A 53,499-nucleotide genomic window follows, 5' to 3' on the forward strand; every position below is an offset into this window, starting at 1 on the left:
CCATACCGATTCGAGGTCGGCGAAATCGCCAAGACGCTGATGAATGACTATTCTGCGGCCGTTCAGCCCAAGCACGCAATCGCTGCAGAATAACGAAAGTCACAGCTTTTTTAACTAGTAAGGGCGGTTTTCGGGCCGCCCTTTTTATTTAAGCGCTTCTGCATTTGACTTTCACACAATTCGGCGTCTCATGATGGGGTCGGCCCGGGAGGCTGGCAGCTATGGAGGGACTGGAAATATGGATATGAACACGCTTCTTCCGATCATTATTCAGGTGATTACGGGTATCATCGGTGGTCAGGCGGTTGGCGCGGCTATCAAGACGGCGGCGATGGGGCAGCTTACCAAAATCCTGGGCGGCGCTGTTGGCGGCGTCGGCGGTGCGGCCATCCTCAACAGTCTGCTGGGTGGCGCGGTCGATCCGACAGCCGCGGCCACGGCGGCAGGGGCAGGCAGCGCGTTGAACATTTCAAATATCGTTGGCGGTGCCGGCGGCGGCGCCATCCTAACCGGCATCATCGGTGCGGTCATGAACGCGATGAAGAAATAAGCTTTAACGTTTCAGGTTTTCAAATGGGCGGCTTCGGCCGCCCATTCCGTTTGCCGTTTGTGGAGCGGTGGACGCCGTTCGCGTGTGTCTCTACATCAGGGTAAGGTTAGGGCTTTCCTGACGCGTTCGAGGGGGCGCGCAGCGCTCCGACAGCGTGAAAGGACGAATATGGGTCAGCTCAACGCCGGCATCGTGCCGGTCACGCCGTTCCAGCAGAACTGCACCATTCTCTTCGACATGGACGACAGGCAAGGCGTTGTCGTCGATCCGGGCGGCGACATCGACAAGGTGCTGGCGGCGCTCGAGGACAATGCGATCACTGCCGGCGCGATCTGGATCACGCATGGCCATATCGACCATGCCGGCGGGGCCATGGAGCTGAAGGAGGCGCTCGGTATCGAGATCATCGGCCCGCATGCCGCCGACCGGCCGCTGCTCGCCAATCTCGAGAACCAGGCGAAGCGCTACGGCATCACCGATCCCGTGCGCAACTGTGTCCCCGACCGGTTCCTTGCCGAAGGCGAGACCGTTTCGTTCGGCTCACACGTGTTCGAGGTGCTCCATTGTCCGGGCCACGCACCCGGCCACGTCGTCTACTATAACCGGGCGGCGAAGTTCGCGCATGTCGGCGACGTGCTGTTCCGCGGTTCGGTCGGCCGCACCGACCTGCCGGGCGGCGACCACGCCGCGCTGATCGCCTCGATCAAGGAGAAGCTTTTGCCGTTGGGCGACGACACCGGCTTCATCTGCGGCCACGGTCCCGGCGGCCGTTTTGGTGAGGAGCGGCGGAGCAATCCGTTCCTGATCTGAAACCGCTTGCCGGAAACAAAAAAGCGCGGCCTGTGCGACCGCGCTTTTTTCCGGCAGGAAACTGCCTCCGTTAATTGGCGGTGCAGAAATGCTGTTCGCCGTCATAGCCTGTGAACGTGCCGGTACGCGCGTTGAAGCTCCGGTAGCGGTCCGAGCAGTATTCGTACCAGCCGCGGGTCCAGGGCTCCGCATAGCTTTCGGCATAGGCCACCCGCGGCTGCACGTAATAACGGCGCACCGGGGCAGGCCGGTAGTATTCATCATCATAGGCCGGGTCGTAATAGCGGGGCTGCGGGCTGGCGAGCGCACCGCCGATCAGGGCACCGGCCGCAAGGCCGAGCACGCCTGCCGCAACGGCGTCGCCGTTGCCGTGGTGCCGGCGGTGATGGCGCCATTCATCGGCACTGGCCGCGGGCAAGGTCGCAAGCGTGGTCGCAACGACCGCGGCGGAAAGGATGGCAGTCTTGAAAATTCGGTTCATATCGGTCTCCTTCGTGCCGGCCCGGGTCGTTTTCGGGGGATGCGGTCCGGCTTTAACGAAGACTAATATGGGACCGTGGCTGAACGGGGGCTGAACGAAATTTGGCCAGGCGGGTTCATCCAACTGGGCGATTCAAGCGTGCGGTAAACACCGCAGGCCAGACCGGCCCACGTCCATTCTGTCCAGGGCCGGTTCAGCCGATCGACAGGTTGACGGCTTTCGGACCCTTGCCGCGCTTGTCCGGCTCGGTGTCGAATGTCACTTTCTGCCCATCCTCCAGACCGGGAAGACCCGACGCCTGCACGGCCGAAATATGGACGAAGACATCCTTTGCCCCGTCGTCCGGCGTGATGAAGCCGAAGCCCTTGGCGTGATTGAAGAATTTGACGGTGCCGGTCTGCGGCATGGGAAGCTCCTTTGATCCCACAAGTCCAGTCTCGGGCCGGCAAATGCCCGGACGGAAATTTGTCCTTTATTTTAGTGCCATCGGCAAGAGAAAGTTTTGCGGGTGCCGGCAAGCATCCCAGAACACAAAAGGCGCGACGAAAACCGCCGCGCCTTTATAAAATTCACGTCACACCAAAGCCTTGCAGCATCCTCACACCCGAAAGGACGCGCGGCACGCCGCCGTTCAGGCGGCGCGGAGATTGACCGCTTTCGGACCCTTGCCCATACGGTCGGGCTCGACATCGAAGGTGACCTTCTGACCGTCGACGAGCGTGCGCAGCCCGGAAGCCTCGATCGCCGAGATGTGTACGAACACATCCTTGGCGCCGCCATCGGGCGTGATGAAGCCGAAGCCTTTGGTAGCGTTGAAGAATTTAACGGTGCCGGTCTGGGCCATTGGGGAAACTCCTTCACCCGTGTCAGTCTTGGTGGTTCCGCCCGCCGCCTGGCGCCGTGGGCAAGTCCCGGTGGTTGCTTCGGCAGTCATGCACTGGCGCATGGTAAAACCCCCCGCCGAAAACGGGGCTGTCAGAGATTCACAGTATCGGGGAAAGGTCGTCCAAAACGTTCCGCTCTCCGGGTCGCAAATGCCCGAACACAAAATTTATCGCACGGAAACGTGATGCTTGCAAGATAGAGCCGCGGGCGGCCCAACAGGCGCATCCCGACGCATCGCACCGATAGTCCCGGTTCTCCGCCCGGTCATCGGCCAGACGCAGCCCAGGCATGGTCCAGCAAGCGGGGCCGGTGCTGTTTTGCCTTTGCGCCGGCATACCGCCTTGGTTGGCCATGCCGCCCGTTGCAAACAGGGGTTGCATTTGGCGGCGGAATGACGAGGATCGGCCGGACGCAGGCACCATTTGTGCAGGCACGAGCTTCGAGGGAGGGAACATTCATGCGGTTTCTTGCGGCAATCTTCTCGCGGCAGAGTTTTTCCATCCTGTTCCTGTCGGCAATTCTCGCGGCCTGCACCGTCGTGGTCGATGAGGGGCCGGGGCCGCGCCCGCCACGGCCGGGACCGCAATTCTGCACCAGGCAATATGACCCGGTCTGCGCCAGGCGCGGCGGCGACCGCCAGACCTTCGCCAACGCCTGCCTTGCCGAACGGGCCGGATACCGCATCATCCGTGAAGGCGAGTGCCGTGGCGGTGGTGGCGGCGGGGAGCAGACATTCTGTACCCGCGAATACCGCCCGGTCTGTGCCCGTCGCCATGGCGAACTGCGCACGTTCCCCAATGAATGCGAGGCCCGCGCGGCTGATTATCGGGTCGTCGATGATGGGCCGTGCTAGCGCACCGGCCTCACTGTTCGTCCGGATAGGCACCATCGGCGGGGCCGACGTAGAGCTCGGCGCCGTCCTCGTTGGAGATGCGCAGGCGATCGGGGATCTGCGGCATCATCAGCGTGTGAAGCAGCGTGGCGGCGCCTTGCAGGGCGGCGCGCAGGTTCGGCGCCTCCAACGACACCCGGTCGAGTGTCGCTTCGTCGGCATCGCGCGAGCGGTAGAACTCGATGACGAAATTCAAGCACGCCTCCAGCAGATTGTCTGCGATCGACCCTAGCCTTTGGACTTGGGTTTCGTACCGGTCTCCGCCTGCTTGACCGCCGAGCCGAATGGCGAGGCCGGCTTTGCAGCCACCTTGTCCTTCTTGGGCTTGCGTGTCTCGCGGTTGCTTCGCTGTTGACCCTTGGCCATTTCTGATCCCTCGTGCGTGGGTGGTAATGTCGAGAGTGCTATCGCTCAGCCGGCCGGGTTGTCGACCGGTTCGAGATTGTCTTCCGTGGTGACCCGCTCGTAGGTCTCCTGCTCGCTGCGGATGCGGTATTGCGGCGAGCCGTCCTTGACCGGCAGCCGGCTCTTGATCTGGAACAGCTCCGCGGTCTTTTGGACAAGGCCGATGCGGCTCTTCATGCGGACGGTCTGGCCGACGGTGAAGATATGCGACGGCGTATCCGTGCGCCGCGCACTCTGCTGGAAGCGGATCATGTAACGTTCTCCTGATCGTGCCGAAGCGCTGCTTCGAGTTCGGCGTGGTCGACGGCGGCAAGCTGGCTGGTCGGGCTTTTCACCGTCCTTGACGGCAGATGGATGAAAGTGGCGACGCGGCGCCAGGCAAGCCACGACATGCCGTCGATCAGTTCCTCGTCGTGGTCGATGTCATAGTCGCCGGCCGGCTGCACGCCATCTAGCCCGCCAAGCACGAAAGGTGCCGCGAAATGCGCGATGGAATGAGTGGTGCGGGCAGACATTCTTGTGCCTTGAAGTTTCTTTCCGGCCTGGCCCTGAAAACGGGGCCTGGATTGCGGTATCGGGTATCGGCGATTTGTATGAGTTTTGGCGGGCCGAGAACCCCTGACGCCGCGAGGGGACCAAGCACGGCCCAAAAACGGTTCCATACCAATATTCTGAAAATGCGGCTTATTCAAGAAGATTCCGGCTTTTTGCCGCTACCAACGTAAAATTACTTTTCTATGGTTATTTGCGAAACGATGATACGGTGCTGGGCATCTCAAAAATTGTTTGAAGAAGTTCCGGAAGAGTTCCTCCGGCATTTGTGTTTATTTAGGTATGAAGGGAATAGAGTCATGAGTTCCGTAAGAACACCGAATGTCCCGACAGTTGCAGTCGATCCTGTCGTCAAGCCGACAAAGGTCATATCGCCGCGCCTCACGATAAGAAGCGACGAGGCGGCAAGGCGAAGGATTGCCGACACCGACGGCACGGTGCGGCGGGCGCGCCAGCTTGCCGAAAGCAACCGCCTGATTTGACGCGCAAGCCATGACACTCAATTTTCCCAACCCCAGCCGCTCCTACGACGCTGCAGCCAAGCGCGTTCGTTTCGTCGGGCATGACGGCATGTTCGAAGTCCCGTTCTTTATCGAGGTTACGGCACTTTCGACGGTAAACCCGGCTGCAAGCGGAGCCGAAGCCGAATTCCTCAGTGCCTTCGACGCCAAGCGTTCATCGATCCACGATATTGCGCGCGAAGCCTACTCGCACGGCCGCAAGAACATGTATGTGCTGACGCCGGCCGACTTTCGGTAAGTTCCGCGGGTTCGGAGGTTTGCTTCGTAGCAACCGCCGTCTGCTCTTGCACGTGCCGCAGCGATGGCCTAGATCGCGGCAGGCGGACAACACGGCAGGTTTCCCATCAACAGAGATCCGAGACAACCGGCAGGCGCACGTTACGGCTCAGGCGGACAGCCGCCGCTGGGGCTCGACCAGCACGTGCAGCGGGCGCTGCAGTTGCACCAGGCGGGGCGCCGGCAGGAAGCGGAGGCGCTTTACCGTCAGGTGCTGGCGCAAAAGGCCAACCACCCGGCTGCTGCGCATTTCCTCGGGCTTCTGCTGCACCAGACCGGGCGCAGCGCCGAGGGGCTGGTGCTGATCGAACAATCGGTGCGTCTGCAGCCGAACAATCCGGATTTCCTCAACAATCTCGGCACCGTGCTGCGCGACCTCGGCCGGGTAGCGGCCGCGGCCGATCTCTTCCGCAAGGTGGTGGCGATTCGGCCGGACCAGTTGGCGGCGCGCGACAATCTCGGCTCGTCGCTGAAGCAGCTCGGCCAATTCGAAGGCGCCGAAGATATTTATCGCGGCACGATCGGCCGCAACCCGTTCCATGTCCGCGCCCGCGTCGGGCTTGCCGAAACGCTGCAGGAAGCGGGCCGACTGGATGAAGCACTGGCTGTTTTTCGCGAGGCGCTGACGATCCGGCCGAAGGATGCCGATCTTTTGCACGGCCTGGGCGTCGGGCTGATGGAAAAGGGCAATCTCGACGAGGCTGCGGATCTTTTCAGGCAGGCGCTGGCGGTGGACCCCGGCATGGCCAGGGCCTGGCTGATGCTCACCCAGGTCAAGCGCCAGAAGGAGCGCGACGCCGAGCTTACCCGCATGGAGGCGGAGCACGCCAAGGCGCCGCAAGGCAGCCTGGCGCGCATGCAGCTTTCCTTCGGCCTCGGCAAGGCCAACGACGACCTCAGGGATTATGGCCGCGCTTTCGACTATTTCGCCGAAGGCAACGCGATCCGCCGCCAGGGCATCGACTACGACGCCGGCAAGACGCGCGGCGAGTTCGAGGCGATGAAGGCCGTATTCGACAAGGCCTTTTTTGAAAAACACGGGCCGGGCGGGATCGCCGACGACACGCCGATCTTCGTTGTCGGCATGCCGCGATCCGGCACCACGCTGGTCGAGCAGATCATCGCCAGCCATCCGCAGATCTATGGCGCCGGCGAGCTCAGCATATTGAAGACGGCGGTCGGCAAGCAGTTTCCGCTCAGCATGAAGGGCGGCTTTCCCTGGGGCATCGCCGACATGCCCGACAAGGCTTACGCCGAGGCCGGCCAGGCCTATCTCGACATGCTGCACGCCCGCTATCCAGGTTTTCGGCACGTCACAGACAAGATGCCCGGCAACTTCCTCTTGGTTGGCTTCATCCATATGATGCTGCCGAAGGCCAAGATCATCCATTGCGCGCGCGATGCGGCGGCGACGTGCCTGTCGATCTACAAGGTGCACTTTCGCGGCGACAGCCATCGCTACGGCTACGATCTCGACGAGCTCGCCGATTTCCACAACCTCTACACCGATATCATGTCGCACTGGCACGCCGTGCTGCCTGATGTCGTGCACGACGTTCGCTACGAGGATTTCGTCGCCGACCAGGAAGGCCAGTCGCGGGCGCTGATCGCCCATCTCGGCCTCCCATGGGACGACGCCGTGCTGTCGTTTCACCAGACCGACCGGCCGGTGCGCACGGCGTCGGCCGCGCAAGTGCGCCAGCCGATGTATCAGGGCTCGGTCGATCTGTGGAAGCGCTATGGCGACCGGCTGAAGCCGCTGCTCAATAAACTTGATCGAGGGGCGCCTACAGCTCGATGAAGGGCTGAAAACCGCCAAAGATCATGCGCTTGCCGTCGAACGGCATGGTCTCCCAGTCCGGCTTGAGGCGCGGATCGGCCATCACCTTGGCCATCACCGCATCACGATGCTGCCTGGATTCATAGACGACCCAGGAGAAGACGACGACCTCGTCTTCCTTGGCCTGCACGGCGCGCGGGAACGAGGTGAGCTCGCCATAGGGTACGTCGTCGCCAATGCATTCGACATAGGCCAACGCGCCATGCTCCTTCCAGACGGCGCCGGCCGTCTGCGCCATTTTCTTGTAGGCATCGAGATTTGCCTTGGGCACGGCCAGTACGAAACCGTCGACATAGGACATCTGACTTCCTCCATGTGATCGTTTTCCTCTCCCTTTAGAGCGGGGAGAGGTGATTTCAGACACAGCCTGTGTTGGATGTTAAGCTGCTTTCACCGGTGCGTTCATTGCCCATTCGACGCCGAACGGATCACGCATATTGCCCCAGCGGTCGCCCCAGAACATCACCTGCAACGGCACGACTTCCTCGCAACCCGCCTCGATGGCCCGCTTCCACCAGGCGTCAATGTCGTCGCTGCCGAGATGGAGCTGCATGGTGTAGCCCTGCGGCTTCACAGCGGCCATTCCATGCTCAGGATAGAAGTCGGAAAGCATCAGGGTCGAACCGTTGATGTGCAGATGGATATGCATGGTGCGGCCCTGTTCATCCGGCGGATAGGCAAAGACCTGCTCGGCACCGAAGGCCTTTTGGTAAAATTCTGCGGCTTTGAAAGCGCCGTCCAGCTGAAGGTAGGGCGTCAATCCGCCAAGCACTTTGGCGGCGGACTGGGTCTGCGGCTGATCATTCATGTCATGCTCCTCTTTGCGTCTGGTTGGCCTTTGCGAACCACAGGACGAACGGAACGGCGAAGATCCTACACGGCCGATGGTTTTTGGATTCGAAATGGCGCCTGCCGCGACGGCCAACTGCCACCTTTCAACCTTCGATGCGAATCCGCGGGCTGTTTTGCGCGTCGACGACGATTTCCGGCCAGCCGATATCTTTGCGCAACTCGATCGGCAATGAAAGGATGGCGCGTTCGCTGCGATAACGGGCGCGAGCCGCCGAGTAACGCGTCACGGCGTGACCTATGGATGACAGAATAGACATGATGCTTTCTCCTCGATTGGCGCCGGCATCACCGTGTCGGCGTCCCAAGGACGTGGCATGCGATCATCATCCGACAGAGCGCCGGATTTTTTTCCGCAATTTTTCAACCGCCCGCTTCGGCTACCTCCTGGAAGAAAGCTTCCGGGCTATCGATCTCGGTCAGCCGCCGTTTCTCGATCAGCCAGAAGCGGTTGCCAACCGCGCGGATGAAGGAGCGGTCGTGCGAGGCAAGCAGGCAGCTCGCCTGACGTTCCAGCAATTCCGCTTCCAGCGCTTCCTGGCCATCGATATCGAGATGATTGGTCGGCTCGTCGAGCAAATAGAAATTGGGATTGGCGAGCCTGAGCGCCAGCATCATCAGCCGCGCCATCTGTCCGCCCGCCAGCACGCCGATCCGGCGCTCCTGCATGTCGATGCTAACGCCGACGCCCGCCAGCAACGAGCGGGCGCGCTGCTCGCCGACATCGAATCTGCGCGAGAGCATCGCCAGCGGCGTGTCATCGCCGCTGATGCCCGACAATGCCTGGTCGCTATAGCCGAGCACGGTCGACGGCGTCACCTTCACGCTTTGCGCCACCGTTTCCGGCTCGACGATGGCGTTCCGGATCAGGCCGATCAGCCGTGATTTGCCGACACCGTTACGGCCGAGCAGGACGATGCGGTCGCCTTGGCAGATATGGCGCTTGCCGGTGCTGAACAGAACCGTGCCGTCAGGTGTTCCGACCACCAAGTCGTCGAGCGTGATCAGCACCTTGGCATGGCTGCCGCGATTGGCGAGCTTGATCGCGCCCGCCGATCTTTCGCGGTGTGCCGGCGCTGCCGCTTCTTCCAGTCGCTCTGCCCGCTGGTTGAGCTGCTTGGTCTTGACCGTCAAAAGGTCGCTGCCGGAATTGATGCCGATATTGTTGAGCTTGGCCGCCTGCCGGCGCAGCTGCTGCGCCACTTTCATGTCGCGCTGGAATTTGCGCTCGGTCGAGGCGTCGACCTCGTCCAGCGTAAGCCTCGCCCGCGAATAGGGCAGCGAAAACACCGGCGATTGTTCGGGGCGTAGAAACAGCGTGCGGTTGGTCGTCGCGTCGAGGAACGCCCTGTCATGGCTGGCGATCACAATCGGCACCTCGCGCGGCAGCGCGTTCAACCAGGTTTCGAGTTGGCTGATCTTGCCGAGATCGAGATGGTTGGTCGGCTCGTCGAGCAGCAGGACGTCGGGATCGGTGACCCAGACGCGGGCGATCAGTGCCAATCGCTGCCAGCCGCCGCTCAAGGCCCGCATCGGCCGCGCGCGCATTGGCTGCGGCACGTCGAGCGAGTCGAGAACCACATCGATGCGCCATTGTTCGCTTTCGGCCTGCTCGGCCGGCAAGACGTCGGCCACCACTTCATGAAAGCTGCGCCCGGCCAGCGCTGCGGGGATGATTTGCTCGACATAGCCGACGCGCAGGCCGCGCGTGCGGGTGATGTCGCCTGATGTCGGCTCCATGTCGCCGGTCAGGCACTTCAACAAAGTGGATTTGCCGCGACCATTGGCGGCGACGATGCCGAGCCGATCGCCAGTGCCGATGGTGAGGTCGAGATTGGAGAAGAGCGGCGCACTCATAGTGACGCTGAGGGACTTGAGGCTGATCAGGGCCATGTCGATTTCTCTGGTCTGTCCGGAGTGATTCCGGTTGATGCACTTTGACGGTGCGCAGGCTGGCCATCAGGCTCGGCGTTGCAGCACCACGAAGGGCAGACCAAGAAAATCGAAGCGGGAGAACCCGGACCGTCTCTGGTCAGCCCTGCAAGCAAGCTCGCAGGGCAGAGACAGGGCCGCGCTGACGGTGGTGAGAAGATAACACGCAGCCCTCCTTTCAAGACGTTCAAGTTGTAGAAACTGGCTACACCAAGGGTAGCGCCGATGGCAAGTGGCTAGGCTCCCCCTTCTCCCCTTGCTTGGTGGGAGAAGATGGCCGCGAAGCGGTCGGATGAGGGGCGCTCCAGCTTGGCACCGACGGCGATCCGTCCAGCACCCTCAACCGTCTCGGCGCTGCGCGCCGATCCACCTTCTCCACAAGGGGAGCAGGGAAGCTCGCTACCGTCCCGGCCGACCCGTCTTGCCCGGCCGGCGCTTTTCACGGCGGGCGTCGGCGGGGTCTTCGTAGGAGCCGATGCCAGCGCGCTGGCGGACGATGGGTTTGGCTGAAACGTGGCGTTCCTTCGCGCCCCCCTCTACCCTGCCCTCTTTGCCACCACTTGGCATCTCCCCCACGAGGGGGGAGATTGGCTGTGGTTTCGCCGGCGCTTTTCCCTCGACCGGCTTCTCGGTCCGCCGCACCGTCATCTCGTCCAGTGAGTTCTTCCTGAACAGTGGCTTGGTCGGTTCACCCGGTATACCGAAATCCGAACCGTGCGCTTCCTGCGCCGACTGTTTCTTGAACAGCGAACGGGAGACCGCGCCTGACGGCGTCGGCATGTCGGTCCCAGGTCCCATATCGTCCAGCGAAGGTTTCGCAAACAGCGGCTTCTTGACCGGCACGGCGCCGTCGGCGCCCATTTCGTCGAGCTCCGGCTTGCGGAAGAGGTTGGGCCGGGCAGCCTTGGCCGCCTCTTCGGCGGCATGTGCCTCGTTGAGCTTCCGGAAACGCTCCTGTTCCTCTGCTGTACGATGTTTGGCCACGCCCTTGTTGTGCTTGCCCTTTTCGCGGCCCGAAACCGGGCTTTCCATGTCGGCATATTTGGCCAGCGGGTCGTCCGAGATGGACAGTTCCATCTCGCGCAGCCGCTTGATCTCGTCGCGGATGCGGGCCGCTTTTTCGAAATCGAGGTTGGCGGCGGCGTCGCGCATCTGCTTTTCCAGGGCGTCGAGATGCGCCTTCAGATTGTTGCCCATCATGGCGCCGGCGCTGTCGGTGAACTGCGAAATGTCGGCGCGGACATGATCCTTCTCGTAGACCGAATCGAGAATGTCGGAGATGCGCGACTTGACCGATTCCGGGGTGATGCCGTTGGCCGCGTTCCACTCCATCTGCTTTTCGCGACGGCGGTTGGTCTCGGCCATCGCCCGCTCCATCGAGCCGGTGACCTGGTCGGCATAGAGGATGACCTTGCCGTCGACGTTTCTGGCGGCGCGGCCGATGGTCTGGATCAGCGATGTCTCGGAGCGCAGGAAGCCCTCCTTGTCGGCGTCGAGAATGGCAACGAAACCGCATTCGGGAATGTCGAGACCTTCGCGCAACAGGTTGATGCCGACCAGCACGTCGAAGGCGCCAAGGCGCAGGTCGCGCAGGATCTCGATGCGCTCCAGCGTGTCGATGTCTGAGTGCATGTAGCGGACGCGAATGCCTTGCTCATGCAGATATTCGGTCAAATCCTCGGCCATGCGCTTGGTCAGCACGGTGACCAGCGTGCGGTAGCCGGCCCTCGTGGTTTCGCGGATTTCGCCGACGACGTCGTCGACCTGTGTCTTGGCCGGGCGCACCTCGACCGGTGGGTCGATCAGGCCGGTCGGGCGGATGACCTGCTCGGCGAAGACGCCGCCGGACTGCTCCATCTCCCAGGCGCCGGGCGTCGCCGAAACCGCGACGGAAAGCGGGCGCATGGCGTCCCACTCCTCGAAGCGCAGCGGCCGGTTGTCCATGCAGGACGGCAGGCGGAAACCATACTCGGCCAGCGTCGCCTTACGGCGAAAGTCGCCGCGATACATGCCGCCGATCTGCGGGATGGTGACATGGCTTTCGTCGATGAAGACCAGCGCATTGTCGGGAATGTATTCGAACAAGGTCGGCGGCGGATCGCCCGGCTTGCGGCCGGTCAGATAACGCGAGTAATTCTCGATGCCGGCGCAGGAACCGGTCGCCTCCAGCATCTCCAGGTCGAAGCGGGTGCGCTGCTCAAGCCGCTGCGCCTCAAGCAGGCGGCCAGCCTTTTCAAGCTCTTGCAGCCGATATTTAAGTTCTTCCTTGATAGACTTGATGGCTTGATTCAAGGTCGGGCGCGGCGTGACGTAGTGCGAATTGGCGTAGATCTTGACGCTCTTCAGTTCGCCGGTTTTCTGGCCGGTCAGCGGATCGAATTCGGTGATCGCTTCGATCTCGTCGCCGAACAGCGAGATGCGCCAGGCGCGGTCTTCCAAGTGGGCCGGGAAGATCTCGATCGTATCGCCGCGCACCCGGAACGAGCCGCGGACGAAGTTGATGTCCTGGCGCTTGTATTGCTGGGCGACGAGGTCGGCGAGCAGCGCGCGCTGGTCGAGCCGGTCGCCGATCTGCATCTGGAAGGTCATCGCCGTATAGGTCTCGACCGAGCCGATACCGTAGATGCAGGACACCGAGGCGACGATGATGACGTCGTCGCGCTCGAGCAGCGAGCGCGTTGCCGAATGGCGCATGCGGTCGATCTGCTCGTTGATCGAGGATTCCTTCTCGATGTAGGTGTCGGTCCGGGGCACATAGGCCTCGGGCTGGTAATAGTCGTAGTAGGAGACGAAATACTCGACGGCGTTTTCCGGGAAGAATTTCTTGAACTCGGAGTAGAGCTGCGCGGCCAGCGTCTTGTTGGGCGCCAGGATCAGAGCGGGGCGCTGCGTCTCCTCGATCACCTTGGCCATGGTGAAGGTCTTGCCCGAGCCGGTTACGCCGAGCAGCACCTGAGTGCGGTCGTTGCTGTTGACGCCCTCGACGAGATCCTTGATCGCGGTCGGCTGGTCGCCGGCCGGCTCGAAATCCGAGACCATCTTGATGGCGATGCCGCCTTCGGATTTCTCAGGCCGGGCAGGGCGGTGCGGCGTCCACAGCACGCCGTCCTTGTGCAGCGGATTGCCGGATTCGATCAGCGCCGACAGCGCTGCCACGGTGGCGGTGACGCCGCCCGAGGCCATGGTCTCGGCGTCCTCCAGCGAAATGTCGAGGCCGGCGACAGGGTTGAGACCGGCCGCAGTGCGCTCCCGCGCCGAAGCCGCGCCGCCCATCGAGGTGCCGCGTGCCGTCCGGCCGGGGGAAGAGGAGCGCTCGGGGATTTTCTTGGCAGACTTGGCGCCTTCCCTCCCCCTCGAGGGGAGGGTGGCGGCGGAGCCGCCGGGTGGGGTCGGTGCGGCAGTGCTCTGCGACCGTTCATGCCGAGCGCTTCCTTTGCCGACCCCCTCTGTCGCCTTCGGCGACATCTCCCCCTCGAGGGGGGAGATTTGACGCCCTTCCTTCTCGGCTTCCTGCTCGATCTGCTCCGCCCAGTCGGCAATCGAGCCGGTCAGCGGCGCGCCGGTGAACTCGGCCTGCGGCGCCTCGGCAAAGCCGCCCTTGTACAGGGGCTCCGAGGCATCGAGGAAATCGGTCAGCGGACTGCGCCGCTTGGGCGGCGATGCGCGCTCGCCATTCGCCGGCGGCGGCGTTTTCTTGTCGGAGAGTCTGGCCATGGCCCGAATATGGGAGGTATCGGCCAAAATGGAAAGAGCGGAGTGGCGGGTGGCGCGAGGGGCAATTTGGCTGCTGACAGCAGGCTGTCAGGAATAGCGTCGACGCACTCCCTCAATTGAACCAAAGCGCGAACGTCAGAAACCCGGCACCGCCGAACTGGCGCTGGATCTGGTTGAACTCCTCGCTGGTGAGAATCTTGCCGTGTTCGAGATAGGGCGCGATAGCCGGGCCGGTGATCGACAGCACCAGGTCGAAGGGCTTCGGCTCGTCGAAGAAGCGCTTCATGTTGATGCCTTTGTCGGCGATGCGGAAATGCGGCAGCAAGGTGCGGCCTTCCAGAAGATCCTCGGCCATATCAAGGGCGGCGAGCCAGGCCTGCACCTGCTCCTCGCCGACTTCGAGACCAGTCAGCGGGCTGGCGCCTTTCTGCTGCGGCCCGGGCAGCCATTCGCGGTCATTGTCGGTTTCGGCGCGGATGGCTTTCCAGTCTTCGCGCGACAGCCGGATCATCTCCATCAGATTGCGTCGCGCCGTTTGCCGGTGCTCAGGCTCGACCACTTGCCAGTTGACGAGATGCACCAGGGAGATGAAGTCGGCGAGGCGCCATTCGGACGACAGGATGCCACCATTCATGCCACCGTCCAGCGGCACGAGCGTATCCTGCAGCGGCAGTTTTGCGCGCGGGAACAGCATGTGGAAGGAGCCGTCGAAGGTGTTTTTGAAATCATGCGCCAGCCAGAAGTCGGCCTGCGCCATCAGGAACTCGGCATAGCCCTGCAGCCAATAGCCGTCGGCGCGGTCGAAGCGGAAGGTGAGGGCGGGTGCGGCCCCCGTCTGGCACACCGCCGCCGCGCGACAGAGACGCCATGATCGCGGCCGCACTTTCGTCCGGCGCGATCTGGCCATCCTCGTTGAGATCGATGCCGAGGCGGGCGAGGTCGATGACCATGCCGATGTCCGCCTCGGCGGGCACCGAACCCAGCGTGGCTGCGGATTTCTCCAACCGGTCGCGGAAGGCGACCAGAATGGCGCGGAATTGTCCGTAGGTCAGCGGCTCGGGATCAAGGTTGTCCGGCACCGGCAGCCGCATCAGCGGCAGCATGAAGGATTGCGGGCTTTCGAAACCGTGGCGGTGCAGGCCGCCGGCCAGGATCTCCAGCGCGGTGAAGAATTCGCCGGCGCCGGCGGCGTAGGCGGCTGCCGGATCGCCTGGCGCGGCGGCTTCCAGCGCGGCAAGAGCGCTGTCGCGCTCAGTCACGGTTTTTGCCTCGAACAGGGCCGCGGTATCCGGCACAGCGGCGCCGGCCGAAGACAGCGGCGGGAAAAGAACGATGGCGCATACCATCAGCCTGGAAAAACGCGTCATCGTGATCACCCCTTTTGTCGCTCCGCAGCGGATCATACACGCATTTGGTTCGCGCGCCTGTAGCCCTGTGGTTCAACGACAACAGTCAGCGCTTCAATCAATCCGGCTGGCGGTTTACACAAGGCAAACCGTTGGGCCGTCGCGTGTCGAATTATCCGCTTTCCTACAAACTGTCCTGGCTGCCACGCTTCCTCCGGCCTTCGCTCGATGGCGACGCGCGCGGCTTTGCTCCGGCGGCCGCAACCCTGCTCGACCCGCCGCCGGCGCGCACGGTGCGGCTGGCTTTCGTCGGCGATATCTCGGCGGTGGCCAATCGCAGCCCGCCGGACTGCGACCCGGCGATCGCGGCACTGCTTGCCTCGGCCGATCTCGTGGTCGGCAATTGCGAAAGCCCGGTGGTGGAACGGCCGAGCGCTGTTTTGGGTACGAGGTTTGGCACGCACCACGCGATGAACGAGCGGTTCCTTGCCGAGGCGCTGGCCGCTGCCGGCATTTCGCGCGAAAAACTGGTGCTGTCGCTGGCCAACAACCATGTGCTCGACCAGGGCATCGCCGGCTTCGACGAGACGGTCGCCGTGCTGGAGCAATTAGGCATCCGCACGATCGGCACTGCGGCTCCGGTCGAGCGGTTTGCGGTTGGTTCGCTGACCATAGGCCTTGCCGCCTTTACCTTGTGGCGCAATGCCGACGCGGCTCAGTTCGCGGGCCGTGTCTCGATGCAAGGCGATCCGGCGCAATGGCCGCGCGATGCCGCTTCGGGTGTCGACCTCCTCTGCGCGGTGCCGCATTGGGATTGGGAATTCCGGCATTTTCCACGTGCGAGGACGCGGGCACTGGCGCGGCTTCTGGCCGAACATGGCGTCTGCCTGATCGCCGGGCATCATGCCCATGTCGTGCAGCCGATCGAGCGGATCGGCAAGACGCTCGTCGCCTATGGACTCGGCGATTTCTTCGGCACCGCCTTCGCGCGCCAGCCTTGGCCTGGCCGCATCGGTGCCGTTCTCGTCGTCGACATCAGCGCCGATCCCGGCACGCGCGGCGCCATTGCCGCCTACCGGCTGCATGCCTTCATGCGGCTGCGCGCCGGCGATCACGAGCGGCTGGTGCCGGTTGAAATGTTGAAGGGAAAATCAAGGCAAAGGGTTCTGGCCCGCCTCGATGCGATCTTCAGTGCCGGGCGCTGACGGCTGCGCTGACGCGGTCCACCAAACCGGCTATTGTGCCCAGCGCGGGCAGGCTTGTGGCGGCGGTGGGTGATGGAAACTGCGGATTTCATACCGAGCGAAGCGGTGATCGCCGGCCTCAGGAAGAACATCGAGGCCTATGAGGCCGAAAGAGCTTCGGCCTATCGCCGGACGCGCTGGCGGGTCCCACTTTTCATCGGGCTGGTGCTGGCGTTCGTGGTGTTTGTGGCCTGGCTCTTCAACGGGGTTGCCGACCCGAACGAGCAGTGGGTCTCGACCCCGCATGTGTTCCTCTATGTCGGCGGATTCCTGGCAGCGATCTTGGTCTATTTCCGGGCGATCAAGCCAGCGAGCAAATTGCAGCAGTCGTTTCGCAGCACGCTGTTGCCGATCATCTTCGGTTTCATCGAGGACATGCGGTATCGGAACAACGTCAAGCCGAATTCGTTCGACCGACTGCCGCGTGAGACGGTTGGTTCGTTCAACCGACAGTCTTTCGACGATGTTTTCTCCGGCCGCTACGAAGGGTTTCCATTCGAGCTGTACGAAGCAGATCTACGGGAAGGGACGGGCAAGAGCACGACGGCAGTGTTCAAAGGCGTGATCGTCGCCTTCGAGACGATCGTGCCGTTCCCCGGCACGTTGGTGGCCGCGCGCCGGACCAACAAGGTCGTCGGCTTTCTCCGCGGCATCTTCGGCAGCAAGATGCAGGAACTATCCAGCGGCGTGCCGGAGCTCGATGCCGCCTATGAGTTCCGCACCGACAATATCGAGGCGGCGCGGCCGCTGGTGACGGGCCGGCTGGCGCAGGCGCTGCAATGGCTCGGCGAGACCCGGCCGAACGATCCGGCACGCGTCGCGCTCAACGGCAGCGACGGCTTCCTCCTGCTGCCGCAGGAAAGGAATTTCTTCGAGCTCCCGGATAGCTCCACGCGCCTCGACTACACCAAGCATGTCGCGCCGATGATCGCCGACATGGGCGCGATGCTGGCGACGGCGGCTTTGGTGCGCAAGATCGGGGCGAAGGACGAGGAGGCGAGGTAGTCCGGCTGGGCGGTCAGCAATCGAAGCCGCGTTGGCTACGCATGTAGTCGACTTCTTCCTTCGGCATCGACTTGAACATCACACAGACGGTGAAACTGCCAACCTGGTGACCGTTTTTGGTATATCCCCAGTCGGAAATATCGTCTCGGTTGAATTCTACATACTGGCCAGCCACGACGTTGTGGACGCTATGTGGCTCATTCGCCAATATCCCCACGAATCCGGTTTCGTTCCGCTGGAACGGGATGACCCAGAAGTGTTCGGTCACATGTCCGTCCTTGATCATCACCTTCAGTTTGAATGTGTCCGTTCCAGGTGGCGGTGTCTGGGATAATGCCAGGAATGCATCCAGGGTGGCACGTGCCTGTGCAGTCGCCGCCGCCATATCTGGATCGTCAGGCGCGACTGCGACGACGCTGTCGTCGCCCTGACTGGAGTCGTGAGCCTCGGCGCATATCGGAGCAAGCTCTAGCATCAGGGACAGTATCGCGCGGGACACGAGCTTCATGGAATGGGCGCCCATACAATGGTCAGCATCATCATGGATCCGTTCGGATCTTCAATCATAGCGCGAAGCATACCTTAATTGCAACCATAAGAAAACGCTCCTGATGCCGCAACTGCCGCTAGTTCTGCTACGCACTCCGGCTCTGGTTTTTGCCGGAAACCCGCGCTATCCCTGAGGCAGCGAGGGGTGTCATGGTCGATTCGCCTGTCGCGGCGGCTGCTGCTTGGTGCGACGGTGGTCGGCGGCGCAATGGTCTGGGGCGGGACGACAGTGGCGCGGCTGGCGCGCGGTCCGTCGGGGCAGAAGAATCCCGGGCGCATCGCCGACATTGACGGCATCGATCTGGCGCAGAAGCCGCTGGAGGGCCCGCCAGCCTACGATCCGTCGCTGCCATGGCTGACCAAGGGCGGCGACATCAACGATGCCAGCGGCCTGTCGATGACGCCGGTCTACGGCATTGTCGAAGTCAGCGAGGAAGACCACATTGCGAGCGCGCTGGCCTTTGCCCGCACCAATGGCCTGAAGGTCTCGGTCGCGGCGGTGCGCCATTCGATGGGCGGACACGCTTTCGACGACAACGCACTGGTCCTCGACATGCGCAAATTCAACAAGGTCAGCGTCGACCCGGCTGCGAAGACGATGACCTTGCAGCCGGGCGCGCGCTGGCACGACATCCAGAACCTTTTGCACCCGCGCTTTGCGGTGAAGGCGATGCAGTCGACCGACATCTTTTCGGTCGGCGGCTCGCTGTCGGTCAACGCGCATGGCATGGACCACCAGGCCGGCTCGGTCGCCGGCTCGATCCGATCGATGCGGGTGATGCTGGCGGACGGTTCGGTGACAACCTGCTCACCGGCCGAAAACACCGAGCTGTTCCGCCACGTCGTCGGCGGCTACGGCCTGTTCGGCGTGGTGCTGGAGGCGACGCTCGACATTGTCGATAACGACGTCTACCGGACCTCGCGCGAGATCATCAAATCGGACGACTTTCCAAGGTTTTTCGCCGAGGTGCTGGAGCCAAACAGGGCGATCGGTCTGTTTTATGGGCACCTGTCGACAGCGCCGGGTAATTTCCTCGAGGATATGATCGTCTACCGCTATGACAAGGTGGCCAACCAGCCGCCGGCCGACCAGCCGGCAATCGGCGAACCGGGTTCAGTCGGGCTCAAACGGGTCATCATCAACCTGGCGAAATGGGGAAGCCTGTTCCAGGAACTGAAATGGTTCACCGAAAAGACGCTGGAGCCGCAATTCGAGAGTTGCACGGTGGCGCGCACGACGGCAATGGCCGAAGGCGAGGCCTGCCTCGTCACCCGCAACAATCCGATGCACGATTCAGTGCCCTATCTGTTCAACGATCTGCTCGACGAGACCGACATCCTGCACGAGTATTTCATCCCGCGCGCCGCCTATAACCCGTTTATCGCGGAAGCGCGCGAGATCCTGCGCAACCAGAGCCTGCCGGTGCTCAACGCGTCGGTGCGCATCGTCCACAAGGAGGATGTGGCGCTGAATTATGCGCCGGAGCCGGCCTATTCGCTGGTGCTCTACATCAATCAGCCGACCGACGCCGACGGCAATGCCAGGATGCGGGCGCTGACAAGGGCGCTGATCGATGTGACGATCAAGCATGGCGGACGTTTCTTCCTGCCCTACCAGCTCCACTACACGGGCAAGGAACTGCTTGCGTCCTATCCGGAACTGCCGTCCTTCCTGGCGAAGAAGCGGCAATACGATCCGGATGAGCTGTTTTCGTCGACTTTTTATCGCGCCATCAGGGCATTGATCGGCACGGCCTGAGCGTCGGTTACAGACCGTCAGGCAGTTTCGCCGCCAGCCAGTTCGCCGAGCGCTTGGCGATGCCGATCGTTGCCGCTGCGGCGCGGCCGAGATCGGTCTTGACCACGGCGTAACCCGCCTTCGTGCGGTAGAGCACCGCGCGGCCGCCATCGACCGCCGCTTCATAGGCGACCGGCCGGACGGTTTCCGTTTCCGTCGCCGTTGCCTGCGTTCCGACGGCAGCACCGGGCCGATGGCTCAGTTCCGGTGGCAGCGGGTCTGTCGCGGCGGTGCTGGCCGTCGTCAATTCGGGCTCCGAAGCGGTCGCCGCGAGCTGAGATGACGAGTTCTGTGTCCGGCAGATGCCGGAGACCAGCGGATAGTCAAAATTGCGCTCGTGCAGCACCTGGCTTTTCATCGCCGCTTCGCATTCGGCGATGGTCGACCATTTGGCGGGCGTCTCGCCGATATATTCGCAAAGCCTGGCGTCGCAATCGCAGCCGACGATGGTCATGGCGACAAGGGCGGTCTTGATCACAATCTTGTCCCTCCGAGTTGCCTGGCGATGTGCGCAAGACAAAGTGCTGCGGGGTCATCAATCGTTGCGGAACAAGGCGGGATTTGGCCGCGATTGTGGAATGAGCGTGGCGGAGCATCACGCAACGTCTTGCCGAGGCCGGCTGTGACCGAAAGGCCTCAGTAATCGTAGACGTGCTCGAGCCTGGCGCCCGCCGTCATCAACGCCGGCAGCACGATGTGCAGCTTGCGCACGGCGACGGTCAGGCCGGTGCGTCGCGTCGAAGGTTCCGCCGGAAGCGGGTAGCTGAACAAGGTGCGTGCACCTTCGGGAACATTGATTTCGTCGTTGGAAAGCATGGTGACCATGATCTCGTCATTGCCGCCGATCTCGACGAAGGAGATGCCCTTGCCGATCAGGCGCGGAATCATGTCGGTGAACACCTGATAGCGCCTGGTGACGAAGACCGTGCCGTCGGCGCCGAGATCGCGCTCCAGCAAAGTGTCGGGCTCGTTGCGCGTCACCTCGCTGACCGGACCCTTGGCCCAGACGTGAATGTCGAGCAAGGCCGGATCGGTGGTGGCGGCGAGCGCCGACGTGATCAGATCGGCGTAGCCTTGCTTGATGGTGTCGGCGAAGCTGAAGGCGAGCTTGCGTTCGCTGGTACGGACGGCGCTGTCGTCCGCTGCCGGCTGGACGGCGAACAGGCCGGCACGCTTTTCGGCATAGGGAAACTGGTACCACGGCACCTGGTCGAGAAAACCGGCATAGTCCGCCGCCACCTTGGCCTGGTAGATGTCGACGGCGGTGCGCTTGCCGGCTGTCGCTTCGGTGACGCGGCCGACCGTATTTTCATAGGCCCACTGGATGGCGTGCTCGATCGTGTGGCTGGTGCCGATGATCACCAGCATCTGGTGATTGTCGAGGTTGAACCTGTAGGCGGAGCTGGCGCGGATGACCGTCGCATAGTCCTGCCAGAAACGGCCGATATAGGAGAGATAGGGAAAACCGCTCGGCTGGTTCTTGTCGACGAAGCCGGCATATTCGCGGGCGGCGTAGACGATGGCCCATTCCGGATAAGTAAGAAAGGTCGATTCCTCCGGCCGCTGGTAGCCGGGGATCTCGGCACGGACCTTGTCGGCCAGCGCCTTCGGCGGGGCACCCTCAGCGATGCCCGGCAATGGCGTTGTGTCCAGCGACGGCGTCGTGAGAAAGCCGTAGGCCAGCCCGGCAATCGGGATCAACACGACAATGACGACGAGCCAGAGGATCGCCTTGATGATGCGCTTCAGCCAGCGGAACAGGAACATGGCCGGTCAGGCCGTGGCGAAATGGTCGTACACACGTTTCGACAGCCAGAACCCGACATAGACGGCGAAGCCGCCGATGACGATGTGCGGCAGGTTGGCGAAGAAGCGGGCCGGGAATTCGATGTCGTTCAAGGAGCGGAAGCCGTTGATGAAAATGCCGCCATCGAGGCAGCCGGAACCAGTGACCAGGCCGAGCACGCCGTCGAACAGATAGACCGAGCCGAACAGCTTGAAATAGAACACCGCCTGGCGGTGCGAGATGAAGGCGGCCGCCAGCGCCCAGACGCCGGAGAAGGCGTGCAGCAAATCATCATACCATTGCAGCGAGAACAGGCCGAACAGATTGCCGCCGGCATCGTTGAAGGCCGGCACATAGCCGATGGCAACAACGCCGAAGAACAGGAAAGCATAGGCAACAGCAAGCTTCTGGATGAGCGTCATGAAATGTCCCCCTGCCGTCAGCCCTTTTAACCGGCCTCCCACGGCAAATGGATAGTAGCTGATTTTGGCGCAGGGTGAAGCGTCGCCGGCAAAATCGTCAGGCGGGGCCACAAAGACAGTCGGCGCCGGGATTTCTCCCAGCGCCTCCCTGTCAGATCAGGACACGGTCGCGGCAGCAACTCCCGAAAGGTGTCGCGCCATGCCGGCCTTGATGTTGACGGTCCTGCCAGTCGCCACCCGAGGGTAGCGTCCGTTCCGGACCACGCCGGTCTCCACTCTTGCGAGCCTTGCCCGGCGCGCCATCGAAGGTTTTTGCCGTCCTTCATGGCAGCATCGGTCCGCCGTCGGCGTTCGCACGCTTTCCGCGGCCCCGTAGGTCTCGGCTTCCATCCCTCCAACAGGCAAGCCTGCTCTCGTTCAGGGCCGTACGGGCCTCAGGAAATCCGCCGTTCCGCTTTGCCTTTCAGCGTCGCGATCGGTAGCCGCCTGAGATGGGTTTAATGTATGTCGGATAAGTGTTTGGCGGAACTGCCGCATGCCTGTGGATAGCGGGATTATCGGGGACTGACCCTGCCAAAACAGCGACTTTCCGATCTCTGCCGCCGCCGGTCGGGATTTTGCCGCCTCGAAGCCGAAACCGCATTGTCGGACATTCGATCTTGCCCCGCGGGCCGGCGCGGGCTTCAATGCCGGCAAATGATTGGAAGGCGTGTTCGATGGCCTTGGGGAGGCGGGCTTGAAGGTCGCGGTGGTTCTCAATCCGATCGCCGGCGGCGGCAGGCTCAAGCGGCATTGGCCCGAGGTTGCGGCGTCGCTGAAAAGACATTTCGGCGATTTCGAGCTGCGTGAAACGCAGGCCGAGGGCGATGCCGAACGGCTGGCGCTCGACCTTGCCGCCATCGGCTTCGAGCTGGTGATCGCGGCCGGCGGCGACGGCACCGCCAGCGAGGTCGCCGACGGGCTGCTGAAAGCTTTCCGAGAAAGCGGCCGGACGGCCGAGCTTGGGCTGCTGCCGTGCGGCGCCGGCATCGACTTCGCGCGCGGGCTCGGCCTGTCGAACAATGTCGACCTGACACTAAAGCGGATTGCCGAGGCCAAAGGGCGCAAGGTGGATGCCGGGTGCATCAGCTATGTCGACGACCACGGCGCGCTGGCCAGCCGCCATTTTATCAACATCGCCAGCCTCGGGCTTTCCGGCGCCACCGACCGGGCCGTCAACGCCGACAAGCGCAAGGGCAAGGTTTCCGCCAAGGCGCTGTTCTACTGGCGCACGGTCTGGGAGTTCCTCCGCTACCGCTTCCAGGACGTTGCGATCACCATCGACGACGGTGCGCCGGTCGAGGCGCGCATGGCACTGGTGGCGGTGGCCAACGGCAAATTCTTCGGCGGCGGCATGATGATCGCGCCCGACGCCGAGCTTAACGACGGCGAGTTCGACATCGTCATTCTGCGTGCGGCCGGCAAGCTGAAGCTGATCTGGGACATCCGCCTGCTCTATGGAGGGCGGCACCGCAACCATCCGGCGATCACCATCCTGCGCGGCAAGAAAGTGGTTGTCGAGCCGCTCGGCGATGTGCAAAAGAACGCCGCGCTGATCGACATAGACGGCGAATCGCCGGGTCGCATACCGGCGACCTTCGAGATCCTGCCCGGCGCCTTGACGCTGAGATATTGAATCAAGGCATTGAGGGGTTGATTCAAGTTCTTTCGGCGGTGATTCCGGCGATCCGGCCAATGTGCTGAAATCGCGTGACAATTGCCTGATGTCAGGCCTCGAACTTGGCCGGGAAACCAGGCGCGCGAAGATCGGTTTCGACCGCATCTTCCAGAAGCCTGACGATCATGGTCGACCAATTCCTTGAAACAGTGATTTTGGCAGGTGGCGGCCCATCGGCAGCGAACGTCGGTCGTTCCTGTCGGTGGTAAATCGCAAACCTTGGAGATTGGCCGAATCCCTCCCAACTTCGTCATCCCAGGGCGAAGCAGGAGCGAAGCTCCGTCGCGGAGACCCTGGGATCCATGCCGTAACCTTGATCAAGAGTGCAGCGGAGCAGAATTTTGCACCGCAGCAGCGCTCTGAAGTCGCGGCATGGATCCTGGGGTCTGCGCCGCGTCGCTTCGCTCCTTGCTCCGCCCCAGGATGACGAAGCGATGGGCGTTTGCGCTATTCGCCAAGGCATGCGGTCCGTCAACGCAAGCGACCCGTCAAATCCTCTGTGCCGAGGAACCAGGCGCCGGGCCGCGGTCGTAAACGGCGACGGCAAAAGCCGTTGCGGATCAGGCTGGCGCTCACGGCATCAGCGGTGTCTGCATCATCTGCAAATGCAGGTCCTTGCCGGTCCAGGGATGCGCTTCGCAAACGGCTTCATCGAGTTCGACGCCGAGGCCGGGCTCCTTCGACGGGATGACATTGCCGTCCTGCCATTCGATCTTCTTCTTGAGCAGCTTCTCGTGAAATCCGCCCCACTGCTTCAGCGATTCCAGAATGAGGAAGTTGGGCAGCGTCACCGCGAGCTGGATGTTGGCCGCGCCGACGATCGGCCCGCAATAGCAGTGCGGCGCGATCTGGATGTGATAGGCTTCGGCCATGGCGGCGATCTTCTTGGTTTCGAGAATGCCGCCGGAGCGGCCAAGGTCCGGCTGCAGAATGGTCGCCGCGCGGTTCTCGATCACACGCGCGAATTCGAACTTGGTCGTCAGCCGCTCGCCGGTGGCAATCGGGATCGGGGTCGCGCGGGCGACCTGCGCCATCACCTCGGGCATGTCGGGCGGCACCGGCTCCTCGAACCACAGCGGGTCATAAGGCTCGATGGCGCGGGCGAGGCGCAGCGCACCCGATGCGGTGAACTGCCCGTGCGTGCCGAACAGGATGTCGGCGCGGGTGCCGACCGCCTCGCGGATCGCCTTGACCATGCGGGCGGAGAGGTCGATGTCGACGAGGCGCGGCTGGTGGCCGTCGAAGGCGGTGTAGGGGCCGGCTGGGTCGAGCTTGACCGCGTTAAAACCCTGCTCGACATATTCGAGCGCGCAGGCGGCCGCCAGATCGGGGTCGTTGTAGACGTTCTTGCCGCGGGCGTCCTCGGAGTGGACGCTGCCGCTGTGCGGGTAGAGGTAGGTATAGGAACGCAGCGTTTCGTGTACCTGGCCGCCAAGCAGCTTGTAGACCGGCTTGCCGGCCTCCTTGCCGATGATGTCCCAGCAGGCGATTTCGAGCGCCGAGAAACAGCCCATGCCCGACACGTCCGGGCGCTGGGTGAAACCGGATGAATAGGCGCGGCGGAAGAAGTTTTCGACGTCGTGCGGATCGCGGCCGACGAGATAGCGCTCTGCCATGTCCTCGACCATTTTTGCGGTGACATGGGCCGAGAAAGTGGCGTTGTACGCTTCGCCATAGCCGACGACGCCGCCATCGGTGGTGAGCTTGACGAAGATGAAATACTTGCCGCCGATGCCGGGCGGCGGATTGCCGACCACCCAGGTCTTGACGTCGGTGATTTTCATTTCTGATCCTCCAGAACCAGTTCGGCGCCCTTCCATCCGGTAATGATCGCGGCGGCGTTGGTGTTGCCGGTTATGTTGTCCGGAAAGATCGAGGCGTCGATGACGCGCAACGCCTGGATGCCGTGTACCTTGAGGCGCGGATCGACGACGGCGTGCGCCGCGTCCGGCCCCATGCGGCAGGTCGAGACCGGGTGATAGACGGTGCCCGAGCGCTTCCTGAAATCCTGAATGAGATCTGCATCGGAGGTGATCGACGGACCCGGCAAAACCTCCTCCTCGATGATCTCGGCGATTGCCGGCATCGATGCGATCTTTCTGACGAATTTCACCGCCGCCAGCATTTCGACGACGTCTGCCTCGGTTGAAAACGCGTTGGCGACGATTTTGGGATAATCGCGCGGATTGGCGGAACGGATCATGATTTCACCGCGGCTCGATGGACGGCAGTTGGACAGCCCGATGGAAAAGCCGGGCCACGGATCGGGCGTCAGGATCGGCCGCTCGCCGCTCTTCGGAATGACGGTCGAAAACGCCTGGAAATAGAGCTGCATGTTGGGCCTCGTCGCCGCCGGATCGGTGCGGAAGAAGCCGCCGGCATTGTTCATCGACAGCGACAGCGGGCCTGAGCGCAAAAATAGGTACTGCATGCCGACCAGCAGCTTGCCCCACCACGGACGCAGGATCTGGTTGAGCGTCGGCTGCCTGCCCTTGAAGGTGTAGTTGATGCCGACGTGGTCCTGCAGGTTTGCCCCGACATTCTCGTTGGCGTGAACAACAGGAATGCCGAGCGCGCCAAGCAGCGCCGACGGGCCGATGCCGGAGAGCTGGAGAAGTTGGGGCGAATTGACCGAACCACCCGACAGGATGACCTCGCGACCGGCGCGGGCGGTTTTCGTGGCGCCATTCTGGAGATACTCGACACCGATGGCGCGCTTGCCCTCAAAAAGGATTTTGGTCGCCAGCGCGTTGATCTCGACGCGGACGTTTTTGCGCTTCATCGCCGGGCGCAGGAAGGCGCGCGCCGCCGACATGCGGCGGCCGTTCCTGGTGGTGATCTGGTAGACGCCGACACCTTCCTGCGAGGCGCCGTTGAAATCCGGGTTGAGCGGCAGGCCGGCCTGGTTGGCGGCGGCGAGATAGCGCTTGGTGAGCGGATGGACGGAGGTCGAGCAGTCGGTGACATGCAGCGGCCCGCCGACGCCGCGCCATTGGTCGGCGCCGGCCTGGTTGTCCTCCAGCGCCTTGAAGGCGGGAAGCAGGTCGTCGAAGCCCCAGCCCGGGTTGCCGGCCGCTGCCCAAGCGTCGAAATCCTCACGCGCGCCCCTGATCCAGACCATGGCGTTGATCGAACTCGAGCCGCCGAGCAGCTTGCCGCGTGGCCAGTGGTCGGCATTGCCGGCAAGCCCCGGGTCCGGCTCGGCCTTGTAGTTCCAGTTGACCGCCGGGTCGAAGAAGGTCTTGCCGTAGCCGAGCGGCATCTGCACGTAGAAGCGGCGGTCGCTGCCGCCGGCCTCAAGCACCAGCACCGAGAAGCGGCCCGAAGCCGACAGCCTTTCGGCCAGGACCGAGCCGGCCGAGCCGGAACCGACAATGATGAAGTCATAGGTTTGCATGGTGGATAAAGATGGCCCTGAATTTCGCCCAGCCTAGACGCCGCGGACCGCCGCCATCACCGGAGCTTCCGGCATCGCTTGTGAAAAAAGCGACTGGCACTTCGTTTGCATTCAGTGTCCGGCCCAAAGCATTACAGTGCGTTACAGTGACCGTGCCACTAATTAGAGCGCGAACTCTGCGCAACGGGTTGCGATCAATTAGTGCACTGTCACCGTAATTCGAATTCAAGCCCCGCCATCTGAGCTCGGGACGTTGCTCACGCCTTCGTCTGTGCTTTGTCGGCAAGCCCGTCCGAGCATCACAGGCGATGATCGGCAATCTACCTGAAATCATAGCGCATGATCGGGCGGGCCGGCGTCCTGCGTGCGACCACCCTGAACCCGGCGCGCGCGAAGGTGGAGGCATATCCGCTGCCGGAAGCGCTCGGCGATACGTCGGCATCGAAAGGATAGGCTTCGAGCGCCGGAGCATTTGCGTGCCTTGCGACTTCCAGGGCCTGTGCGATCAGCTGGGATGTTACGCCCCGCCGGCGGTATTGTTTTCGCACGTAGAGGCAGGACAGGGACCAGGCCGGCCTGTCATCCACGCGCTTGAGCCGAAATAGCCGATCGAGCCAGGGCAGGGCATCTCGCGGTGTCACCTGGCACCAGCCGATAGCCATGTCGCCGTCGAAAGCAAGCAAACCCGGAGGCGGACCATGCTGGACGGCTTGCCGGAACGCTGCCTTGTTTTCCTCACCGGATCGCTTTCGATAAGAACGACCGATCCGCCCGTACATACACCAACAACGACTGCAGACGGCGCTGTTACCGAACAGGTCCTCGAGCGCGGACCACAGATCGGGCGTTAGTGGGCGAAAGGTAAGCTTCATGTCAGCCGTCATCCGCTACCTATCTTGCCCAGTCTAGCCTGCACTGCGCGCTACCGCATCATAGATTGCAGTCCATGCGGGTGATGTTCGAAAAGGGGATTTCGCTCAGCATCCCCGCCGTTCTCCGGCTCGGCGCAGAAAATTGATTGCTGCCTAATCTGCAGCAGTTAACTGCATCCCATCGCTATTCCCGCTGTTTATGAGGCGCATTATTGATGCCGCAAGGAGTTCGCCGTTGAACCGCGCCGACCCGCTCTTCCACTTCCATGGAGTGGTCCGAGCGGTCGGCATCCGCCCTGGCGGCGATCCCGTAGCCTGCGCCCAGCTTTCAGCTGCAATTCGAAAGACAAGACCATGAATATCAACCGTCGAACGTTCGGCATCGGCACCTTTAGTGCCGGCGCCCTGCTACTTCCCCCGATCAGCTTCTTTGGGAGCAACGCTGTGGCTATCGCCGCCCCGTCTCCGGCTTCGCTTGCGAGCGCCCACAGGTTCATGCCCGGCGACCTTGAGATCACAGCACTGAGCGACGGCTATCTCAATCTCGGCCTCGAACTCTTCCCTTCCGCAGATACCGCTGCCGCCGAAGCGCTGCTGGCAAAGGCATTCCTGCCAAAAACACTCCTTCCGACCTCGGTCAATGCTTACCTTGTCACCAAAGGCGACAGACGGGTGCTGATCGATACCGGCACGGCATCGGCGATGGGGCCTATACTGGGACATATACCCGAGGCGCTCGCCGCCGCCGGCGTCAGGCCGGAAGAAATCGACACGGTAATCATCACCCACCTCCATCCCGACCATGCCAACGGCCTTGTCGGTATTGGCGGCACGGCCGCTTTCCCGGCAGCGGAGGTCGTGGTTGCCGCGCCGGAATTCGCTTTCTGGCACGATGACGGGATCCGGTCCAAGGCGCCCGACCAGATGAAGCCGTACTTCGAAATAGCGCGCAAATCGCTGGTGCCTTACCATGGCAAGGTCCGGAAGATCGAAGGCGAAGTCGAGATCGCGCCCGGGATCAGGGCGTTGCCTGCGCCTGGACACACGCCGGGGCATCTCGCGCTTCGAATTGGCTCTGGCGATGCCAACCTGCTGCTCCTGACTGACGTCATCCACGCCTCCGCGCTGCAATTTGCGCATCCGGAATGGGCAATCGCCTTCGACGTGGACCAGGAGGCCGCAATCGCCACACGCAGGAAGGTGCTCGACATGGTGTCGGCGGATGGCCTGCTCGTCGCGGGTATGCACCTGCCCTTTCCAGGCATCGGTCATGTCATCCGCGACGGCAACGCCTACGCCTATGTCCCGACACCCTGGCCCGCTTTGTGAAGCACGCCTATCGGCGAGGGCTTGGTTCTGTCACGCCATCGGGCGCGCCAGCCTCCTCACCTCGGCCATAGAATGCAATCCTACTGGGTGGGCTCGTCTAGCTGCGCACAGCATCCTTTCAACACCGTCGACCGATACCCGAACTGCAGGCCGCGACACCATTCAATGGCGTTGACCTGTCCGTGCCGCGACGGTACGGGGTCTGGGCGATCGGTTCGAGAGGATTGGCCAATGGTGCATTATGCGGACGGGCGGCCGATCGGCGATCTTACGCTCAGGACGCTGGCTATGCCTTCGGACGCCAATGCGGCAGGCGACATTTTTGGCGGCTGGGTGATGGCGCAGATGGATCTCGCCTGCGGCATCCGCGCCGCCGAGCGTGCCAAGGGCCGCGTGGTGACGGCGGCCGTGAAGGAAATGTCCTTCGCCAAACCGATGAAGATCGGCGACACGCTGTGCATCTATACGCATGTCGAACGCGTCGGCCGCACCTCGATGACGCTCAAGGTCGAGGCCTGGGCGCAGCGCTATCTCTCCGACCTGATGGAGAAGGTCACCCATGCCGACTTCGTTATGGTGGCGCTGGACGGCGAAGGCAAGCCGAAGGCGGTTCCGGCCGAAGGCTGACCCGGCCTGATTCCAGAAGACGGATTTAAACAGCAGTCTCTCCCGCGCGGGGGATGCGGACAGTGGTCCCGCGTGGTTTTTGACCGACGGGTTCCCGCATGCGCCTGCAGCGCGACCGGCGGGATCTTGGGAGGAAAGACAATGCGTCAACACATGCTGAACGCTGCCCTGGCAGGTGCCTTTGCAGCCTTGCTCTGCCTGTCGTCCGCAAGCGCTTTTGCCGAGGTCAAGAAAGGCGATCCAGGCGCTACCTGCACATCGGAAAACCGCACCATCAACGGGCAGGCGGCCAAGTGCGAGATCTGCTCGGCAACGAAATGCGACACCAGCGGCACGACGGTGAGCAATTGCCGCAAGGAGACGACCACGACCTGCACGATTGGCGGCAAGGTGGTCAGTCCCAACCCGAAATGGAACCGGATCGAGAAGCTGCCGAAGAGCAAGATGCAGTTACAGCAGTAGGGCTCGTCCGGAGCATCCCCGACAGGTTCAAACCCTTACAGCGCAAGGGTTCAGCTGTGCATGGCGTCGAATTTTTCTCGCGCGGCCTTGACGCGCTCGGTGTTCTTGCGTGCCCATTCGCCGAGCGCATCGACCGGCACCAGCAGCTCGTAGCCAAGATCGGTCAATTCGTAGTCGACCCGCGGCGGGATGGTCGGGAACACGGTGCGGGTGACGAAGCCGTCGCGCTCGAGCCCGCGCAAGGTGGTGGTCAGCATCTTTTGCGAAATGCCGCCGACCGCGCTGCGCAGCTCGTTGAAACGCAGCGGCCCGTTGCCGAGTTTGCCAACGACGAGCACAGTCCATTTGTCACCGACGCGCTGCAGGATTTCCGAGACGGCGCGGCAGTCCTCGGTGCGGTGCGGGTGCCTTGGTAACAAAAAGGTGCCTCCTTGCACATTGAGCGGCCGGTTACTCATATAGCTCAGGTATCTAAACGATACCAGTATTGCTGTAAGGAGAGCCCCTCTATGTCAAAACCCAAAATCGCCATCGTCATTGGTTCGACCCGCGCCGCGCGCTTTGCCGACGTCCCGGCCCAATGGATTGCCAGGATCGCCAAGTCGCATGCCGATATCGACGTCGAAGTCGTCGACCTGCGCGATTTCCCGCTGCCGTTCTTCGATGAGGTCGCATCCTCCGCCTGGGCGCCGTCGCAGAACGAAGTGGCGCAGCGCTGGCAAAAGAAGGTCGCCGGATTCGACGGCTTCATCTTCACCGCCGCCGAATACAATCATGGCCCGACGGCCGTTCTGAAGAACGCCATCGACTACGCCGCCAACGAGTGGAACAAGAAGCCGGCCGGCTTCGTCGGGTATGGCAGCGTCGGTGGCGCGCGCGCGGTCGAGCAGCTGAGGCTGCATGCGGTCGAGTTGCAGATGGCGCCGGTGAAGTCCGCCGTACACATCTCCTGGGCTGATTTCCTTGCGGTCAAGCAAGGTGACAAGAAGCTCGAAGAGTTCGAGCACCTCAACCAGGCGGCAACCGCGCTGGTCAACGACATTGCATGGTGGGCCAGGGTGCTGAAGACGGCGCGTCAGGCCGATGCCGTCGCCGAGGAAGTCAAGGCGGCCTGAGCACAGGTTCGAACAGTCCTCCCAAGGATTAATTCTCCCAAGCATTGGGGCGGCGCATGCGCCGCCCTTTTTGTTCACACGGCATGGGCGTCCTGCGCTTGCCGTGGCCTGATGACGCAATCGGCAAGGCGGTCCATCTCATTCAGCTCGTCGGCGTGATGCTGGCCCCACTGGCAAAGTGCCAGCAGGATCGGCTCGAGGCTGAGGCCGAGCCGCGTCGCCGAATACTCGACGCGCGAGGGGATCTCGGCAAAGATCTCGCGGCGGACGAGGCCGTGCTCTTCCATTTCGCGAAGCTGCTGGATCAGCACTTTCTGGGTAATGCCGGGCATCAGCGCCTGCAGCGCCGACAGCCGCCGGGGCCTGTCGAAGAGATGGTACAGGATGACGGCCTTCCAGCGGCCCGAAATCACTTTCAGCGCGCGCTCCGCCGGCAGCATCGGCAGCCTCTTGATCAGCTTGGTCATGGTCACCTCCCGGTCAGCAGCGGACAAATCGGTGTGTAGTCGAAGCCAGGCAGATAGTGGCAAACAGCGGCCGATGCCAATAACGGTCGGTGCCTGCGATGAGAGCCATTCAACTGAACCGTTTCGGCGGGCCCGACGTTCTCGAGATAGTCGCGGTGCCGAAGCCCGAGCCGCAAGCCGGCGAGGTTCTGGTCCGCGTTCATGCGGCCGGCGTGAATTTCTTCGAAGTGCTGATGCGCGCGGATCGCTATGCGGTGACGCCGCAGCTGCCGATGATCCTTGGTGTCGAGGCCGCCGGGATCGTGGAGGCGCTTGGGCATGGGGTGGAGGCTTCCTTGCTCGGCATGCGCGTCGCTGCGCCGTTGTTCGCCTCGAGCCAGCCGTTTGGCGGCTATGCCGAGTATGTCACGATCGACGCAAGCCTGGCCGTGCCGCTGCCGGATGCGCTCTCGTTCGAAGACGCGACGGCATTGATGGTGCAAGGGCTGACGGCGCTGCATCTATCGCGGCAAAGCCGGCCGGCCGGCAAATCGGTGCTGGTCGCCGCTGCCGCGGGCGGCGTCGGTTCGTTGCTCGTCCAGCTTGCCAAGCGCGCCGGCGCGAGCCGTGTCATCGCGGCAGCCGGCAGCAAGGCCAAGCTCGACCTTGCTTTGTCGCTGGGAGCCGATGCTGCCGTCGACTACAGCAACGCGGATTGGCCGGAGCACGCCCGGGCAGCGACAGGTGGCGCTGGCGTCGACATCATCTACGACATCGTCGGCGGGCCGCTGACGGCGGCCGCGCTCGAGGCCCTGGCGCCTTGCGGAGAGTTGGTGTTTGCCGCACTTGGCAGATACGCGCTCGGCGCCCCGCAGATGGAGGCGATGATCGGCCGCAACCAGTCGCTGAGGGGTTTTGCCCTGCTGCCGTTGCTGTCTACGGACGGGCTCCGTGACGGCCTTTTGGAACTTTTCGATCTGGCCGCTGGTGGTCAGCTTGTGGTGACCAAAGGTGGCCGCTTCCCGCTCGACCAGGCCAGCCACGCACACCGCCTGCTGGAGGAGCGCGGCGCGACCGGCAAAGTTGTCTTGATACCTTAGCAGGTGCTCGGCAAGGAGCCGAGGATCCGGGCTTGTGCCGTTCCGGCCGTCAGCGAACCCGGTAGAACGGATTTGGCAGCAGGAACAGCTTCTCGGCATGCCCGCCGAACAGGTCGGATGGCTGGTCACCGACATTGGCAATTATTGTGTAGCCGGCCTTTTCGATTTCGGCCCTTATGGGTGCCTTGAAATCTGCGGCGGAGCCGTATTTGGCCCCGGGCTGGACCATGTAAAGGTGCTCGTAGCCGGCATAGCCGGCCGACTGCAGGTTCTGTTCGGTTGCCTGACGCTGGTCCTCCGGACGTCCCGTGATGAAGAACACCGCGACTTTCGCCGTTTGCGCCTGCTGGAAGACCTCCAGCACCGGGTCGATGGCCGGATCCTTCGCAAGCTGGTCCCAGGCGGCCCAGCCACAGGGACCGTCGATTGCGATGTCGCAGGCGCCGCCGATCGGGCGGCCGAAATTGTCACGTGTGATCACTTCCCAGTTGGCCAAAGCCGTCTCGTCTATGTCGAGCACCAGTGCGGGGCGAGGCACCTCCATTGCGCGCTTGACGATCCAGTCGCCTGCCTGCTTCGCCACAGCGGCAAGGTCGCGATCATAGTCTCCGGAATCATGATAATTGGCAGCCGCCAGCATCGCATCGCCGACATTGGCTGGCTGGGACGGGCTTGTGAGAAGGAGCGAGTCGGAACGCGCCGGCCCAGGAACATTTGTGCCGATCATCAGCACGATTGCCCCGGCACGCGCAATTCTATTCCAACCAATCGCCCGCATCACGAGACTTTGCGGTCACGAGAAGTCGGCTGTCAAGCGAGGTCTTCCACAGGTCCTCGAGACTGCGACGCTGAATTGGACATTCCAGATCCCGAATGTCTCTATGGGTTGCTGCACGCTACACGATTTCCGCCGCCGCGGTCTTTGCCTCCGACAGGCGACGCACCGCCGGAACCGCCGGTCGAAATGCGTCACCCGAAAATCATGGCCGTTACGCGCTTTGCCGTGCCCTACGCCGCCTGAACGATCTCGACCAGTTCAACGTCGAACACCAGATCCCGTCCCGCCAAAGGATGATTGCCGTCGAGCTTGACGCTGGTGTCGTCCACGCCGACGACTGTTACCGGCATCGGGCGCCCCTCTGCGGTTCTGACCTGCAATCGAGTGCCGATATCGACGTTGATGTTGTCTGGTACGCGGGCGCGGTCGACGGTCATCACCGCTTCGGGGCGGTGGGGCCGTAGGCGGCGTCGGCGGGAATGGTGACGGTGCTTTTCGCGCCCACCTCCATACCCTCGACATGGGTTTCGAGACCGGCGATCACTTGTCCTTCACCCAACGTGAATTGCAGCGGTTCGTTGCCGGAAGAATCGAACTGAGTGCCGTCAGCCAGGCGGCCATTGTAATTGATGCGCACGGTGTCGCCATTCTTGGCCTGTGTCATGATAGCCATCCTTTGAAAGTTTCGAGGGGCCGGCCAGAGCTCACGGTCCCGTCCTCGATCATCCACACACTCGGGTGCGCGGCGCGAAACGCTAAAACTAGGGACCTGGCTGCCGATGTAAACCCCGATTGGGCTACGCCGGCATGATCTGCCGGCGTTCGTCGCCTTCGGCAGGAGTGCGCCGGACTAGCGGGTCATGCCGGCTCAACCCATTCAGGCGGCGTGCAAATGGCGGCTAGATCAGGTGATGGCCGCCATCGATGCGGATTGTCTCGCCGGTCGTGAACTCGCTTTCCATGAGGTAGACATAGGCGGCGGCGACGTCCGCAGCGGTCGGAATTTTTCCCGACGGCAACCGGGCAGCCATGTCGGCAAAGAAGCTGGATTTGGCTTCTCCAACAATGTCCCACACGGGTGTGTCGACCCATCCGGGAGACACGACATTGACGCGCGTCGGGGCCAGTTCGAGCGCCAGGGCGCGCGCGAAGTAGCTGAATGAGCCGGCAATCGCGGAGACGACTGAGCCTCCCGGCACTGGCGGCTTGTCCTTGTTGATGCCCGAGGTGAAGGTCATGGAGCCACCGCCTTCAGGGTGCGCACAGCGTGCTTGGAGAGCATGACGGCCCCAATCAGCTTGTTGTCGACGAAGCCTCGCACAGCCTCCATGTCGGTACTGCCGATCGGATCGCCGGGCGGCAGTGTTCCGGCGGTCGATACCAGGTGGTCGAAGGGACCGATCTCCTCGAACAGGCGAGCGACGTCCGCTTCGTCGGTCATATCGGCAACCAAGCTGGTCACGTGCCCCGCATTGAGCGTCCGTTCGGCCGCCTGCAGTTTCGCGGGCGACCGGCTGACGATCACGACCTTCGCTCCGCAATTGAGAGCAGCTTCCGCGACGCCGAGACCGATGCCGGAGCTGCCGCCGATGACGATGACTTTCCTGTCCACGAGCGATGTCATGGGAGGTCTCCATTCGTTTGCGATTTCGGTGAGGGTCAAGCTTTGCCGTCGTAGGCGGCTTCGAGGTCGGCGATGATGATCTTGCGCATCCCGTACATCGCCTGCCGGACGCGGTTGGCCTTTTCGCGATCCGGGTCGGCACTGAGCCGCGGCAGGATTTCCGGGATGACCTGCCAATAGACGCCGAACTTGTCGGTGAGCCAGCCGCAGGGTTGTTCCCTGCCGCCGCCGGCGGTGAGCGCCTCATAGTAGTAGTCGGTCTCGGCCTGGTCCCTGGTCTCGATGTAGAGTGAGAGCCGCTCGTTGAAAGGCGGCTGCGGCCCGGCATTGAGCGCTGTAAGGTGCAGACCCTCGAGCTCGAAATCGAAGGTGGCATGCGGGACCGTCTTGTTGGTTCCGGACACCCAGTCGGTGTATTCGAGCGTCTGGAGCGCTTTGCTGTTCTTGAAGACCGAGAGATAGAAATCGCGGGCCTCCTTGGCGTCGGTGTTGAACCAGAGGAATGGGTGGATGGTGGCCATGTCCGTTCTCCGTTAATTCCTTGCGACAGCGATCTTTGGCGAAGGGCCTGTCCGCTGTTGCTTTCATTCAGGCTTAGCGGTGATCCGACGGCCGATAGACCGAGCCGTCCCAGTCGCGGGCAAACCCGAGGTCTTCGAGCCGGCGGGTCGAGAAGCGTGCAATCTGGCGCTCGGTCCGGCGCCGGCTGCTCGATGCGAGGATGCGGCCGGCCATGCCTGTCAGGACGTCGACGATGGGTTCAACTCGTTTGGCATTCATGGTGCTCTCCCAGAGTGGCGGCAGTTTTGGTTTCAGCAGTTGCCCCGCGACTTTCGTCAGCGAGACTATCAGTCACATCAAGTCGCCTTTTTAAGCGGCGATGAATGACTGAATACGCGAGCAAATATGCCGTCTTCTGGCCTGGACGACAAACGACTTATCGGCGACAATGTGTGAGCATCGCTCACACATAGGTATCGATCCATGCCCCGGAAGCTGCCTCCCCTCACCACCTTGCCGAGCTTCGAAGCGGCGGCGCGCCTGTTGAGTTTCTCCAAGGCGGCAGAGGAACTTCATGTCACCCACGGCGCGATCAGCCGGGCGATCAAGAACCTTGAGGATCAGCTCGGTGTGCAGTTGTTCGAGCGCGGTACGCGTTCGGTGAGCCTGACCGCCGTCGGCGAGCCCTATGCGCGGGCGGTGCGCGAGGTGCTCGACCAGTTGGCCGCCGCCACTGCTGCGGCAACGGCCCGCTATTCGAGCTCGACACTGAACGTAAGCACCTCCGATGGCTTCGCGGGGAGATGGCTGGTGCCACGCCTCTACCGCTTTCACCGTGCGCATGGCGACATCGATGTGCGGGTTTCGACGAGCGGGAAGCTGACCAACTTCCTCGGCGACGGCATCGATGTCGCCGTCCGTTATGGCAGCGGAAACTATCCGGGGCTCACGTCGGAGTTCCTCACCGGCGAGGAGGTGTTTCCAGTGTGCAGCCCAAAGCTTCTTGAGGGTGCGCATCCGCTCCGCACGCCTCAGGACCTCAGACACCACACGCTGATCCGTGACAGCTTTCCGATCGATTGGGCGACCTGGCTGGCGAGCGCCGGGGCCGAGGGCGTGGACCCGCAGAGCGGGATTACCTTCGACTCTGCCACCTTTGCCATGGAGTCGGCCGCACAGGGCGAGGGGGTGGTGCTGGGTCGGACCATGCTGGTTGCGGCCGACCTCGCCGCCGGGCGGCTTGTCCGCCCCTTCGGCCACGCCCTGAAATCCCCTTCCAGCTTCTATCTCGTCTACCCGCCGGAGGCGATCCGTCAGCGCAAGGTCAAGGCTTTCAGGGATTGGCTGCTTTCAGAAGTCACGCCGCAAACGGACTGACGGGAAGGCCGAGAGAACAGGATCGTCGACGGGTCAATCGCCCGGTGACTGTCGGCTCGCCCGAACTGCGGTGATGATCCAGGCGCGCGAGTCGAAAAGCACACCGTCCGCGGTCAAGTGCGCGTCGAGCAGATCGCGCAACCGCCGCAGCGCCGCGTCGACATCCACATCCGCGCGGGCGAGCGGATCCTTGACCAGTTGCAGGCCAAGCAAAGCGTCATAGGCCGCATCGACGTCCTGGCCGTAGAAGACCGGCTCACGCACTTCGGCAAAGTCGACCGAAACAAAACCGGATGCACGCAAGATCTCCGCGGTGATGGCGGGGTCGCCAAGCGAAAATGGGGTGGCGGCGCCCGCCGATATGGCGGTCCCCGGCGCAATTGCCCGCTGAATGGCAGTCGCCCACTCATTACGGTCCTGGCCCTGCCATACCATCCACACAAGACGTGCTCCTGGTCGCATCGCCCGGCCGATATTGGCGAACGCCGCCGCCGGATCGGCAAAGAACATCACGCCAAAGCGACTGATGCACAGATCGAAGCCGGCAGGCGGAAATACCAGCAATTGCGCATCGCCGCGCTCAAAGGCGACGTTTCGCAATCCTTCTTCGGCGCTACGGCTCCGGGCGATCTCGAGCATCTGCGCCGATACGTCCACGCCGAGCACGCTGCCTTCCACCGCGACACGGGCGGCATCACGAGAGGATTGTCCCGAACCGCATCCGATATCGAGCACGCGATCGCGCGTTCCCACCTTGACCGCAGCCCTGAAGACCTCGTTGTGCCGTCGCAGTTCGGCGTCGTAAAACTCAGCGCAGTTCAACACCATCGCACGCCTGTCTGGAGGTGGGCCGGCAGCATTTCCGGCCGCTCTGCCCTGATCTTTTCGCGTCGGGCTGACCCCGAACTGTCAGCCGCGCCGCGCCGCCTCGATCGCTGCAACGTCGATCTTTTTCATCTCCATCATCGCTTCGAATGCGCGCTTTGCTTCATCGCCGCCGGCGGCCATCGCTTCGGTCAGCACGCGCGGCGTGATTTGCCAGGAGATGCCCCATTTGTCCTTGCACCAGCCGCACGCACTTTCCTGGCCGCCATTGTCGACGATGGCGTTCCAATAGCGGTCGGTCTCCTGCTGATCGTCGGTGGCGATCTGGAAGGAGAAGGCTTCGTTGTGTTTGAACGCGGGCCCGCCATTGAGGCCGAGACAGGGGATGCCGGCGACCGTGAACTCGACCGTCAGCACGTCGCCCGCCTTGCCGGACGGGTAGTCGCTGGGAGCGCGGTGGACGGATTTCACCGAGCTGTCAGGAAAAGTCTCGGAATAGAAGCGGGCCGCAGCCTCGGCGTCCTTGTCGTACCAAAGGCAGATCGTGTTCTTGGCGATTGTCATTGCTGGTCCCTTTGCTTTCGAAATCAATCTGGGCTTTTGAAAATCAACCCGGGTTTTTCACAGCTGGCCTCGGCGTTGCACCGGGCATGGAAATGCGCTCGAGCCATCGATGTTCCGACAGCAGCTGCCCGGAACCAAGGTACCACGGCTGGTGCTTTCAGGACCAGATGCGGGCAGTGACTCGAACCGGAGATCCGCCTGGTCCGACCGGCGGCCTCACTTTTTGGGTAGGGCCGCGCCGCTTTGCTCAAGGTCACGCTGGCTTTCCGTTGGCGCGCCGTTGCCTCAGAAGGCGCATGAGCAAGTTCCGTCTGTCCTTGCGCGGGACGAGTTCGATATCGCTGACGAGTTTTGCGCCGCCCTTGTGCCGCTCCAATGTGATCTTGCGGCTATGGAAAGCTTCCAGCTCGGCGCGATGCGCTACGCTTATGATGGTGACCTTCGGCAATTCGCGAATGATCATCTGCATCATGTTGTCCTGGCTCTTCTCATCGAGTGCCGACGTTGCCTCGTCCAGCACGATGATATCGGGGCGGTGCAGCAGAAGACGCGCGAAGGCGAGGCGCTGCTTTTCGCCACCCGACAAGGTCTGGTCCCATGGGGCGTCCTCCTCAATCCTGTCGTTGAGGTAGTCGAGTCCCACCTTGTCGAGCGCAGCCTTGATCTTATCCAGCGTCCAGCTGTCGGCGGCGCCTGGATAGGCGACAGCGCGGCGAAGGGTCCCGGTCGGGATGTAAGGCCGTTGCGGCAACATGAACAACCGTCTGTCGGCGCGGATGTTGACGCTGCCGCTACCCCATGGCCACAGACCCGCGATGGCCCGCACCAGTGTACTCTTGCCCGAGCCGGATTCGCCGGCGACTAGCACCCGTTCGCCTGGTTCGATCACGACCTCGGTTTCCTTGACCACGGCGGTGCCGTCGTCGAGCGACACGGAGAGATTGTTCAGGCTGAGCATCGCATCGCTGCCGGTCTCGCCGCGCTTTATGCGCCCCAGCGTGTTGCTCTGTTCCGCCCGCTCGAGCCCGTCGAGCGACATTATCAGCGAGGCGATGCGCCGTGCAGAGGCATTCCAATCGGCGAGACGGGGATAGTTGTCGACCAGCCACCCGAACGCGCCCTGCACGATGGCAAAGGCCGAGGCAGCCTGCATGACCTGCCCAAGTGTCATGCTGCCTTCGAGGAACTTTGGAGCGCAAAGCAAGACCGGCACGACAGGCGCAAACAGGCTCGACCCTTGGGACACCAATGCCGTGCGCATGTGCTGGCCTGCAAGGAGCGCCCATTGCCTGAGCACATGGGCGAATGTCTTGTCCATGCCGCTGCGCTCCTCCTCCTCGCCGCCGAGCAATGCGATACTCTCGCCGTTTTCCCGCACGCGCGTTAGCGAGTAGCGGAACTCGGCTTCCGCCTGATTTTTTTCCCCGGAGAGGTGGACGAAATGGCGGCCGATGACCGCCATCGAGGTGGACGTGATCGCGGCATAGAGCACTGCGGTGATGACCAGGAAGCCGGGAATGGTGACGGTCGAACCTGCAATCGTCAGGGTCAGGGCGCCGCCGATCGTCCACAGCACCACGATGAAGGTCGAGGCCGACAGAAATGCGACGATGACACCGGCAATGAAATCGACCGGCGATTCGGTGGCAATCCGCAAATCCTCGGCGATGCGGGCTTCGGGGTTGCTGTGGTCGCCGCCGACGAGGTTCAGCTGATAGTAGCGGCCGCTTGCCAGCCAACGCGCGATGACCGCGGTGGTGAGCCAGGAACGCCAGCGGCGCTGTATCTTCATGCGAAAGAAGACTTGTGCCACCACAAGGCTGGCGCTTCCGAGCACGAGTGGCAGGAATACGGCGCTCAGCCAATATACGGTGTGGGCATTGCGTTGCTCAATGGCGTCGAAAATTGCGCGATTCCAGACATTGATCCCATACTGGAAGCCGACATTGGCGACGATCAGGACCAACAGCCCGATCGTCAACGGCCAGGCGACCCTGTCGCCACTGCCGCTCCAGTAACCGCGGGCGCTGATCCAGAAGCGCTTAAGCAGATATCTCTTGCGCGCCCGCTCGGCCTCTTCAGGTGTCAGCTTAGGATCGGGTTCGGTGACATCCGGCGGCGGCGCGGGCTTGCCGACGACCTCGGACGCGACATCAACAGTCGTCTGGCGCGACTTCTCGGCATCGCGCGATTGGGCGCCATCAACCGATTTCAGCTTGAATTTAGCTTGGGGCATCCGGCGATAACGGCTTAAAAATCAGAAGGTTTCACAGCGTCCGCTCGAGACGCCGGCTGCAAACAGCACCAGGGCTTCTCCAGTGTTCCAGTGCTCGTAACACCCTATGGTCGTTCTCGAACATGACGGCCTGTGATCTGGTGCGGGACAGCTAACCGAACCCACAAGATGGAGATGTGTTCTGTTGTGTTTCGGCACCAGCGGAAAGTGAATGGTGTCGGGCCCGTCCGAGCTTGATAAAGTCAGCAGTGCATCGGCGTCGGAACAAGGGTGCGATTTTGCCGTTGAGCGAGAAACTGGAAGCGACCCGCATGTCCGAATTGCCGATTGAGGAGATCGAAGGGCGGCTGAACGCCCAGCGCGAGACTTTGGCGCTGGTCGTCGCGCTGCTTGCCAGCAAGGATACGGCGCCCGAGCGAATATGGGCCGAACTGGAGGACCGTTTTCAGTTTCAGAACAGTCAGGAGGACCCCGGCGTCCTGCCAAGCCGCGCATTCGCCATCGAGGCTGCGAAGATGCGGGAGTTCAAGCTGATCGCCGAAGAGGCGCGGGCGCGCAACGCGGAATGGAACGGCAGGGACAAGCCACAGGGCGCCAGCTGACACCCCGGCGAGTGCTTGCAGGACCGGCTATTTTGCCGTGACCGAGCATGTCAGCTTTGCTGCAAAAATGTACGCGCCAACTCCTCCCATTCCTCGTCAAGCGTTGAGGTAGGCGGCGTGGCATTGCTGCGGCGATACCAATATTCCGCATTCGACTGGTCGCCTTCCTTGCGGTGGAGATAGGCATGTACGTGCATGCCGGCCGTATCGTCGCGCTGCTGCGCGCATTCGTGCGCCTTAGCCCAATCGCCCTTTGCATCCCACCACAGCGCCTGCAGGGCAGGACTCAAGCCGGCTGGCGGCTGTGGTTCGGCAATCGAATCCCTGAAGGCTTGCAGATCCATTTTGTTCACCATAGCGACGGTACAGGGCGTCTATAATAACCACGCCGGCGGCCGACCGATAGCGTGCATCGGGCGGGATGACTGACATAGATATCAGGACTGCCGAGAGCGGAGGTCCGATAACCGCACTGCCAGACGCTTGATTCGATGACGTGTATGAAATAGTGCGCGCCACGAAACCATGATGCCTGAGACAGCGAGGATAAGTAGCGAGCCGATGACAGCCTCCGACAACCCACGCCAATTCTACCACGGCACCCGGGCCGACCTTAAACCGGGAGACCTGATCGAAGCCGGCTACAGCTCCAATTACGGCGCGCGAAAGCAGGCAGCCTGGGTCTATCTGACCGGCACTCTGGATGCGGCTATCTGGGGTGCAGAACTGGCCGCCGGTGACGGACGCGAAAGGATCTACATCGTGGAACCAACCGGCCCGATCACCGACGACCCCAACCTTACGGACAAGAAATTTCCCGGCAATCCGACGCAGTCCTATCGCTCCCGCCAGCCGCTCAGGATCACGAGCGAGGTCACAGAGTGGCAGGGCCACTCGCCCGAGCGGCTGAAAGAGATGAAGGACCATATCGAACGGCTGAAGGCGCAAGGCATCGAGGCGATCGATTGATCGCTAAATAGGCATATGTCCTGCAATTGCCGGGCCTGGCTCTGACCTACGGTCGGTGGCAGTCGCCGCGAAATACGGTTCAACGTCCACAACAGGTCAGACCGACCGCGTCGCTCGTTACCGCACGACCTCGCGGTGACCGCCGGGCAGGCGGCTGGCGATAAGCTTGTCGATGCGGCGGCCGTCGAGGTCGACGACCTCGAAGCGCCAGCCTTGCGCGTCGACGCATTCGCCGGTCGCCGGCAGATGATGCAAATGCGACAGCACATAGCCGGCGACGGTTTCGTAGTCGCGGTTCTCGGGCAGGTCGATGCCGAGGACCTCCGCCATCTCGTCGGCCTGCATGTAGCCGGCAAGCAGCCATGAGCCGTCCTCGCGCTTGACGGCGTTTTCCTCTTCGCCGGCATCGAGATCCGAACGGAAGACGCCGGTAATCGCTTCCAGTATGTCGGCCGGGGTGACGATGCCTTCGAAATGGCCGTATTCGTCATGTACCAGCGCCATCGGCACGTCGGATTCCTTCAGTGTCGCAAGCACGTCCAGCGCATCGGCCTGGTCATGCACGATTGGGGCCGTGCGCACGTGCCGGCGCGGGTCGAGAGCGCGGCCGCCGAGCATCGCCGCCAGCACGTCGCGGGTCTGGACGACGCCGATCATGGCGTCGACGCCGCCGTCGCCGGCCGGCAGGCGCGAATGCTGGGTGTCCATCAGCAGCTTTCTGATGGCCGCCTCGTCGGATTGCAGATTGATCCAGTCGACCTCGGTGCGCGGCGTCATCACCGCGCGCACGGCGCGGTCGCCGAGCCGCATCACGCCGGCGATCATGCGCCGTTCGTCGGATTCGATGGTGCCGTGGTGCTCGGCTTCGGCGACCAGCATCTTGATCTCCTCGTCGGTGACCCTCTCCTCGCTCTGGCCGTGCTGGCCAAGCAGCCACAGCAGGGCGCGGCCGGAAAAATCGAGCAGGAAGACCAGCGGCGCCGAAACGCTGGCGAGGATGGTCATTGCCGGAGCGACCCTGACGGCGACCCGTTCGGGGTCGCGTAATGCGATCTGCTTGGGCACCAGTTCGCCGATGATCAACGAGCCATAGGTGATGATGGCGACGACAATGCCGACACCGAGCGGGTCGGCGAGGCTTTCGCGGACGCCGGCCGATGCCAGGAAGGTGGCCAGCCGCTCGCCGAGCGTGGCGCCGGAAAAGGCGCCGGACAAGACGCCGACCAAAGTGATGCCGATCTGCACCGAGGACAGGAACTTTCCCGGATTGGCGCCGAGCGCCAGAGCCCGGCCGGCACCCTTGACGTTGCGGTCGATCATCGTCTTGAGGCGCGCCGGCCGCGACGAGACGATGGCGAGCTCGGACATCGACAGAAGGCCGTTCACGCAGATGAGGACGACCACGATGGCAATTTCAGCATAAAGCATGCCGGGTCCATAGCATTGCCGCGCGGTTTTCGAAAATAGGACGGTCGCGCTTTTTAAATTTAGCGAGCGGGGCAAATCAGGCGGCACCCCATGCCGCATCCCAGGGCGGCGCGGAAAAATGCTCGATCAGGGCGTCGACGACGACGCGCACCTTTGGTGCGAGATTGCGTGTTACCGGCCAGATGGCATGCACCACGGTGTTTTCGACAAGGCAGTCCGACAGAACCATTTCGAGCTCGCCGCGCCTGATGCTGCCGGCCGTCAGCCATGTCGGCAGATAGACGATACCGCAGCCGGCCAGTACCGCATCGAGCATCGGTTCGCCGTGGCCGAGCACCAGCCGCGCCTTGGGCGCGAATTTTTCGAGACGGCCGTCGGCATGCCTGACGGTCCAGGGATGGACCGTGCCATCGCGGCCGTAGCCGATGAGGCTGTGCCTGGGCAGGTCCTCGATCGAGTGCGGCCTGCCATGGGCGTCGAGATAGGCGGGGGCGGCGACGATGGCCGAACGCTGGGCATAGATGCGGCGCGCGGCGAGCGACAAGCTGTCGTCGAGGTCGCCCATGCGCACCGCCAGGTCGATGCCTTCCTCGATCAGGTCGACGCGCCGGTCGTTGAACGAGATTTCCATCGTCAGATCCGGGAATTTTTTGGAAATGTCGAACAGAACCGGGGCGACGCACCGCCGGCCGAAGGCCAAAGGCAGGTCGACACGCAGCCGCCCGGAAGGCACCTGCTTGCGCGAAGCCAGCAGTGACTGCGCGGCTTCGATCTCGGCCAGTGCCCTGACGCAGGCTTCGTAATAGCTCAGGCCCTCACTGGTCGGGCTCAGGCTGCGGGTGGTGCGGTTGAGCAGGCGAACGCCCAATCGCTGTTCCAGCTGCGCGATCGACTTGCCGACCGCCGATTTCGTGACATGCAGCCGGGCGCCGGCGCCGGTGAAGCTGCCGGCCTCCACCGCGTGAACGAATGCGACGATGCCTTGCAAATTGGCCGATTCCAATGAAGCGCTCCTATTGTAGAGTTTTGCTCCTTAATCTGTTGCAGAACATGCCACATGGAAGCACTTTTCTCCATAGTGAAACGGCATAAATGTCTCGCGCAACCATCAACCACGGAGCGCGAACCAAATGAGCACCCAAAACAGATCCTGGCAGATGACCGGTTTCGGCCTGTCCAGTTTGAAGCCGGCCGAGGGAAAGCTGCCCCGACCCGGGCCGCATGATCTTCTGGTACGCGTCACAGCGGTATCGCTGAATTACAAGGACAGGATGATCGTCGATGGCGTGCTGATACCGGACCTCAGCTTGCCGTTCGTGCCGACATCGGACGCGGTTGGCGAAGTTGTCGCCACCGGCAGCGAAGTCAGCCGCTTCGGCATCGGGCAGCGGGTGCTCGGCCAGGTGATCGCCGACTGGCCGGACGGCAACGCCCCGCCGGTGCTGCACAAGCATACGCTTGGTTCGTCACTGCCCGGCATGCTGTCCGAGCATGTGCTCTTTCACGAGGATGCCGCCGTGGCGGCGCCGCCGTCACTCAGCGATGTCGAGGCGTCGACGTTGCCGATCGCGGCGCTGACGGCGTGGTTCGCGCTGGTCGAGGCGGCCAAGCCTATCCCGGGTGAGACCGTTCTCATCCAGGGCACCGGCGGCGTGTCGCTGTTTGCGCTGCAATTCGCCGCCGCTTTCGGCCTGCGCGCCATCGTTACCTCGAGCAGCGACGAGAAGCTCGAGCGGGCAAAAGCGCTCGGCGCCTGGAAGGGGATCAATTATCGCAGCCATCCGGCATGGGACGAGGTCGCCCGCGAGCTGACAGACGGCGCCGGCGTCAGGCACGTGCTGGAAATGGTCGGCGGCGACAATGCGCGGCGCTCGCTCAATGCGCTGGGCGCCGACGGCAGGCTGTCGCTCATCGGCCTTCTCGGCAGCATGGAGCTCAGTTTCCCGATCATTCCGTTCCTGCGCAACCGGATCGTTGTGCAGGGCATATCGATCGGCCACCGCCGCGCCTTCGAACGAATGAACCAGGCGATCGAGACGCTCGCGATCAAGCCGGTGATCGACAAGGTGTTTGGCTTCGACGAGGTGCCGCAGGCATTTGAGCGTCTGGAGACCGGACCGTTCGGCAAGATCGTGATCACCATGCTATGAGCCGGTCGGAAATGGTTGTCAGACGGGCCGATTGCGCGCCTACGGCAGTTGCAGCAGTACGCCGATGATGGCCTTGCCGTCGGTGAAATAGGGATCGCCTTCGCCGTTGCGCCCGGTCTTTGTGGCGCCGACGCCTGGTATCTCGCTGGTCGAGATCAGCATGCCGGCGGCGGAGAGGTCGCGCATCAACCCATCGCGCTCGGCGTCGATGTCGGGGCCGATGTGATGAGTGATCGCGCCGGTGTCATGGCTGAGGCCGACGCCGCGGTCAAAGCTTGCCGAGCCAAGCCAAAGCGGCCGGCCGTCGTCTCCGGTCGCAGCGGTCTGCCAGAAGCGGACGTGGTGGCGCCGGTCGGCGCTGTCGCCGACCGGCTTTTCGAAGGCTAGGTCCTGGGCGCGGCCTTCGAACAGCAGCCGGCTGACCGGCGCGTCGGGATAGGGGCGGTCAAACAGCACGCTTTCGCCGATCTCGATCGCCGTCTTCAGCGAGACCGCGTCTGCCGTATCCCAGCCGGCGACGGCAAAAGCATGGACAAGCTCCTTCTTGGTGCCGACAAGGCCGACATTGATCGGATCGCCCGGAATGCCTTGCGGTGTGTGCGTCACCATCTCGAATTGCTGATTGCGAAAATTGCGGTCCCGTAACGTCCAGAACTCAGGCGCGGCGAAATAGGCGAGCGAAAGATAGGCGGCACAGCATGCCACCAGCCAGGTCGTTGCACGTCGTCGAAGGCTTCGTTGGCTCAAGAGGCACCACCCAAGCGTCTGCGCACCATCTTAATCGGCGCAGCAGGTCTTGGGCAGGGGCTGCAATCAGCGGCAGGCGCGATAGCCGTTCTTGCGGTTCTTGATGTCGAAATGGAAATGGTTGCGGTGGTCGTAGTTGTAGCCGGGGCCGAGCACGGTGGTGAAATACTGGCAGCCGTCGGCCCGCACATTGTTGAGGAAGCCGCGCGTGCGGAAGGCGAACAGGCCGGGCTTGCGGACGTCGATGTCGTCGCCATTGTTAAGCTCGATGCTCATCACGTCGAGCGCATTGCCCTTGCCGTGTTCCGACAAAACACCTTCGCCGGCGATCCTGCGGCAGGAATAGCTCGAGCCCTGGTGGATGGTCTTGACGCCTGAAAAATAGCGCCAGCGGGCCGACGGGACGAGTTCATTCCTGGTCCAGCCGGCAAAGCTGGCGGCCATGTCGCAGGTCAGCGTCGCGGCCGGCTTCATCGCGACGCTGCCGATGGCCGAGACCTTGACCGGATAATCGATGCCGCATTGGCCTTCATGGATCGGCGCAACGTCGGTGTAGACGACGCCGAGGCGTTTCAGCTCCTTGCGGCAATCGATCTCTGCGGCCGGCATCCGTTCGGCCGGCGACATCGGATTGTCCATGCGCGGATAGGCGGCCGTCATATAGGGGTTGGACGGGACGAGGCGCTGCATGCCGGAATATTCTGGGCCGGAATATTGTGGGTCGGAATAGGGCGGGACGGCAGCGGTCTGGCTGCCGACGTCGACGGCCGGCTGCAGCGACAGCACGCTGCCGGTGTTGCAGGCAGAGACCGCCGCAATGGCAAGCACGACGGCAAGCCTGCCGGCCATGCGCGCGCGTCCTGTGTGCCGCGCAGCGACAAGCGCAGCGCGAATTAGCCCGGCCATCGGAAGGGTTCCTGTCCCCAGATGGCACAGACTCTAAACCTGAAGAGTAAAGGAAAAATCAGCGGCGCCGTTCACGCCTGCGGCCAAATTGCGGCACCCATTATCGGCGCCCGGCGTCATTGGCAAAACGTGCCGCCATTGCGGCGCGGTTCGAGATCGAAATGGAGATGCTGCGAATGATCGGCATCGCTGCCGGGGCCAAGCACGGTCTTGAACGGCCCGCAGGCTGCCTTGCGCACTGCGTTCAGGAATTTCGCGTCCTTTTCCGGCGGCGCCGGGCCGACATCGATCTCCTTCCCGTCCGAAAGCTTGAAGCTGGCGATATCGAGCGCATTGCCGAAGGCGTGCTCCGACAATTTGCCGCCACCATTGCGCGACCGGCAGACGAAGGCGGAGGCCTGGCCGATCGATTTGAGGTCCTCGCCAAACTCCGCCTTGGCCGCAGGCTGGATGACGGCAGCAGCAAAGCGTGCGGCGGCCTCGGCCATCTGGCAATTGAGCTCGGGCTCCGGGCCGATGGCGATGGACTTGCCGAGCGTCCTCAGCACGATCGGGTAGGGGATCGAGCAACCGACCGCCGTATCATGCTCGGGCTTGCGCTCCTCGAAATCGACGCCCATCGATTTCAGCCGCCTGCGGCAGGCCAATTCCTCGGCCGGCATTTCTTTCTCGGCAATTGCGACCGATCGAGGATCGGGAAGGATTTCTTGCTCCGCCTTTTCGTCTGCCTCGGCCGGGTTTGGTGGCGCGACCGATGCGTTTGCCGGCGGCTCGGCCTGCGCCGGCTTTTCAGGCGGCTGTGGTGCGATCGCCGGCGGCTTCGGCTGCTCGGTCCTGGACTGGCCATTTTGGGGCTGATCGTTTTGAGGCTGACCGTTTTTGGGCCGCTCAGCCTCCGGAGCGGGGCGTGGTTCGGGGACCGGGATCTCGGTTGGTGCTGGCGGAGTGACTTGCTGGTTGCGTTGCGGAACCGGTGCGGTTGGCGGCAGCTCGGACGCCTTGGCTGAGACGGGTCCCGCCAGCGGCGTAGCCGCAACGGCCAGCAGCAATCTGCCCAATCTGAAAAAGCCAAACGCCGCCATTGTATCGCAACGGCCAGAATGCAGGGAAGTTGCCTTGGGCGAGGGGGCTGGCGATCACAATCGGTAACCGCGCTGTTACGCGCCGATCGCTTCCAGCCCCTCCTCGAGCCAGTCCGCCAGCAGCGGCATGCCGAGTAGATATTTTGCCGTGCGCTTGTTGGCGCGCTCGCGGGCGGCGGTCAGCGCGTCGGTCCATTCCGTCGCGTCATAGTCGCCGCGGCCAACCCAGGCCAACGCAATCAGTTCGGCCGCTTCGTCGACATTGAGATCGTCGATCAGCTCGCGCAGTTCTTCCTCGGTGAGATCTTCGGAGCTTTCCTCGGCAAGGCCGTCATGATGGTGGTTGTCGTGCGCGTTGCCGTCGAGCTCTACCTCGTGCTCGGCGCCGTCGGCATAGTCTTCGTTGACGGCGGCGCTGAGCGCCTTCGCCTTCAGGATGAACAGGCGCACGGTGTCGGGACCGATCGAAAGCTCCCAGTCTCGTTCAACGCGTTGCTGCACCGGCCGTCTCCCTGCTTCGTGCTCGGTCGGCCCGATGATAGCGGATTTGCAGCGCTCGTCACGTTCTCTTGCGCGTGGGCGTTAATCGTGAACCATGATTTATGATCCCCTCTCTTCCCGGAATAAGATGGCCTTGCTGGGAGAGATCGCGGTTTTGAGATAGGATGACATTTTCCGGGACGAAACGGCTTTGGCCCGGCGTTAGTGTTGCATTGTCAGGTTCAAAGGAGAGTGTAATGCGCAGACGATTGCTGATTTACGCCATGGCCATTGCCGCCCTGCCGCTGATTGCGGCTCCGGCGTTTTCGGCTGGTGAAGGCGGGGGAGGTGGTGGCGGCGGCGGCGGCAATGGCGGCGGCGGCCAGAGCCAGTGCAAGAAGGGGGAGGCCTGGGACAAGAAGCAGAAGAAATGTGTCTCGCCGAAGCAAGGTATGCTGGATGACGACAGCATCTATGATGCCGGTCGCGCGCTGGCGATGGATGGACGCTATGACGAGGCGATCGCCGTGCTCAGCCTCGCCGCCAACAAGCAGGACCCGCGCATCCTCAACTATCTCGGCTATTCGCACCGCCATTCCGGCCGCGTCACCGTCGGCCTCGGCTATTACGAGGAAGCGCTGCGCATCGACCCGAACTACACGCTGGTACGCGAATATCTCGGCGAGGCGCACCTGCAGATCGGCGATCTTGCCGGCGCCCAGGAACAGCTCCGCGAAATCGAGAAGCGCACGGGCAAGGGATCTCGCGAATACGGCATGCTGTCGGAGCAGATCGATCATTTCATGAGGAGCTGATCCGACCTCCGGACGCTGCTCATACCGGCTGCGGCGATCGCAGCCGGTTTTTTGCTGTGCTCACATGCTGCTCCGAACCGGAATTTGGCATCACGGTACACGTGATGCGCTCCTTGACGTCAGGTCAGCCGCGCAATCGGTGGATGATTTTTCAAAATCCGACTTTTTGGACGTGAAAAACCCGCGAAGATTGCTATATCTTGCAAAGATTGTGGTGAGACGGTTCCGTTAGCGAGGCTGCCGGACCGTTTTCTTTTTGTACCATCGACAAGGTCGCTCCCGATTGCGGGGGCGGCGGCAGGAAAGGTCAGGCATTATGAACAAGGTCCCGATGACAGGCGAGGGGTTCGCGTCATTGAAGGAAGAACTGCGCTGGCGCCAGCAACAGGAGCGGCCGCGTATCATCGAGGCGATTTCCGAAGCGCGCTCGCATGGCGACCTCTCCGAAAATGCCGAATATCACGCGGCAAAAGAGGCACAGAGCCTCAATGAGGGCCGGGTCAACGAACTCGAGGACCTGATCGCGCGGGCCGAGGTGATCGACGTCACCAAGCTCAGCGGCGACAAGGTCAAGTTCGGCGCCACCGTGGTGCTGGTCGACGAGGACACCGAGGAGAAAAAGACCTACCAGATAGTCGGCGACCAGGAAGCGGACGTGAAGTCCGGCCGCATCTCGATCTCCTCGCCGATCGCGCGCGCCCTGATCGGCAAGGAAGTCGGCGATGCCATCGAGGTCAACGCACCGGGCGGCGCCAGGGGTTATGAGATCGTCCAGGTGCAATTCATTTAGAACCTTTTGATAATTCCACTCTGGCGGCCGACTGGCGCGGTTTTCTGCGCTTCCGGTGCTCACGTACTTTAAGTACGCTCCGCTCCGGTCCTCGAAAACCACGCTATTCGACTCGCCAGAGCGAATTCTGAAAAGGTCCTATGCAGAGCCTGGTAATTTAAGCGCCAGCAATCTCTCTGCTTTCGCCATCACCTCCGGCGGCGTGACGCTGCGGCCAGGCGCGGCCAGTAGCGTCGATGCGAACGGCCCGCGCGGGCCGGTCAGGCCGGGCTCCGTCGCCAGGAATACAGCCACCGTCGGCACGCCGAAAGCGCTGGCGAGATGGGTCAGGCCGGTGTCGGCGCCGATGACCAGCGTCGAGCTGCCGATGACGGCGGCGATCTCGGCAAGCGCCGACCTGGGAACCACCACGGTTTGCGAAACGACGCGGGCGATCGCTTCGGCAACCGCCTGTTCCCGGTCGTTCGACCAGGTGGTGACCGGGGTCATCCCTCGTATCACGAGAAGCCTGGCGATTTCGATCCAGTCCGCGACCGGCCATTTCTTGTCCTCGCGGCTGGTGCCGTGCAGCAGGAAGGCTGTCTTTTCGCCGACAAAAGTCGATTTTCCGGCTGGCGGCACGATTCCCGATTCAAGCCGGGAAAAATCCGGCTCGTAGCCGAGCGCCAGCCCGAACAGGCGTCTCGTGCGCTCGATGGCATGCAGGCCGAGCGGCACGGCGTAGCGATGGCCATAAAACAGGCTCGCCGAAGGCTCGCGGGCGCTCGAGCGGTCGAAGCCGGCGATCGGTGCTGCCGCCAGCCGAGCCACCAGCGCCGATTTCAGCAAGCCTTGTGCATCGAGGACGAGGTCGTAGCGGGACGCGCGCAAGGCGCTGCGCAGGCCGACCACTTCCCGCCATGTGCCGGGCTCGAGCAGCTTCCCGCGCCAGCGCCGGATCGCCACGCTGTGGATGGTTTGGATGGCTGGATGCAGCGCCACGATGCCGGCAAAGGCCTCTTCCACGCACCAGTCGAAGGAAATATCCGGGCGGGCGCGGCGCGCGTCCTCGACCGCCGGAAAGGTGTGGATGACGTCGCCCATCGACGACGTCTTGACGATCAGCACCTTCATGCGGCGGCCGGCATTTCCAGCAGCCGCTCCGCCGCCGCCACGACGCGTTCGACCTCCAACGTCTTCAGGCAGTTGAGATGACCGAGCGGGCAGATTTTTTTGTGGCAAGGCGAACAGGACAGGCCGAGCCAGACCAGTTCGCGGCGTTCGGCGAGCGGCGGCGTGTTGTCGGGCGAGGTCGAGCCGTAGACGGCGACGACCGGCGTGCCGACGGCGGCGGCGACATGCATCAGCCCGCTGTCGTTGGAGACGGCGAACCTCGCCGCGGCGATCAGGTCGATGGCATCCTCCAGCCGCGTCTGGCCGGCAAGGTCGGAGGCGCCCGGCGCCAGCGCCGCGATTTCAGCCGTCACCTCGGCGTCGTTCTTCGATCCGAACAGCGCGACGCCAAACCCTTTCGCCATCATCTCGCGGGCAAGGCCGGCATAGTGTTCGCTCGGCCAGCGCTTGGCCGGGCCGAATTCTGCGCCGGGCATCAGCGCCACGAATTTCCCCGCCGTCAGCCCGAAACGGCTGAGCAGTGCCGCCTGGCTGGCTTGATCGACAGCGAGCTTCGGCGCCTGGAAGGCGCCGCCGCGGGCAAGGCTGAAATAGGCCTGCGCGGTGCGCCGTTTCAGGCGATCGGGCAACGGCACGATGTCGGTCAGCAGCCCGTAGCGCATTTCCTTGAGATGGCCGACACGGCGCGGAATGCCGGCAAAGAACGGGATCAGCGCCGACTTCCAGCTTCCCGGTAGGACAAAGGCCATGTCGTAGCGGCCGCGCAGCAGGCGGCCGAAGCGCCTTCGGACGCGGAATTCGAACGCGCCGGATGGCAGCGGCAGGTCGATCTGCTGGCGGATTTCGGGCATGCGCTTGACCAGCGGTGCTGCCCACGCCGGCGCCAGCACGTCGATGGCGGCGTTCGGATGAAGCTCCCTCAGCGCCTGGAACAGGCACTGCGCCATCACCATGTCGCCCACCCAGCGTGGGCCGATCACGAGGATCGTTGGGCTTTCAGCCATTCGACATAGTCTCTGACGCCGGTTTCCACTGTGCGGAACTGGCCATTGTAACCGGCTGCGCGCAAGCGGGACATATCAGCTTGCGTAAAGCTCTGGTAGCTGCCCTTGAGGTGGTCGGGAAACTCGATGAACTCGATCTGGCCCTTGCCGAGCGTATCGATCACCGTTTCGGCAATGGCGCGAAACGGCTGGGCCTTGCCGGTACCGCAGTTGAAGATGCCGCTAGAACCGCGTTTCCACAGCCACAGATTGACGTCGGCGACATCGCCGACATGGATGAAGTCGCGGCTCTGCTCGCCGGGCCCGAAACCGCCATAGGCGCCGAACAGCTTGGGGTTTTCGCCGCGTTCGACCTGGTTGAACAAATGGAAGGCGACAGAGGCCATGGCGCCCTTATGCGCCTCGCGCGGACCGTAGACGTTGAAATAACGCAGGCCCGCGACCGGCGAATGGTCGGTATCGAAAACGGTGCGGCGGACATAGTCGTCGAACAGCTTTTTCGAATAGGCATAGACGTTCAGCGGCCGCTCGCATTCCGGCTCCTCGCGAAACTCGGCGCCGCCGCCATAGACCGAAGCGGACGAGG

At 62.9% G+C, this 53,499-nt stretch carries 61 protein-coding genes and 2 pseudogenes (2 of these 63 cut by a window edge); 22 read left to right on the plus strand and 41 right to left on the minus strand.

Annotation, left to right across the window (positions count from 1 at the left end; genetic code table 11):
- The 3 genes from NMG46_RS19365 to NMG46_RS19375 form a co-directional block, all read left to right on the plus strand.
- Positions 1–93 carry the end of a branched-chain amino acid aminotransferase gene (locus NMG46_RS19365; RefSeq protein WP_254819201.1) on the plus strand. It extends 801 nt beyond the left edge of the window, so 93 of the gene's 894 nt are visible here — the last part of the coding sequence; its start codon lies off the left edge, out of view; its stop codon occupies positions 91–93.
- A 145-nt stretch (positions 94–238) separates the two neighbouring features.
- Positions 239–550 (plus strand): hypothetical protein, encoded by a 312-nt coding sequence (locus NMG46_RS19370; RefSeq protein WP_254819202.1) that lies wholly within the window; start codon positions 239–241, stop codon positions 548–550.
- Between the two features lie 168 nt (positions 551–718).
- Positions 719–1,360, plus strand: coding sequence for an MBL fold metallo-hydrolase (locus tag NMG46_RS19375; RefSeq protein WP_254819203.1), 642 nt, complete (start codon positions 719–721; stop codon positions 1,358–1,360).
- Positions 1,361–1,430: 70 nt separating this feature from the next.
- On the opposite strand, the gene NMG46_RS19380 is transcribed toward NMG46_RS19375, so the two are convergent.
- The 3 genes from NMG46_RS19380 to NMG46_RS19390 form a co-directional block, all read right to left on the minus strand.
- Positions 1,431–1,841: a BA14K family protein gene (locus NMG46_RS19380; protein ID WP_254819204.1), complete on the minus strand. Its 411-nt coding sequence runs from the start codon at positions 1,839–1,841 to the stop codon at positions 1,431–1,433.
- Between the two features lie 193 nt (positions 1,842–2,034).
- Complete coding sequence (locus NMG46_RS19385) at positions 2,035–2,247, minus strand: cold-shock protein (protein WP_006202521.1); 213 nt, start codon at positions 2,245–2,247, stop codon at positions 2,035–2,037.
- Between the two features lie 225 nt (positions 2,248–2,472).
- Positions 2,473–2,685: a cold-shock protein gene (locus NMG46_RS19390; RefSeq protein ID WP_006202520.1), complete on the minus strand. Its 213-nt coding sequence runs from the start codon at positions 2,683–2,685 to the stop codon at positions 2,473–2,475.
- A 498-nt stretch (positions 2,686–3,183) separates the two neighbouring features.
- Here NMG46_RS19390 and NMG46_RS19395 point away from each other — a divergent pair, with 498 nt between their 5' ends.
- Positions 3,184–3,579 (plus strand): Kazal-type serine protease inhibitor, encoded by a 396-nt coding sequence (locus NMG46_RS19395; protein WP_254819205.1) that lies wholly within the window; start codon positions 3,184–3,186, stop codon positions 3,577–3,579.
- 10 nt (positions 3,580–3,589) lie between these two features.
- On the opposite strand, the gene NMG46_RS19400 is transcribed toward NMG46_RS19395, so the two are convergent.
- The 4 genes from NMG46_RS19400 to NMG46_RS19415 are packed head-to-tail and all read right to left on the minus strand — an operon-like array spanning position 3,590 to position 4,538.
- Positions 3,590–3,814 (minus strand): hypothetical protein, encoded by a 225-nt coding sequence (locus NMG46_RS19400; protein ID WP_254819206.1) that lies wholly within the window; start codon positions 3,812–3,814, stop codon positions 3,590–3,592.
- 32 nt (positions 3,815–3,846) lie between these two features.
- On the minus strand, positions 3,847–3,984 hold the full coding sequence (locus NMG46_RS19405) for a hypothetical protein (RefSeq protein ID WP_254819207.1): 138 nt from the start codon (positions 3,982–3,984) through the stop codon (positions 3,847–3,849).
- A gap of 45 nt (positions 3,985–4,029) precedes the next feature.
- Positions 4,030–4,275, minus strand: coding sequence for a hypothetical protein (locus NMG46_RS19410; RefSeq protein WP_254819208.1), 246 nt, complete (start codon positions 4,273–4,275; stop codon positions 4,030–4,032).
- A complete protein-coding gene (locus NMG46_RS19415) occupies positions 4,272–4,538 on the minus strand; it encodes a hypothetical protein (RefSeq protein ID WP_254819209.1) in 267 nt (88 codons plus the stop codon). The genes NMG46_RS19410 and NMG46_RS19415 overlap by 4 nt, the downstream gene beginning before the upstream one ends.
- A gap of 336 nt (positions 4,539–4,874) precedes the next feature.
- Between NMG46_RS19415 and NMG46_RS19420 the strand changes: the two genes are divergently transcribed.
- The 3 genes from NMG46_RS19420 to NMG46_RS19430 all read left to right on the plus strand — a co-directional run bounded on the left by NMG46_RS19420 (position 4,875) and on the right by NMG46_RS19430 (position 7,173).
- Positions 4,875–5,057 carry a hypothetical protein gene (locus NMG46_RS19420; RefSeq protein WP_254819210.1) on the plus strand — a complete coding sequence of 61 codons (183 nt, stop codon included), beginning with the start codon at positions 4,875–4,877 and terminating at the stop codon, positions 5,055–5,057.
- Between the two features lie 10 nt (positions 5,058–5,067).
- A complete protein-coding gene (locus NMG46_RS19425; RefSeq protein WP_254819211.1) occupies positions 5,068–5,334 on the plus strand; it encodes a DUF1488 domain-containing protein in 267 nt (88 codons plus the stop codon).
- Between the two features lie 183 nt (positions 5,335–5,517).
- The gene (locus NMG46_RS19430; RefSeq protein WP_254819212.1) at positions 5,518–7,173 is read left to right on the plus strand and encodes a tetratricopeptide repeat-containing sulfotransferase family protein; all 1,656 of its coding nucleotides are present in this window, start codon (positions 5,518–5,520) and stop codon (positions 7,171–7,173) included.
- On the opposite strand, the gene NMG46_RS19435 is transcribed toward NMG46_RS19430, so the two are convergent.
- From NMG46_RS19435 to NMG46_RS19465, 7 genes are all read right to left on the minus strand, one after another.
- The gene (locus NMG46_RS19435) at positions 7,160–7,513 is read right to left on the minus strand and encodes a DUF1428 domain-containing protein (RefSeq protein ID WP_254819213.1); all 354 of its coding nucleotides are present in this window, start codon (positions 7,511–7,513) and stop codon (positions 7,160–7,162) included. The two genes, NMG46_RS19430 and NMG46_RS19435, sit on opposite strands and share 14 nt — an antisense overlap.
- Before the next feature lie 78 nt (positions 7,514–7,591).
- A complete protein-coding gene (locus NMG46_RS19440; protein WP_254819275.1) occupies positions 7,592–8,020 on the minus strand; it encodes a glyoxalase/bleomycin resistance/extradiol dioxygenase family protein in 429 nt (142 codons plus the stop codon).
- 127 nt (positions 8,021–8,147) lie between these two features.
- Complete coding sequence (locus NMG46_RS19445) at positions 8,148–8,321, minus strand: hypothetical protein (RefSeq protein ID WP_023719167.1); 174 nt, start codon at positions 8,319–8,321, stop codon at positions 8,148–8,150.
- A 103-nt stretch (positions 8,322–8,424) separates the two neighbouring features.
- Positions 8,425–9,954 (minus strand): ABC-F family ATP-binding cassette domain-containing protein, encoded by a 1,530-nt coding sequence (locus NMG46_RS19450; protein ID WP_254819214.1) that lies wholly within the window; start codon positions 9,952–9,954, stop codon positions 8,425–8,427.
- A gap of 438 nt (positions 9,955–10,392) precedes the next feature.
- Positions 10,393–13,707, minus strand: coding sequence for an excinuclease ABC subunit UvrB (gene uvrB, locus NMG46_RS19455; protein ID WP_254819215.1), 3,315 nt, complete (start codon positions 13,705–13,707; stop codon positions 10,393–10,395).
- Between the two features lie 112 nt (positions 13,708–13,819).
- The gene (locus tag NMG46_RS19460) at positions 13,820–14,551 is read right to left on the minus strand and encodes a hypothetical protein (RefSeq protein WP_254819216.1); all 732 of its coding nucleotides are present in this window, start codon (positions 14,549–14,551) and stop codon (positions 13,820–13,822) included.
- Positions 14,433–15,074 carry a hypothetical protein gene (locus tag NMG46_RS19465; RefSeq protein ID WP_254819217.1) on the minus strand — a complete coding sequence of 214 codons (642 nt, stop codon included), beginning with the start codon at positions 15,072–15,074 and terminating at the stop codon, positions 14,433–14,435. The genes NMG46_RS19460 and NMG46_RS19465 overlap by 119 nt, the downstream gene beginning before the upstream one ends.
- A 143-nt stretch (positions 15,075–15,217) precedes the next feature.
- Here NMG46_RS19465 and NMG46_RS19470 point away from each other — a divergent pair, with 143 nt between their 5' ends.
- Positions 15,218–16,258 (plus strand): CapA family protein, encoded by a 1,041-nt coding sequence (locus NMG46_RS19470; protein ID WP_254819218.1) that lies wholly within the window; start codon positions 15,218–15,220, stop codon positions 16,256–16,258.
- A 72-nt stretch (positions 16,259–16,330) separates the two neighbouring features.
- Positions 16,331–17,302 carry a hypothetical protein gene (locus NMG46_RS19475; protein WP_254819219.1) on the plus strand — a complete coding sequence of 324 codons (972 nt, stop codon included), beginning with the start codon at positions 16,331–16,333 and terminating at the stop codon, positions 17,300–17,302.
- Between the two features lie 13 nt (positions 17,303–17,315).
- On the opposite strand, the gene NMG46_RS19480 is transcribed toward NMG46_RS19475, so the two are convergent.
- Positions 17,316–17,810, minus strand: coding sequence for a YegJ family protein (locus NMG46_RS19480; RefSeq protein WP_254819220.1), 495 nt, complete (start codon positions 17,808–17,810; stop codon positions 17,316–17,318).
- Between the two features lie 186 nt (positions 17,811–17,996).
- Between NMG46_RS19480 and NMG46_RS19485 the strand changes: the two genes are divergently transcribed.
- Positions 17,997–19,610 (plus strand): FAD-binding oxidoreductase, encoded by a 1,614-nt coding sequence (locus NMG46_RS19485; RefSeq protein ID WP_254819221.1) that lies wholly within the window; start codon positions 17,997–17,999, stop codon positions 19,608–19,610.
- A 7-nt stretch (positions 19,611–19,617) separates the two neighbouring features.
- Here NMG46_RS19485 and NMG46_RS19490 read toward each other — a convergent pair whose 3' ends face one another.
- From NMG46_RS19490 to NMG46_RS19500, 3 genes are all read right to left on the minus strand, one after another.
- Positions 19,618–20,127, minus strand: a complete 510-nt coding sequence (locus tag NMG46_RS19490; RefSeq protein ID WP_254819222.1) for a hypothetical protein — start codon at positions 20,125–20,127, stop codon at positions 19,618–19,620.
- Between the two features lie 158 nt (positions 20,128–20,285).
- Entirely contained in the window at positions 20,286–21,416 is a 1,131-nt protein-coding gene (locus NMG46_RS19495; RefSeq protein WP_254819223.1) for a hypothetical protein, read from the minus strand.
- A gap of 6 nt (positions 21,417–21,422) precedes the next feature.
- Positions 21,423–21,857, minus strand: a complete 435-nt coding sequence (locus NMG46_RS19500) for a DUF4383 domain-containing protein (protein WP_023719157.1) — start codon at positions 21,855–21,857, stop codon at positions 21,423–21,425.
- Between the two features lie 736 nt (positions 21,858–22,593).
- On the opposite strand from NMG46_RS19500, the gene NMG46_RS19505 reads away from it, so the two are divergent.
- Positions 22,594–23,532: a diacylglycerol kinase family protein gene (locus tag NMG46_RS19505; protein ID WP_254819224.1), complete on the plus strand. Its 939-nt coding sequence runs from the start codon at positions 22,594–22,596 to the stop codon at positions 23,530–23,532.
- Positions 23,533–24,146: 614 nt separating this feature from the next.
- Here the strand turns inward: NMG46_RS19505 and NMG46_RS19510 are convergent.
- The 3 genes from NMG46_RS19510 to NMG46_RS19520 form a co-directional block, all read right to left on the minus strand.
- Positions 24,147–25,358: a mandelate racemase/muconate lactonizing enzyme family protein gene (locus tag NMG46_RS19510; RefSeq protein ID WP_254819225.1), complete on the minus strand. Its 1,212-nt coding sequence runs from the start codon at positions 25,356–25,358 to the stop codon at positions 24,147–24,149.
- The gene (locus NMG46_RS19515; RefSeq protein ID WP_254819226.1) at positions 25,355–26,971 is read right to left on the minus strand and encodes a GMC family oxidoreductase; all 1,617 of its coding nucleotides are present in this window, start codon (positions 26,969–26,971) and stop codon (positions 25,355–25,357) included. Before NMG46_RS19515 ends, NMG46_RS19510 begins: the two co-directional genes overlap by 4 nt.
- Positions 26,972–27,291: 320 nt before the next feature.
- On the minus strand, positions 27,292–27,855 hold the full coding sequence (locus NMG46_RS19520; protein ID WP_254819227.1) for a GNAT family N-acetyltransferase: 564 nt from the start codon (positions 27,853–27,855) through the stop codon (positions 27,292–27,294).
- A 432-nt stretch (positions 27,856–28,287) separates the two neighbouring features.
- Between NMG46_RS19520 and NMG46_RS19525 the strand changes: the two genes are divergently transcribed.
- The 3 genes from NMG46_RS19525 (at position 28,288) to NMG46_RS19535 (ending at position 30,261) form a co-directional block, all read left to right on the plus strand.
- Positions 28,288–29,172 carry an MBL fold metallo-hydrolase gene (locus tag NMG46_RS19525; protein WP_254819228.1) on the plus strand — a complete coding sequence of 295 codons (885 nt, stop codon included), beginning with the start codon at positions 28,288–28,290 and terminating at the stop codon, positions 29,170–29,172.
- A 231-nt stretch (positions 29,173–29,403) separates the two neighbouring features.
- On the plus strand, positions 29,404–29,799 hold the full coding sequence (locus NMG46_RS19530) for an acyl-CoA thioesterase (protein ID WP_023678380.1): 396 nt from the start codon (positions 29,404–29,406) through the stop codon (positions 29,797–29,799).
- Between the two features lie 141 nt (positions 29,800–29,940).
- Positions 29,941–30,261 carry a hypothetical protein gene (locus NMG46_RS19535; protein ID WP_023719143.1) on the plus strand — a complete coding sequence of 107 codons (321 nt, stop codon included), beginning with the start codon at positions 29,941–29,943 and terminating at the stop codon, positions 30,259–30,261.
- Positions 30,262–30,311: 50 nt separating this feature from the next.
- Here the strand turns inward: NMG46_RS19535 and NMG46_RS19540 are convergent, their stop codons facing one another.
- Positions 30,312–30,680, minus strand: a complete 369-nt coding sequence (locus NMG46_RS19540; RefSeq protein WP_254819229.1) for a helix-turn-helix domain-containing protein — start codon at positions 30,678–30,680, stop codon at positions 30,312–30,314.
- Between the two features lie 90 nt (positions 30,681–30,770).
- Here NMG46_RS19540 and NMG46_RS19545 point away from each other — a divergent pair, with 90 nt between their 5' ends.
- The gene (locus NMG46_RS19545; RefSeq protein ID WP_254819230.1) at positions 30,771–31,376 is read left to right on the plus strand and encodes an NADPH-dependent FMN reductase; all 606 of its coding nucleotides are present in this window, start codon (positions 30,771–30,773) and stop codon (positions 31,374–31,376) included.
- Positions 31,377–31,450: 74 nt separating this feature from the next.
- On the opposite strand, the gene NMG46_RS19550 is transcribed toward NMG46_RS19545, so the two are convergent.
- Positions 31,451–31,843: a helix-turn-helix domain-containing protein gene (locus tag NMG46_RS19550; RefSeq protein WP_254819231.1), complete on the minus strand. Its 393-nt coding sequence runs from the start codon at positions 31,841–31,843 to the stop codon at positions 31,451–31,453.
- 98 nt (positions 31,844–31,941) lie between these two features.
- On the opposite strand from NMG46_RS19550, the gene NMG46_RS19555 reads away from it, so the two are divergent.
- Complete coding sequence (locus tag NMG46_RS19555) at positions 31,942–32,922, plus strand: zinc-binding dehydrogenase (RefSeq protein WP_254819232.1); 981 nt, start codon at positions 31,942–31,944, stop codon at positions 32,920–32,922.
- 49 nt (positions 32,923–32,971) lie between these two features.
- Here NMG46_RS19555 and NMG46_RS19560 read toward each other — a convergent pair whose 3' ends face one another.
- From NMG46_RS19560 to NMG46_RS19580, 5 genes and pseudogenes are all read right to left on the minus strand, one after another.
- On the minus strand, positions 32,972–33,649 hold the full coding sequence (locus NMG46_RS19560; protein WP_254819233.1) for an HAD family acid phosphatase: 678 nt from the start codon (positions 33,647–33,649) through the stop codon (positions 32,972–32,974).
- A gap of 281 nt (positions 33,650–33,930) precedes the next feature.
- Positions 33,931–34,364 (minus strand): annotated as a pseudogene (locus NMG46_RS19565) (peptidylprolyl isomerase).
- A gap of 235 nt (positions 34,365–34,599) precedes the next feature.
- Positions 34,600–35,324 (minus strand): annotated as a pseudogene (locus NMG46_RS19570) (SDR family oxidoreductase).
- Positions 35,325–35,359: 35 nt separating this feature from the next.
- On the minus strand, positions 35,360–35,845 hold the full coding sequence (locus NMG46_RS19575) for a VOC family protein (RefSeq protein WP_254819234.1): 486 nt from the start codon (positions 35,843–35,845) through the stop codon (positions 35,360–35,362).
- 73 nt (positions 35,846–35,918) lie between these two features.
- Entirely contained in the window at positions 35,919–36,104 is a 186-nt protein-coding gene (locus NMG46_RS19580; RefSeq protein ID WP_254819235.1) for a DUF1127 domain-containing protein, read from the minus strand.
- Between the two features lie 204 nt (positions 36,105–36,308).
- Here NMG46_RS19580 and NMG46_RS19585 point away from each other — a divergent pair, with 204 nt between their 5' ends.
- Complete coding sequence (locus NMG46_RS19585; protein ID WP_254819236.1) at positions 36,309–37,202, plus strand: transcriptional regulator GcvA; 894 nt, start codon at positions 36,309–36,311, stop codon at positions 37,200–37,202.
- A gap of 33 nt (positions 37,203–37,235) precedes the next feature.
- On the opposite strand, the gene NMG46_RS19590 is transcribed toward NMG46_RS19585, so the two are convergent.
- The 3 genes from NMG46_RS19590 to NMG46_RS19600 form a co-directional block, all read right to left on the minus strand.
- Positions 37,236–38,030: a class I SAM-dependent methyltransferase gene (locus NMG46_RS19590; protein ID WP_254819237.1), complete on the minus strand. Its 795-nt coding sequence runs from the start codon at positions 38,028–38,030 to the stop codon at positions 37,236–37,238.
- Between the two features lie 81 nt (positions 38,031–38,111).
- A complete protein-coding gene (locus tag NMG46_RS19595; protein ID WP_254819276.1) occupies positions 38,112–38,585 on the minus strand; it encodes a VOC family protein in 474 nt (157 codons plus the stop codon).
- 259 nt (positions 38,586–38,844) lie between these two features.
- Entirely contained in the window at positions 38,845–40,827 is a 1,983-nt protein-coding gene (locus tag NMG46_RS19600) for an ABC transporter ATP-binding protein/permease (protein ID WP_254819238.1), read from the minus strand.
- Positions 40,828–41,138: 311 nt separating this feature from the next.
- Here NMG46_RS19600 and NMG46_RS19605 point away from each other — a divergent pair, with 311 nt between their 5' ends.
- Positions 41,139–41,429, plus strand: a complete 291-nt coding sequence (locus tag NMG46_RS19605) for a hypothetical protein (protein ID WP_254819239.1) — start codon at positions 41,139–41,141, stop codon at positions 41,427–41,429.
- A 50-nt stretch (positions 41,430–41,479) separates the two neighbouring features.
- Here NMG46_RS19605 and NMG46_RS19610 read toward each other — a convergent pair whose 3' ends face one another.
- Complete coding sequence (locus NMG46_RS19610; protein WP_254819240.1) at positions 41,480–41,773, minus strand: hypothetical protein; 294 nt, start codon at positions 41,771–41,773, stop codon at positions 41,480–41,482.
- Between the two features lie 217 nt (positions 41,774–41,990).
- Between NMG46_RS19610 and arr the strand changes: the two genes are divergently transcribed.
- Positions 41,991–42,398 (plus strand): NAD(+)--rifampin ADP-ribosyltransferase, encoded by a 408-nt coding sequence (arr, locus tag NMG46_RS19615; protein WP_254819241.1) that lies wholly within the window; start codon positions 41,991–41,993, stop codon positions 42,396–42,398.
- A 117-nt stretch (positions 42,399–42,515) separates the two neighbouring features.
- Here arr and NMG46_RS19620 read toward each other — a convergent pair whose 3' ends face one another.
- Positions 42,516–43,826 carry a hemolysin family protein gene (locus NMG46_RS19620; protein ID WP_254819242.1) on the minus strand — a complete coding sequence of 437 codons (1,311 nt, stop codon included), beginning with the start codon at positions 43,824–43,826 and terminating at the stop codon, positions 42,516–42,518.
- Positions 43,827–43,902: 76 nt separating this feature from the next.
- Entirely contained in the window at positions 43,903–44,829 is a 927-nt protein-coding gene (locus NMG46_RS19625; protein ID WP_254819243.1) for a LysR family transcriptional regulator, read from the minus strand.
- Positions 44,830–44,956: 127 nt separating this feature from the next.
- Between NMG46_RS19625 and NMG46_RS19630 the strand changes: the two genes are divergently transcribed.
- A complete protein-coding gene (locus tag NMG46_RS19630) occupies positions 44,957–45,976 on the plus strand; it encodes an NAD(P)-dependent alcohol dehydrogenase (protein WP_254819244.1) in 1,020 nt (339 codons plus the stop codon).
- Positions 45,977–46,015: 39 nt separating this feature from the next.
- Here NMG46_RS19630 and NMG46_RS19635 read toward each other — a convergent pair whose 3' ends face one another.
- The 4 genes from NMG46_RS19635 to NMG46_RS19650 all read right to left on the minus strand — a co-directional run bounded on the left by NMG46_RS19635 (position 46,016) and on the right by NMG46_RS19650 (position 49,212).
- The gene (locus NMG46_RS19635; RefSeq protein ID WP_254819245.1) at positions 46,016–46,723 is read right to left on the minus strand and encodes an LssY C-terminal domain-containing protein; all 708 of its coding nucleotides are present in this window, start codon (positions 46,721–46,723) and stop codon (positions 46,016–46,018) included.
- A 66-nt stretch (positions 46,724–46,789) separates the two neighbouring features.
- The gene (locus tag NMG46_RS19640; protein ID WP_254819246.1) at positions 46,790–47,629 is read right to left on the minus strand and encodes an extensin family protein; all 840 of its coding nucleotides are present in this window, start codon (positions 47,627–47,629) and stop codon (positions 46,790–46,792) included.
- Between the two features lie 116 nt (positions 47,630–47,745).
- On the minus strand, positions 47,746–48,711 hold the full coding sequence (locus NMG46_RS19645) for an extensin family protein (RefSeq protein ID WP_254819247.1): 966 nt from the start codon (positions 48,709–48,711) through the stop codon (positions 47,746–47,748).
- A 75-nt stretch (positions 48,712–48,786) separates the two neighbouring features.
- Positions 48,787–49,212, minus strand: a complete 426-nt coding sequence (locus NMG46_RS19650) for a DUF3775 domain-containing protein (protein WP_254819248.1) — start codon at positions 49,210–49,212, stop codon at positions 48,787–48,789.
- 236 nt (positions 49,213–49,448) lie between these two features.
- Here NMG46_RS19650 and NMG46_RS19655 point away from each other — a divergent pair, with 236 nt between their 5' ends.
- Both NMG46_RS19655 and greA read left to right on the plus strand, forming a co-directional pair.
- Positions 49,449–50,006 (plus strand): tetratricopeptide repeat protein, encoded by a 558-nt coding sequence (locus tag NMG46_RS19655; protein ID WP_254819249.1) that lies wholly within the window; start codon positions 49,449–49,451, stop codon positions 50,004–50,006.
- A 316-nt stretch (positions 50,007–50,322) separates the two neighbouring features.
- Entirely contained in the window at positions 50,323–50,796 is a 474-nt protein-coding gene (gene greA / locus NMG46_RS19660) for a transcription elongation factor GreA (protein WP_023719113.1), read from the plus strand.
- Between the two features lie 138 nt (positions 50,797–50,934).
- On the opposite strand, the gene waaC is transcribed toward greA, so the two are convergent.
- The 3 genes in view from waaC to rfaD are tightly spaced (each overlapping or abutting the next) and all read right to left on the minus strand, a layout consistent with a single transcriptional unit that may run on beyond the window.
- Positions 50,935–51,909: a lipopolysaccharide heptosyltransferase I gene (waaC, locus tag NMG46_RS19665; RefSeq protein ID WP_254819250.1), complete on the minus strand. Its 975-nt coding sequence runs from the start codon at positions 51,907–51,909 to the stop codon at positions 50,935–50,937.
- Complete coding sequence (gene waaF / locus NMG46_RS19670; protein ID WP_254819251.1) at positions 51,906–52,913, minus strand: lipopolysaccharide heptosyltransferase II; 1,008 nt, start codon at positions 52,911–52,913, stop codon at positions 51,906–51,908. Before waaF ends, waaC begins: the two co-directional genes overlap by 4 nt.
- A protein-coding gene (gene rfaD, locus NMG46_RS19675) for an ADP-glyceromanno-heptose 6-epimerase (RefSeq protein WP_254819252.1) crosses the window boundary here: on the minus strand, positions 52,886–53,499 show its 3' portion. Its footprint extends 337 nt past the window's final position; only the last 614 of its 951 coding nucleotides appear in the window; the start codon falls outside the window, past its right edge; its stop codon occupies positions 52,886–52,888. The genes waaF and rfaD overlap by 28 nt, the downstream gene beginning before the upstream one ends.

The organism is Mesorhizobium sp. LMG 17147 (assembly GCF_024297145.1).
Taxonomy (GTDB): Bacteria; Pseudomonadota; Alphaproteobacteria; order Rhizobiales; family Rhizobiaceae; genus Mesorhizobium.

Excerpts from the sequence above, each read along its gene's own strand:
- NMG46_RS19575 (WP_254819234.1), bottom strand. The coding sequence starts at position 35,845 with ATGGCCACCATCCACCCATTCCTCTGGTTCAACACCGACGCCAAGGAG.
- NMG46_RS19640 (WP_254819246.1), bottom strand. The coding sequence starts at position 47,629 with ATGGCCGGGCTAATTCGCGCTGCGCTTGTCGCTGCGCGGCACACAGGA.
- waaF (WP_254819251.1), bottom strand. The coding sequence starts at position 52,913 with ATGGCTGAAAGCCCAACGATCCTCGTGATCGGCCCACGCTGGGTGGGC.
- NMG46_RS19535 (WP_023719143.1), top strand. The coding sequence starts at position 29,941 with ATGCGTCAACACATGCTGAACGCTGCCCTGGCAGGTGCCTTTGCAGCC.
- NMG46_RS19645 (WP_254819247.1), bottom strand. The coding sequence starts at position 48,711 with ATGGCGGCGTTTGGCTTTTTCAGATTGGGCAGATTGCTGCTGGCCGTT.
- NMG46_RS19445 (WP_023719167.1), bottom strand. The coding sequence starts at position 8,321 with ATGTCTATTCTGTCATCCATAGGTCACGCCGTGACGCGTTACTCGGCG.
- NMG46_RS19465 (WP_254819217.1), bottom strand. The coding sequence starts at position 15,074 with ATGACGCGTTTTTCCAGGCTGATGGTATGCGCCATCGTTCTTTTCCCG.
- NMG46_RS19390 (WP_006202520.1), bottom strand. The coding sequence starts at position 2,685 with ATGGCCCAGACCGGCACCGTTAAATTCTTCAACGCTACCAAAGGCTTC.
- NMG46_RS19385 (WP_006202521.1), bottom strand. The coding sequence starts at position 2,247 with ATGCCGCAGACCGGCACCGTCAAATTCTTCAATCACGCCAAGGGCTTC.
- NMG46_RS19600 (WP_254819238.1), bottom strand. The coding sequence starts at position 40,827 with ATGCCCCAAGCTAAATTCAAGCTGAAATCGGTTGATGGCGCCCAATCG.
- NMG46_RS19480 (WP_254819220.1), bottom strand. The coding sequence starts at position 17,810 with ATGAAGCTCGTGTCCCGCGCGATACTGTCCCTGATGCTAGAGCTTGCT.
- waaC (WP_254819250.1), bottom strand. The coding sequence starts at position 51,909 with ATGAAGGTGCTGATCGTCAAGACGTCGTCGATGGGCGACGTCATCCAC.
- uvrB (WP_254819215.1), bottom strand. The coding sequence starts at position 13,707 with ATGGCCAGACTCTCCGACAAGAAAACGCCGCCGCCGGCGAATGGCGAG.
- NMG46_RS19435 (WP_254819213.1), bottom strand. The coding sequence starts at position 7,513 with ATGTCCTATGTCGACGGTTTCGTACTGGCCGTGCCCAAGGCAAATCTC.
- NMG46_RS19405 (WP_254819207.1), bottom strand. The coding sequence starts at position 3,984 with ATGGCCAAGGGTCAACAGCGAAGCAACCGCGAGACACGCAAGCCCAAG.
- NMG46_RS19415 (WP_254819209.1), bottom strand. The coding sequence starts at position 4,538 with ATGTCTGCCCGCACCACTCATTCCATCGCGCATTTCGCGGCACCTTTC.
- NMG46_RS19545 (WP_254819230.1), top strand. The coding sequence starts at position 30,771 with ATGTCAAAACCCAAAATCGCCATCGTCATTGGTTCGACCCGCGCCGCG.
- arr (WP_254819241.1), top strand. The coding sequence starts at position 41,991 with ATGACAGCCTCCGACAACCCACGCCAATTCTACCACGGCACCCGGGCC.
- NMG46_RS19420 (WP_254819210.1), top strand. The coding sequence starts at position 4,875 with ATGAGTTCCGTAAGAACACCGAATGTCCCGACAGTTGCAGTCGATCCT.
- NMG46_RS19375 (WP_254819203.1), top strand. The coding sequence starts at position 719 with ATGGGTCAGCTCAACGCCGGCATCGTGCCGGTCACGCCGTTCCAGCAG.
- NMG46_RS19510 (WP_254819225.1), bottom strand. The coding sequence starts at position 25,358 with ATGAAAATCACCGACGTCAAGACCTGGGTGGTCGGCAATCCGCCGCCC.
- NMG46_RS19580 (WP_254819235.1), bottom strand. The coding sequence starts at position 36,104 with ATGAATGCCAAACGAGTTGAACCCATCGTCGACGTCCTGACAGGCATG.
- NMG46_RS19475 (WP_254819219.1), top strand. The coding sequence starts at position 16,331 with ATGGAAACTGCGGATTTCATACCGAGCGAAGCGGTGATCGCCGGCCTC.
- NMG46_RS19620 (WP_254819242.1), bottom strand. The coding sequence starts at position 43,826 with ATGCTTTATGCTGAAATTGCCATCGTGGTCGTCCTCATCTGCGTGAAC.
- NMG46_RS19630 (WP_254819244.1), top strand. The coding sequence starts at position 44,957 with ATGAGCACCCAAAACAGATCCTGGCAGATGACCGGTTTCGGCCTGTCC.
- NMG46_RS19560 (WP_254819233.1), bottom strand. The coding sequence starts at position 33,649 with ATGATCGGCACAAATGTTCCTGGGCCGGCGCGTTCCGACTCGCTCCTT.
- NMG46_RS19410 (WP_254819208.1), bottom strand. The coding sequence starts at position 4,275 with ATGATCCGCTTCCAGCAGAGTGCGCGGCGCACGGATACGCCGTCGCAT.
- NMG46_RS19425 (WP_254819211.1), top strand. The coding sequence starts at position 5,068 with ATGACACTCAATTTTCCCAACCCCAGCCGCTCCTACGACGCTGCAGCC.
- NMG46_RS19370 (WP_254819202.1), top strand. The coding sequence starts at position 239 with ATGGATATGAACACGCTTCTTCCGATCATTATTCAGGTGATTACGGGT.
- NMG46_RS19395 (WP_254819205.1), top strand. The coding sequence starts at position 3,184 with ATGCGGTTTCTTGCGGCAATCTTCTCGCGGCAGAGTTTTTCCATCCTG.
- greA (WP_023719113.1), top strand. The coding sequence starts at position 50,323 with ATGAACAAGGTCCCGATGACAGGCGAGGGGTTCGCGTCATTGAAGGAA.
- NMG46_RS19610 (WP_254819240.1), bottom strand. The coding sequence starts at position 41,773 with ATGGATCTGCAAGCCTTCAGGGATTCGATTGCCGAACCACAGCCGCCA.
- NMG46_RS19500 (WP_023719157.1), bottom strand. The coding sequence starts at position 21,857 with ATGACGCTCATCCAGAAGCTTGCTGTTGCCTATGCTTTCCTGTTCTTC.
- NMG46_RS19590 (WP_254819237.1), bottom strand. The coding sequence starts at position 38,030 with ATGGTGTTGAACTGCGCTGAGTTTTACGACGCCGAACTGCGACGGCAC.
- NMG46_RS19655 (WP_254819249.1), top strand. The coding sequence starts at position 49,449 with ATGCGCAGACGATTGCTGATTTACGCCATGGCCATTGCCGCCCTGCCG.
- NMG46_RS19495 (WP_254819223.1), bottom strand. The coding sequence starts at position 21,416 with ATGTTCCTGTTCCGCTGGCTGAAGCGCATCATCAAGGCGATCCTCTGG.
- NMG46_RS19585 (WP_254819236.1), top strand. The coding sequence starts at position 36,309 with ATGCCCCGGAAGCTGCCTCCCCTCACCACCTTGCCGAGCTTCGAAGCG.
- NMG46_RS19555 (WP_254819232.1), top strand. The coding sequence starts at position 31,942 with ATGAGAGCCATTCAACTGAACCGTTTCGGCGGGCCCGACGTTCTCGAG.
- NMG46_RS19530 (WP_023678380.1), top strand. The coding sequence starts at position 29,404 with ATGGTGCATTATGCGGACGGGCGGCCGATCGGCGATCTTACGCTCAGG.
- NMG46_RS19515 (WP_254819226.1), bottom strand. The coding sequence starts at position 26,971 with ATGCAAACCTATGACTTCATCATTGTCGGTTCCGGCTCGGCCGGCTCG.
- NMG46_RS19380 (WP_254819204.1), bottom strand. The coding sequence starts at position 1,841 with ATGAACCGAATTTTCAAGACTGCCATCCTTTCCGCCGCGGTCGTTGCG.
- NMG46_RS19440 (WP_254819275.1), bottom strand. The coding sequence starts at position 8,020 with ATGAATGATCAGCCGCAGACCCAGTCCGCCGCCAAAGTGCTTGGCGGA.
- NMG46_RS19520 (WP_254819227.1), bottom strand. The coding sequence starts at position 27,855 with ATGACGGCTGACATGAAGCTTACCTTTCGCCCACTAACGCCCGATCTG.
- NMG46_RS19550 (WP_254819231.1), bottom strand. The coding sequence starts at position 31,843 with ATGACCAAGCTGATCAAGAGGCTGCCGATGCTGCCGGCGGAGCGCGCG.
- NMG46_RS19605 (WP_254819239.1), top strand. The coding sequence starts at position 41,139 with ATGTCCGAATTGCCGATTGAGGAGATCGAAGGGCGGCTGAACGCCCAG.
- NMG46_RS19450 (WP_254819214.1), bottom strand. The coding sequence starts at position 9,954 with ATGGCCCTGATCAGCCTCAAGTCCCTCAGCGTCACTATGAGTGCGCCG.